Source organism: Desulfatiglans sp. (assembly GCA_012513605.1).
GTDB lineage: Bacteria > Desulfobacterota > DSM-4660 > Desulfatiglandales > HGW-15 > JAAZBV01.
The window spans coordinates 1-48,219 of the sequence record JAAZBV010000060.1 but is presented as its reverse complement, the minus strand read 5'-3'; the positions used below and the strand labels follow the sequence as shown (position 1 = coordinate 48,219).

Here is a 48,219-nt window from a genome sequence, read left to right as displayed (position 1 = left end):
TGTCGCTTAGCTTGACGCCAATGCGCTTGTGCGAGAATGACTACAAAAAGCTATTCGTAAAAATCTTGATTTAATATTCAAGATTCAAAATTCAATATTTTAAATAAGACGATAAGACTCGTAAGACAATAATTCATTATACCCGAAAAGATACAATGGGTTAGGTTTAAGACTTTTTTGTAATAAATGCAAGGAGTTTTCAATTAATTGATTAAAATTAATTGAAAAGTTCAAGATTCAAGATTCAAAATTCAAGATTGGAAAATCAGACTGAAGCATTTTAGGCTGTAGACTGTTAGGGGTGTTGATTCAAGATTCAAGATTCAAAATTTGAAAAGCAGACTGTAGCGGTTTAGACTTTAGACTGTTGGGAAAAGAGGTTGAAGCTGTCAAGGCTGAAGGCTGTTAGAAAAAACTTAATAGTCTTCAGTCTCAACCGCTTCAGACTAATAACCTAATCAGTTACAAATGTCTAAAAAGCAAAATAAAAATACTGCACCCGAATTGGTAACCTTGAAGCTAATCCATATCCCGGCGTTCGATTTCTGTTATTTTATGCGTATCTTTTCCCTGCCCTTGAACATGTAGCTTGAATCCCAGTGCGTTGGTCACTTTCAAAATCGTCGCAAAACTCGGATTTCCCTCCCCGGAAAGTGCTTTATACAGGCTCTCACGGCCCAACCCTGTCTCCTTGGCAAGCCGACTCATACCACTGGCGCGGGCAATATTTCCAAGCGCTTTGGCAATAAAGGCTGCATCATCACCAGCTTCTTCCATGCAGGCTTCAAGATACAGTACCATATCCTCCTCGGTTTTAAGATACTCTGCGCTATCCCATTTGCGTAACTTCATTTTCATATCGTCCTCCTATAATTTGCCAGCAAGTTTTAACGCGGATTTAATATCCTTGTTCTGTGTAGACTTGGTGCCCCCTGCCAGTAGGTATAAAATTTGTAGCATATGGGATACAAAAAGGCAAGGGCTATTTAGGGAAGCCGAAAGTCAGATATCAGAGGACAGTAGTCTATAGCCTGCGTTTTGCTATAATGACGTACCTGTTCGTAACACCCAGTATTCGCTTTTTCTGCATTGCAGCCACAACATTGGCCTGGAACCTCTCAGATGACATGGGTGCCTGTATGAAATGGGTCATCTCCCACCCGCCTTTTTTTAGAGCACTCAGGTAATCATCTATCATAATGGAATTCTTCCTTGTTTCATCCATTGCCGGTGTACCCTGAAAATCTCTCCAGTCAGCATTTACCATCGCAAGCCTTGTTTCTCTTTTACTGTTTTCGCTGACCAGTTTAAAAAACCCTTCAAGAAACCCAAGATACTGTTCTTTTGTGAGGTTCGAAATACTCTCCTCTTCATATTCCTTTACCTTCTTACTGAAGTATGGCGGGTCAAAGATAATAAGATCAGGCTTTGTCTTTCCGCTCACAGGCCATTTTAAGTTTTTGATGTCCCAGAAATATGGCTCTATTTCGGGTCTTGTATCCGGTCTATCCTCCATGTCAAAGCTCCAGCATTTCCGGCTGAGTGCAAGACATGTGTCAGCAACAACCCCACCTCCGGCCATAGGGTCAAAGACAAGGTCATTCTCTTTTGAGAAGAAATAAAGTATGTGAGCTACAAGCTGGGCAGGGATTCTTCCGGGCCATTCATCACCAAATCTTTTATCGCAGTCGTTCCAGTACCAGTTATCCCATGTCCTTATGCCCCACTGTAATTCATGGCATTTACCGAGGTCATCTTTACCTTCCAGTTTAACTGCCCACACCAGAGATTCAGGCCAGCCGTGCTTTTCGGCGACTTGTGAGACTGTAAAACCCTGTTTCAGCTCGCTATTTACCGAAAATGCCATCGTTGGCATTTTCGGTAAATAGTCAGAAATTGACTGTTGAGGGATGCCCAATCTCGCGACCATTCTTTGCTGTGGGATACCCAGCCTGGTTAATCGAAATACCTTCAAGGCAATATCCACCTGGATAACAGCCCTGAGATCAGCAACATATGAATCCACTGTCTGCCTGGAACGTCCAATCGCCTTTCCAATTTCCGCAGAGGTTATTCTTGGATTTTTTTGATAAGCCCTCCTCGCTGTATCCCTTGCCTCTTCATCATTAAGCTGCCTTGGTCCTATTGCCTTTTGGGCAGCATAAAGCAGGGGATCGGCTCCATTGAGTTTAATAATCTCTGCCGGTACTTCTTTTACGCCTATACCCTTATATGCCTGAAACCGGTGCGCCCCATCCAGTATGCGATATTTGCCTGGTTCATCAGGGTGCTCCTGAACTTGAATGGGATCGAATTCAAACCCATCCCGCATGTTTTCCTCAAACATTGCGACCCTTTTGTGGTCAATGCTGCTTCTGGGATAAATGGTGTTATCCAGTATAATGTCTGCAATTTTTACTGTGGCTGATTTTTTCATACTCCTGAACCTTTGTTGATGAACTTAAGATTAGACTGAAACATTTTAGACTGAAGTCTTTTAGGTTTTACCTTCAGCCTTCAGCCTAAACCCCTTCAGCCTGCCTTTTATTACAAACATCATGCCATAGAGGGATTTTTACTTATTTCTTATACATTGAAAAGCTGGAATGCTTGAAGAACAAGGCTTTCAAATACAAAAGCGATTATAATATGGTTTCAAGGCGATGTTTATCGTAAATAAATAACAATATAAATGCACAACATTATGTGCGCGATGCACTTTAAAATGTGCATATTTTTAGTTTACCTATCACCAATCTTTCTCTAAATGAAAATTTAAAGAAAGGGTTCAAGGTTTCGAGGTTTAAGATTCAGAATTGAAGATTCAAGATGTTATTCAATTAACAATAATCAATTATCAGTGATCAATATTCAATGAATAATTTACAGTTCACCCTGTTAAATCACGCTGAACTATGCTAACCGGATTTAACAGAGTAAATGCATAAATCGCTTTAACTTTAGGCCGTTTGTTTAGAAGCAGTTATTGCTGCTTCAGCACGTTCTTTGTTTTCTCTCGCGTATCTTGCAGCATCTGCGTCAGTGATTTTGTAAAAGAACAGCATTAAAATCGCAGCAAGCAAACAAAAGGCCGCAGGAAAAAGTCCAAACATCATCATGAATTTTTCTATGAACTCGGGGGTCTGCTCCATGTTCGGCTGATAACCGATCTTCCCTAAGACAATCATTGGTACTGAGCCTCCGATTAAGAGACCGATCTTGAAAGGTATGTTCATCATGCCATTGGCAACTGATCTATTATCCTTGCCTGTCTTATGCAAGTGATACTCACCGGTATCTATTGTGTAATTGGCATTAAAACCAAAATATATATACATTGCTATAGAGAATAAACTGTATAAAACTATATAAACAATAACAGATGTCCGGGCAAAAAAGTAAACCAGTACCAGCGCAAGACACTGGCCAAGAAGTCCTACAACCATAGCATGTTTTTTGCCAAGCCAAACGCCGATCTTAGGCCCTATAAATGCCCCAGCAACACTGACTATTGTTCCGATTGTCATGGAGTATGTCATCAATATTACATTACCCATCACATAGGTAAAATAATGGACAGCAAGAGTCATTACTGTGTATTGGGCAATGTAAGAGGCAGACATTACCAAAATCAGGATAAGCAACTGATCATTTGTGAATACAGACTTAACCATATCAACAACCCTGATTTTTATACCTGCACTGAACGGTGAGGCCTCTTCATATTTTCTGGCAGACTTTGCAAGAAAATGACAGCCGAACATATAGGGAAGCACACAGACTATACCCATGACAAAATATGCATAATTACTCCCGATAATGGGAGTAAGCACCTTATTAATTATGGGGACAAGGGATATGCTGCCAATTAATGTTGCAATTGTAACACCCTGTGTGCCCCTGAATGCGAGCAGGTTCCTCTTTTCCAGGGATGTGCCTCCCATGATTGCAAGGACATTGAACTGGGATGTCTGGATAAAATTCATAGAGAGATTAATCATGCAGTAGGCAATAAATACAATAACCAGTTTGACTGAAAGAGGCATAGCAGATGTGTTTGAGAACATTAATATTATGCCGCAGCAGATAAACCAGCGGGTAGCTGTTATCCATTTACTGTAATATATCCCCTTTTCCCTTGTTTTCTGGATAATCATGCCGGACACAAGCCCCGCTATGCCATCAAGAATACGGGCGATAGCGAGTACAGAACCAACAATAGCGGCGCTGATCAGCAGGTTATCAGTCAAAAATATGTTCATGAATGTGGTAGGCATTAAAAGAAAAAGCATCTCGGAAGTCATATAAAATGCATAATTAAAAACATCTGAACGGGGAAGTTTACTGGTGTTATCTGCGTTGCTCATGTATTGGTCTCCTTAATTATAAAAAATATCCTACTCTTTTTTAAAAACATTGCTGTAACTCTCTGGAGGCCCCAGGTAGGCTGGCTTCACATCCCCTTTTCCTATTACGATCTTCTGAAGCACGATGCCCGCGTCAATTGCATGGAACTTGAGGGTGTGCCTTCCCGGTTCAATATTGTTCATCTCAGTTTTTGCTATTCGAATATTATTACCTACTGCCTGTTCCCAGTATTTCGGGTATTTCCAGTCAGGGGTATCTCCTTCATGCATGTTGATAACCACAGGTTCTTTATCATCAATAGATACTGCGAATTTAAGCCCCTCTTTGTATCCGAAATTCTGGGTGGGAGATAGATAAAAGCTGATATTAAAGGTACCCCTGTTAAAGAGATAAATATCGTATTCAAGACCTGGCCTATTATCCGGCGGGATATCCATTGCGGTAACAGGCAAAAGGGTGATTGCTGAATTTGTCCGCCCCAGATTAGGGATGACCTGCCATGAGTAAGGGGCAGGTTCACTCTTATATGTATAATTTACAGCCTCAATTGAAACATAATTGTTGGCCTCAACAAAACAGTTTTTTATCTCCTCTCTTTTGACTTCCCTGTTGTTGATAACCGCTGTAATGATAAAATTATTTTCCCGGTCAGAAATATTAACAGAGGCCATGCTTGTGCCTGAAGGCGCCCTGCCCCAGTCAATGCTTACCCATATCCTTTTTTCAGTGGCAATCTCACCCTGTTTATCTGATATTTTTATCCATGGCCTGTCAGGCGTGGCAATAAACCTGAATGGCCTTTTCCCTCTGTTAAAAATATCTATATAATATTTCTGATTATTTAATGAATCAAACTCAGGAAGCCTTACATTTTTATCTTCAGGCAATATGGCCTTTTCAGCCCCTTCAAAAGCGATTCCCATCCTGGCCTCATCAGGGATATCAATCTTCGCCACTTCCGGCATGATGTTATCCGGGGGATCGTTCCACATGGTGTACCCTATATGAACCTGGTCCATCATGTGATCCCATTTACCGCCAGCCATGACCTTATTATAGTAATGGGATATCTCTGCGTCACGTTTAAATAATTCCTCAGCCTTTATGGCAAGGTCATTTGTCAGGTTCCGTTTCTGTGCCGCGTAAAGCCTGTTTTTTGCGACTGTAAAATAGAGTTCATACAGATTGGCGCATGCCTCAACAGGGTGAAGGATTAGCTGATAAAAGGAATCCTGATATACCTTACCAAGGGAGCGCCCTATCATGGTTGCCTTTTCGTATAACGCTTTATAATCATTAACAACTGTTTCAGCCTCACGGTAATTGACAAGGCTGTATGTCTCATGGGAGAGCATCTCAGGCTTTCTTCTTGAATTGTATTTTGTGTATTTATTCAGTATATCGGCAATCTCGTTGCTGTATCTCTTATCGAACTGCTCTTCTACCCATCGTTTATAATATTGAGGCAGATCTTTCGCATTAATCCTTTCAGGGTCCCATGCGTAGTCAAGGAAGAAGCTTATGGGGAATTCCATGGGTTTAAGGTCTCCCACATTTACAACCCAGATCTCACGTGCGCCATATTCCCATGCAAGCCTCATCTGCTCCCACACCCTTTCAATCTGGTTTGTGTTAAGCCACTTGTAATTTCTCGGCCCACCGACAAAATCAAAATGATAATATATGCCATAACCTCCCTTACGGTGCTTGTCCGCAGGGTTAGGCAGTTTCCTGATATTCCCCCAGTTATCATCACAGAGAAGCAGGGTTACATCATCAGGCACCCTCATGCCTTTGTCGTAATACTCCTGCACCTCCTTGTACAAGGCCCATACCTGCGGAATTTCTGTAATGCCCTTCCCTGTAACTTGAGTCAGGATTTCCCTCTGATCAATTACGATTTTCTGTAGAAGTTCAATGTTAGCGTCAGGACTCATTGCCATATCCCCGTCCCCGCGCATGGCAAGGGTAATGATGCTTTCATTCCGGCCCATTCTTTTAATGCCATCTCTCCAGAATTTCTTTAGCTCCTCACTGTTGCTCTCATAATCCCATTTGCCTGTCCCGTAACGACGCCATTCATCATGCGCCCGCATCATGGGTTCATGATGAGAGGTGCCTATTACGATACCATATTCATCTGCAAGCCTGGCGTTTTCAGGGTCATCGTCATAAAATGCGCGTCCCCACATCGCAGGCCACAGGAAATTCCCTTTCAGCCTCAATATCAGTTCAAACATGGGTTCGTAGAGTTCGTGGTTGAACATATCAGTTCCGAATTTTGCCTTTGACCAGCCAGAAAGACATGGTGCCTCATCGTTAATAAATATCCCGCGGTATTTTACCTTTGGCTCTCCCTCTGTATATCTGCCAGGGGATACATAGATGTTCGTTTTCCTTTTTACAGGCACATCACCCCACCAGTGCCAGGGAGAGACCCCGATCTGCCTGGATATATCCAGCATCCCATAGATTGTACCGCGTTTATCACTGCCGGCTATAATCAGGGCCTTTTCAACTGATGGGAAGGGGTTATCTACACCCTGAATAATAAAGCTCTCTCTTTTATCTTTTATATCATCAACCTGAAGCCGATTATTATTTATCAACCTATCTATGAAGCTGTTTTTACCGATTGTCCCGGCAATTACCATGTACCCGGATGAGGGAAGCTGATCAATATGGATATCAGGCCTTGAACCGGTTACCTCAGCTATGTCTCTTTGTAATATATTCGCGACACGTTTAACGCCCGGAAAATCATTATTTGCAATGATGATGGGATTGGAGTGTCCGGATTCACTGAGTGTAAATGAATTTCTCTCTTTTTTTGCAGCAATATATGATTTGCTTTCAAAGGCAAAAAGCGGGTTATTACTGATTAACAAAATAAGTATTAGTGTTATGAGGGAATATAATGTTGCCTTATTTTTATCTTCCATATTATTCATTATCCTATTGATCATTTCCCTGCCTCTTAAGGCTATTTTGCCTTTATTATTGCTCCCCGGGGATTAACGTTCCTTTCAGGAGGATGTGCCAGTAAAGATATAGTGCGTTAGGTTTAGGATTTTTTATTAAAAAATACAAGCACCATTTTTAACAGAAAAAATATACTAATTTTGCTATATCGATTGTCATATAGGTAAATATACGATTGCAGTCGATATAAAGGTACTAAATGCTGGAAGACAAAATACTTATTTGGAAGCTCAACCGGGGCCAGAAAACCGTTCTGTGCGATATCTATGAAAAGTATAAGCATGAGCTTGTTACACTATCTGCGGCTCTTTTTAGATGTCCGATAGCTAATTCCATATGGTTGTGACCTGCGCAGAATCCATAATACCTTGGTCACTTGTCAATATCGGGATATTCAAAAACAAAGAGGTTGAGACTATAAGCCTGTCGTGGAGTTCAAGTCCTTTAATAGTTTTAGCTGTTTCAACTACATCAAAATCCAAATCGACTATTTTATAATTATCCAGGGTAGAATTGTATCTCTTACATCAGATTTTCTGACTCGTTACGGATTTCTCGAATACTTTTGTCTAGATCAGTTATCTTTTCGAAGCCCAATCCTTTCCATATCCCTTCGAGTTTTTCTACCCGTTTTGTTTTACAGGAATCAGATTTCATTAAAATAGATTCAATAAAATCATTTAACTCGGCTAATTTGGTTTTTGGAATTTTAAATAGATTTTATTTTACTATGTTTATACTTATTTTATCATGTTCCATTTTTACCCCTTCAATCTATTCAGGTGAATCATAGCATCATTTTCTAATAAACAAATGGGCTGAAAATCTTGTCACCTTGTTTTTTTTCACACCTGGTCGCATCACCTGAATTCGCATACTTCAGGAAAAAATCAATATAAGTTAAATCTCTATGGGTTGCTATATTTTCATACAAAGTAGTGGGGTGAATTAATATTGACTTAAAACACCTGACTCCATATACTTCGTTCCTCAAAGCAAAAGGGATTCTTTACTTAATCAAGGAGGAGTAATAATGAACGGTAAGACGCAGTTTGAAATGCTGCTTTCACCTTTTTATATAGGCAAGATGCGGTTAAAGAACCGGATCATAAAGACTGCCGCGGAGATGAATACCCATGACCCTGTTGATGCCCACATGAACCAGAGGACTATCGACTATGTAGAGGCAGTGGCTAAGGGCGGGGCCGGTATGGTTATTTTATGGAACGCCTACCTTGATTATCCCCTTGGCGCAAGGATGCCTGACGGGTTGCGTATTGATTCTGACAAATACATTCCTGGCTTTATAAAACTGGCAGAGGCCGTTCATAAATATGACTGCAAACTATCTGTACAGATGATGCATGCAGGGCCATGGTGCCCTGCCTCCCTTGCCGGTCGCCCGCCCATTGCCGCATCGGTGATGCAAGAAGAGGTGTATGGTTTCCTGAGCGATGAAACAGCAGAGGCAACATTAAGCGAGATCGAAGATATTCAGGAAAAGTTTGTAAAGGCCGGGGAGCGTTTGAAACAGGCAGGGGTTGACCACCTTGAGATACACTGCGGCACACAACACCTTGGCAACACCTTTATGTCGCGTCACTGGAATAAACGCACAGACCAGTATGGCCCACAAAGCCTTGAGAACAGGGCCAGGTTCATGGTTGAGATACTTCAGAAGATGAAGGCGCGTCTGGGTAATGACTACCCGATCGGTGTGCTTTATAATGCTGCTGAATATGGGATAGATGATGGCATAACTGCCGCTGAGGGTCAGGAGTTCGGCAGGCTCTTTGAGGCTGCGGGAGCTGATAACCTTCATCCCAAGGCCGATGGTATAGGGCCTTTGTACAGTTTAATTAACTGGCCAGAGGCGGTTTGTTATCCCGAGGTGCCTGATCCACTTCCAAAAGAACTTGATGGAAGTAAAAGCGGGGCCGGTTTCTGGGTGCCTCTCGCCGCACTTGTTAAAAAGGCAGTCAAAATACCTGTTATTGCCACAGCAGGCATCAACGCTGAAATGGGAGAGAGGATACTGCGAGAGGGCAAGGCAGACTTTATCGGCATGACAAGACGCCTTCTGGCAGACCCTGACCTCCCAAACAAGGTTGCAGAAGAAAGGCTGGATGATATTGCACCATGCACACGCTGCCTCTCCTGCATCGAGGCGATACATACAAATTATATACCGGGTGTCCCCGGTAAGTCATTCTGCCGCATAAATGCATCACTCGCAAAGGAGGGGGAATATGAGATTAAGCCCGCTGATAAAAAGAAAAAGGTTATGGTAGTGGGCGGCGGGCCAGCCGGTATGGAGGCCGCAAGGGTGGCTGCCCTAAGGGGACATGATGTAACACTCTATGAGAAGGAACATTACCTGGGCGGCTCAGTGCCTGTGGCAGCCACGATCAAGGGGCTTGATATTGAAGACCTTCCGGCACTGGTTCGTTATCTTTACACCCAGATTACAAAGCTGGGGGTAAAGATCAATCTTGGTAAAGAGGTAAACAGGACGCTCATTGAAAAGATTAAGCCCGATGTGCTAATACTAGCCACAGGCGGGCTGTATTCTGTTCCGGATATACCTGGCATCGATTCACCAAAGGTGGTTAAGGCCGCTGACCTGAATCGAACATTAAAGAATTTCCTGAGGTTCTTCAGCCCCAGGCTTCTCATATGGGCCACGAAAATTTGGATGCCCATCGGAAAAAATGTTGTGATTATCGGCGGCGGCATACATGGGCTCCAGACAGCAGTGTTCCTTGTTAAGCGCGGCAGGAAGGTAACAGTTGTGGAGACCGCTGAGAAGATGGGAAAGATGGTGATTGAGAACCATAAGGTCAGGCTGTTTGGATGGCTAGAACAAAAGGGTGTGACACTGTATCCCGGCGTTAAGTATGAAGAGATAACAGAGAGGGGGCTCACTATCATTACGAAAGAGGGAGAGAAAAAGACCCTTGAGGCAGATACCATATTGCCTGCATTACCAATGTTACCGGATACTGAGTTAATGACAAGAATGAAGGGTACAGCGCCTGAGATATATCAGATTGGCGACTGCGGTGACCCTGCCCTGATTATAGATGCAATAGGGGATGGTTCGCGTATCGGGAGGGAAATTTAAAAGCTTTCAGCTTTCAGCTATCAGCCGTGAGATAAGGCTTTGTCTTAAATGCTTTAGCTGAAAGCTGAACGCTGATGGCTGACAGCCGTCGAACAAAACGACAATTTTTGTACAGGCACTTAATATAATTTTTATAAAAATACTTTTAGATAGGAGACACATATATGACCCGTGAAGAATTTGATGTTTATTTAAAGAAATTTAACAGCAGAGATTATGATGGTTTTCTTAAATATTTTGCTGATGACTTTGAGATGGTACATGTGGGCGGTTCCTTTAAGACCCGCGAATCAGTAAAAAAGTTTTATGCCTTCCTTCATAATTATATTAAAGAGTCTGTGATCGTGGATCGTTTTGTTTCTGATGAATATAATGTTGTGCTTGAAGCCAGGGTACAGATTGAGGGCGTGAAGGAGTTAACACCAGAGGCCGTTGCCGCCTCAGACTGGCCCAAACTCACACCTCTTAAGGTCGGGCAAAAGGCCGTGATCCCGCAGTTTATCCATTATCATCTGGAAAAAGGGAAATTCAAAAAGGTTGTTTGCGCGGAGCTGTAGATATAGAGCTTTCAGCGGTCAGCTATCAGCTATCAGCTTTTATTCAGAAACCAATGCAGGCGCCTGTATAAACGGGCAGGCACGGGGGCCTGCCCCTACATGTAACACAAAATAATTTCTATATTTTTGTAGGGGCGGACCTGCGTGTCCGCTTTTTTTATGTCTTTATGCCTTGATACATGAATAATTTCGCAGATCATATTCATTGCGTTAGGGCAGGCACGGGGGCCTGCCCCTACAAAATAAATAATAAAGCCATGACAATCACATAGAGACTGTAGGGGTGGGCCCCTGTGCCCACCCGATGGTTCCTTCACCCCAGCAACTCAAAAACCTCATCAGATAATCCAACAAGTGCATGCCCTTCATCAAGGACAAGACTTTTCAGATTTGAGACACATTTTGATATCCTTTCATGAGACCTTTTTGTATCAATAAGCACATCCTCTTTTGCACCGATATAGATAACGGGTATCGAGAGGGATGCAAGTTCCTTATCGGAAAACACCGGAACTTTCCCATATCTGGGTTTGCAGTTTCCTGCTGTTACCTCAAAAAAATCACGCAACTCCTTTGTGATCTCCCTGCCCTTAAAAAGCCTTTTAAGTATTTTTTCCCTGCCCCATTTTCCCATCAGGGATAAAAACAGAAAAGAAAGCGCCATCTTCACAGGGGCAAGCCCGGCAGGGGCGAGCAGTAACAGCTTATTCACCCTTTCAGGGTAATCAATAGCAAAGCGTAAAGATGCCCATCCACCAAGGCTGAGGCCTCCGACAACAGCTCTATCAACTTTCAAATAATCCATGCATTCCTTGATCCACTGTGAAAAATATGGCCCGTGCCAGTTAAACCGCCTGTCTTCACTTCCGCCCGGGTCACCCGGGATATCAAGACAATATGTACAGTATTTTTCACTCAGCCTCTTTATATCAGCCATCCATGACGCAGAGTTTGACATGGAGCCGTGGATAAGGATCATCGGCAGATTTTTTTCATCACCGCATTTTATGCAAAGTGTTTTACCAAGAGAAGTTGGAATATAGATCTTTTCCATAGGTACAGGCCAATACTCAAGTATTGCATTATAATATTTCTTCAATGCATCCGGGTTCTTAATACACACTGTTATTGCTGTGTCCCGATCTCTTTTCATTTTAACAATTCCTCCAGTATCTTAAGAATCTTATCAGTGAAGTCCAGTGTCCCCCATATGAGGACCTGTATCTTAAGCTCCTCCTCAAAATAGACTGCATCGATCCTGCATCTTCTATCCTGAGCATCTGCCCCGCTTTTTATTGCAATCAGGGTATTACTTATCCTGATAAATTCCTCCCTCTCTTTATTTTCAACATGTACGACTGTCGAAACCCAGGGCTCAGGCGTAACATCGGCCTTTGGTTTCTGATTGTGTGTAAGACTTTCATCAGGGGCATCTTTTGCACCTACAAAACTGGTCAGGTCATTACCATGTATGCGCCAGCGGCCACCCACCTTGTTCGCCTTTAGCTTACCTTCCTTGATGTATCTGAGGATCGTTTTCTTGTGTACATCCAGCAGTTCGGCAACCTTTTCGATTGTATATAGATATCTTTCCATTCCTTATTATTCCTTTTAACTATAATTTATAGGGCATATTATTCCCTTTTATTACATTTTGTCAACTTTTATTTTTTACCTCCAAAATGGTTTGACATGAAGATGCAAGTTATTTATTAATGTTTTTCACACTTAACAAATAACCAAAGGAGGGAATATTATGAAAAAACTCATGATATTGTTTGTTGCAGGTCTGTTCATACTGGCAAATGTCGGTCTGGTCTCAGCAGAAGAGGTAATTAAACTGCCTGATCCTCAAAAGGAGGGCGGGATACCTTTGATGAAGGCATTGAGTTTAAGACAAAGCCAGAGAGGTGAATTCGGTCCGGCAGTTAAACTTACAATGCAGCAGATGTCTAACATGCTCTGGGCAGCGGATGGCATTAACAGGCCCGGCACAAACCATCGTACTGCGCCTTCAGCTGCAGACTGGCAGAATATTGATATCTATGTGACAACAGCGGACGGTCTCTTTCTATATGACGCAAAGGAACACGCTCTAAAGGTCCTTGGCAAAGAAGACATACGCTCTGTTGCAGGGACTCAGCCATTTGTTCCCGGCGCCCCTGTAAACCTTATTTATGTTGCAGACTATGAAAGAGCCAGCTTTGGGGGACAAAGGATGAAAGACACTGAGGTAACATGGTCATATGCAAACACAGGATTTATTGCTCAAAACGTTTATCTGTGGTGCGCCTCAGAAGGGCTTGCCTGTATAGTCAGGGCATTCGCTGATGCAGACGCAATAAAAAAGGCCCTCAACCTGAGACCTGAACAGCATTTTGTACTTGCCCAGACAATAGCACAGTTTAAGAAATGATAAGCTCCCCTGTAGAGACAAGGCATGCCTTGTCTCTACAAATAATACATCTCATAATCTGATTGTGAAAAAATCAAATACCTTTGCATAATTCCATATGGACTTTCAATTCATTAATGTATAACTTATCGAAACATTAACCTTTCTAAAGAGAATGAAAATGTTACGATATCTTTATACATATCTTTTACTGTTTTTTACTCTTTTAACTTCCATCACTGCCATTGCAGAGGATCGCCAGTTTGATATCAAAACAGAAGCAAAAATTGTGGTCTTTGGTGATGTGCACGGGGCCTATGACGAACTGGTTTCACTTTTAAAGGAAACAGGGATGATTGATAACAGCCTTAACTGGGCTGGCGGAAAGAGCCATCTTGTGAGCATGGGAGACCTTGTTGACAGGGGGTCGCGTTCACGCGATGTTATAGAATTGATGATGAAGTTACAGGCCCAGGCGGAGAAATCACGAGGCGCAGTGCATGTATTGCTTGGTAACCACGAGCTGATGGCCCTGACAGGCAACAGGGATTATGTGACACCAGATGATTACATGGCATTTGCGGGTGATGAAACAGCCAGGGAGCGTGAAGAGCTGAGGCTTGAATATTTAAAGGAGCATGAAGGGCAAAATGATAAAAATTATAATGAGGAGTTTGACAAACTCTATCCTGCCGGCTTTATAGCACTGGACAGGGCATTCGGCCCTGATGGGGCAATAGGCACATGGATCCTTAATCAGCTATTGATCCTTAAAATTAATGACACGATCTTTGTTCATGGCGGCATACCATCACAACTAATGGACAAATCACTCCTTGAAATTAATGTAGAAGGAAAGAGCCAGATAACAAGATATATTGATACTGTCAACCGCTTAAGAATGGCATCGGTCCTTCCGGTTTTTGTTAATTATTATGACCGCGTTACATACCTGAACGCAAAGGCAAAAATACTCATTGATGCAGACCCTGAAATCAACCGAAACTTGGAGAAAAGACCCTCATGGTTTAATGATGTGCTTGAGCTTTTTGAGGCACAAAACGGATGGTTTTTAGGAAGTGAAGGGCCGCTGTGGTATCGTGGGACATCCCTGTGTAATATCAATACCGAATCGTATATAATAGAAAGTCTTCTGAAAAAGGTAAAGGCCAGCCGTGTTGTAGTCGGCCACACACCAACTGCAAACAGCAAGGTCACAGAACGAATGGATGGCCTGGTAATTCGTCTTGATACAGGGATGCTCAAGAGTTATTACAGAGGTCAGCCATCTGCACTTATAATTGAAAATAGCGGCATGTATGTTCATTATGCGGGGATTAATGATAAAGAGCCTCCTGTTAAAGAAAGTCACAGCCTTTCGATGAAATTGTCGGGTATGACTGACAGGGAGATCGAGGAGTTACTTTCTACAGGGGATATAACCGCTAAGGAGAAGATAGGCACAGGCATAACAAGACCTCGTAAGCTTACCATCACAAAGGGAGACAGGAGCATAAATGCGATATTTAAAACAGTGGACTCCCGCCCTGTAACCAGAAAGGAATATGAGGAGTCAGACAGGTATCACTCTGATGTGGCCGCATACCGGCTTGACCGGATGCTTGACCTTGAGATGGTTCCTGCAGCCGTAACCAGAAAGATTGATGGAATAGAGGGAGTACTTCAGTACTGGGTGGAAAACAGTATAAATGAAAGAGACAGAGAAGAGACAAAGGCACCCTTTGAAAGCTACTGCAAAAAGGATCAGCAATTCTGGATACGCTATATCTTTGATATATTGATCTTTAATGAAGACCGCAACCTTACCAATATACTCTGGACAAAAAGTGATTATATGATGGTGTTTATTGACCACACCAGGGCCTTCAGGTTGAATGGCAAAAGGCCTAAAATGTACCGAAAGGTGCCGCTTTATCTATCAGATATGCTCTATAAAAAACTGGGGTCATTAAACCTTGAGAACCTGACTCAAAACCTCTCTCCATACCTGAACAAAATGCAGATAAATGCGCTCATCAAACGCAGAGACCTTATTCTAAAAGAGGCAAAGAGAACCGATTAAACATTAAGCAGGGCTTCAAGATGAAAGAAAAATTAAAAAATATTCTGATAAACACTCTATTTCTCGGGGTAAATACAAAGCCTGAGGAGAGAAAAGGTATCACGGGTCTGTTCATCTCCCTTTTTCTTATCCTGATGACCACCTATTTTCTAAAGCCCGCAAGAGAGATCCTAATACTCACCGAGAAGACAGCCGAGATAAAGAGTTATGCTGTGGCAATACAGGCCTTGCTGCTTATTGTAATTCTTCCGATATATGGCAGTTTTTCACGTAAATACACCTGCAACAGCTTTATGCGGTCAATGCTGATACTGTTTTCTTTAATACTTGCAGGGTTCTATGTTGCAGCCTATCTGGGGCTCCATATCTCTGTGGTTTTTTATGTATGGCTTGGTGTATACACAGTACTTATCATCGCACAGTTCTGGGCCTTTGCAACCGATCTTTTCACAAGGGAGGCAGGTGAAAGGCTCTTTGTTATTATAGCCTTTGGTGGCTCAATAGGTGCATGGGCAGGATCAGCCATAAGCCGCCTGCTGGTAAATTACATGACCGCGCAGGGGCTGATTTTACTCTCAGCCGTTACCCTTGCCCTTTCCATATTACCTGTGATGTATGCAATAAAGACACTGCCGCCTGAATGTATCCTGGATGACTGCACCCCTGTCCAGTACATGAAAACATCTTTTCTTGCATGTTTCCAGATTGTCCTGACACGCAGGATACTGCTCATGATAGCCCTGTTTATTATACTGTTTAACCTGATAAACAGTACTGGCGAATACCTGCTCTCTTCTACCCTTGAAAGGGATTTTAGAGAAGGGGTAGCAGCGGGGTTAATATCTATTGACAAATCTGTATATGTCGGCAAATTCTACAGCAGTTTTTATTCCATTGTAAACCTGGCCGGCGCAGTTATTCAGTTTTTCATTGTATCAAGGGTGCTGAAGCTAACCGGTTTCAACTGGGCATTCGCCCTTACCCCCCTTGTGGTTGTGCTTGGGTATGGAAGCCTGATGTTTATTCCGGCACTTGCCTTTTTACGCATAGTGAAGATCAGTGAAAACAGTCTTAATTATTCGCTCCTTAACACCACAAAACAGATGCTCTATCTGCCCATGAGCAGGCAGGAAAAATATGAGGCACGGGCGACCATCGATTCTTTCGGGCAGAGGGTGGGCGACCTCATGCAGGCAGGTGTGGTTTTCATCGGCCTTAATTTTTTTCATTTTGTTTACAAAGGGTTTATCTCTGTGGTAGTTGTCTTTGCCATTATTAATGTGATACTGGCCTATTTCATTCTGCGTGAAAGAGACAGGTTGATAAAGTGATTTATTTACCGGAGAAATTATTTTGAGATCTAAAATTCCACGATTCCTATCACTCACTTTGTTATTTTTAATTTATATATCAGCAACGACATGGGGCGCTGACTTTATCCGCGCTGATAAATTGCGCTTTATGAGGGGTGATAAACCCTATTACTTCTGCGGGGCAAATTTCTGGTATGGCTGTTATCTTGGCGCAAGCGCAGAAGGAAGAAAAAGGCTTGTAAAGGAACTGGATCAGATGAAATCCCTTGGCATAGTTAACCTTCGTGTACTGGGGGCATCTGAAGAGTCTGAAATAGAACGATCTGTTACACCTGCCATTCAATCAGCATCAGGAGAATTAAATGAAGCTCTGTCAAAGGGGCTTGATGTATTGCTTTCTGAGATGGCAAAACGAAACATGACAGCAGTAATATTTCTCAACAACTACTGGGAATGGTCAGGCGGTATGTCTACCTATATGTCATGGCTTAGCGATGAGCCATTGATAGACCCTGGCGTAACAGGCAGATGGGTGGACTTTATGGCCTATTCTGCAAGGTTTTATATGAACCCAAAGGCTCAAAACCGCTTCCGCGAGTATATTGCAACTATCCTTAATCGTAAAAATACTATCACAGGCATGCAATATAAAGATGACCCAACCATAATGGCATGGGAGCTAGCCAATGAGCCTCGCCCCGGTGCAGACGGTGAGAACGGTCAACTGCACAAGGGTATATTTTTAAACTGGGTTCACGGCATAGCCGCATATATAAAATCCATAGATAAAAACCATATGGTCAGCACAGGCAGCGAGGGCATACATGGATGCCTGTATGATGAAGAGCTTTTCCTGAACACCCACGCTGGGCCTGTAATAGATTATGCAAGCATGCATCTATGGCCTAAAAACTGGGGCTGGTTCAGGGCGGATAAGATAGATGAGACACTCCCCCCTACCCTTAAAAAGGCAACCGCATATATAAATAAACATATAGAGCTGGCCACTAAACTTGGGAAACCTGTTGTGCTTGGCGAATATGGCATGGAGCGTGATGGGGGCACCTTCAGGGCTGATACCCCTGTATCTGCAAGGGACAGGTTTTTAAACCACGTATATAATATTGTTTATGAAAACGCATCTAAAGGCGGCCCGCTTGCAGGAACCAATGTCTGGGCATGGGGCGGTGAAGCAAGGGCAAAACATGATGACGGCTTCTGGCAGAAGGGCGACCCCTTTACAGGAGACCCGCCTCAGGAGCATCAGGGGCTAAATTCGATATTTGATACTGATACTACTACACATGAGGTAATCAAAAACCACAGTATTAAAATGAATAAACTAAACTCCGAAAATTAATAAAAATGGAGCAGGTCAGACGTGAAATGACTGAAACATATATATATCAAACAAATAAACAGACTGGTTTTAAAAAAATCACTTCAATAACATCATGTATCATACTTGTTGGCATAATAGCGGGGCTCGGTTCTGTCGCATTCCAGTATCTCTGCCAGATCGGTGTGCATTTTTTCCTGGATTATCTTGCCGGATACAGACCTCCTTCAGCAGCAGGAGAAACTGATCTTTTCAGTCCTACAGGTACGATATTCAACAGATGGTTGCTCCTGTTTCTGCCTGCAATAGGGGGTCTTATAAGCGGATGGATAGCATACACCTTTGCGCCTGAGGCAGGGGGGCATGGCACAGACGCTGCAATCGAGGCATACCATAACAAAGAAGGTTTTATCAGGGGCAGGATACCAATTATCAAATCAATTACATCTGCAATAACAATAACAACAGGCGGTTCAGGCGGAAGAGAAGGACCTATTGCACAGATAGGCGCAGGGTTTGGTTCATTCCTGGCAACAAAGCTTGGCCTTGGCGTCAGAGAAAGAAGAATACTTATGGCAGCAGGCATGGGCGCAGGCATAGGCAGCATATTCCGCGCCCCTCTGGCAGGGGCGCTGTTTGTATCTGAAGTGCTGTACCGTGATCCTGAATTTGAATCGGATGTGATAATCCCTACTGGTATTGCCTCTATCATAGCATACTGCATCTTCTGTATGTTCTTTGGGTGGGGTTCACTCTTTGATACAGAGGATTTCATATTCAATAACCCCCTTGAGCTTGGCCCATATGCACTGCTTTCACTGGTGCTGGTTGCAGCAGGCATTCTTTATATCAAATGCTTTTACGGGGTACACCATGTTTTTACCAAAATAAAGATTCCCAATTATATTAAGCCTGCCATTGGCGGCCTTTTAACAGGTATAATAGGTTTTTTTCTACCTCAGACCCTTTCATTCGGGTATGGTTATTCCCAGCAGGCCCTTTCTAATCAACTCCCTGCCCTTCTTCTTTTAGGGATAGCCTTTGGCAAGATACTCACTACCTCCTTTTCAATAGGTTCAGGTGGAAGCGGCGGTGTTTTCGGGCCATCAATAGTAATAGGCGGTGCGCTTGGAGGAGCGGTCGGGCGAATCTTCCATATACTCATGCCTGGTATAGTAACCCATCCGGGTGCATTTGTTGTTGTGGGCATGGCAGGCTTTTTTACAATTGTGTCAAAGACACCCATATCCACAATAATATTCGTGAGCGAGATGACCAACTCATACCACCTACTTCTTCCGAGCTTTCTTGTATGTCTGCTTGGATATGTGCTTTCAAAAAAATATACTATTTTCATCAAACAGGTGAAAAGCCGTATAGATTCAAATGCCCACAGGGGTGAATTCTTTGTGGATGTGCTTGAAAAGATAAAGGTGAGTGACCTTGCACCAGGCTTAAGGTCATATGATGTTGTCCCTGAAAATATGGCATTCAGTGATTTCAAGCGTCTCTTCAGCCATTCAAGCCAGCACTATTTCCCGGTTGTTGATAGCCTCGGAAAACTGAAAGGGATATTTTCTGTTAATGACGTCAGGGGGGTCTTGTTCAATCAGGAGATAGATAATGTGGTAATGATGAAGGATATAGGCACCACAGATATCATCTTTTTAACCCCGTCAGATGATCTTAATGAGGCGCTCAAGAAATTTACCATTCGAAATATACAGTCCATACCTGTTGTTAAGGATGATGATCACTCTATACTTATCGGGATGCTTGACCGAAGGGAGGTTATCAGGGTTTATAATAAAAAGATTGAGGAGATGAAAAGCAGTAAGGGTTGATCACTCTATGGTTTTATTATTCAATGATATCTGTTTTTCCAGCTTCTTGAATAATTCCTGCGGCTGGATTGGTTTTGATGCATAGTCATTCATCCCGGCGGCGATGCACATCTCCCTGTCACCCTTCATGGCATGGGCTGTCATGGCTATTATTGGTATAGCATGATTTTTTACATTTGATGCAGGGTTTCTTATTATCCTTGTTGCCTCTATGCCATCCATCTCAGGCATCTGAATATCCATAAGCACAATATCATAATCATCATTTTCAAGCGCCTTTAATGCCTCCTTGCCATTAGAAGCAATGCTGCACCCAAAGCCCGCCTTTGTAATAATTTTCTGTATGATCTTCTGATTGATTAAATTATCCTCAACAATCAGTATCTTTAATTTGTTCTGCCATATTTCCTGGTTGTTGAAGAGTCGCTCTGTTTGAATGATTCAAAAATAATATCTTTCTTATCATCCGGTATACCAACCCCTGTATCCTTTACCTCAAACATGAGTTTCACACGGCTGCCCTGCTCTTCTGTTACAAAAACCCTCAGATTAACCTCGCCCTTGTCTGTAAACTTAATGGCGTTATTGGTCAGGTTTAAGATTATCTGCCTTAATCGGCCAGGATCGCCTCTGAGAAGATTTGGTGTTTCATGATGTATCTCATAGCTGAATTCAATACCCTTTTTCTGTGCCATCATGGCTGGCAGTTCAACCACCTCGGCAACCGCATTCCTGAGGTTAAAATTTATCGTCTCAAGATCAAGCTCCCCTGCCTCGATCTTTGAAAAATCAAGTATATCATTGATAACAGTGAGCAGGCTCTGAGAACTTCGCATCCCGGTCTCAATCAGGTCAAGCTGCTCACTATCCAGTCTTGTGGATAAAAGGAGATTGAGTATACCCATAACCCCGTTCAACGGGGTTCTTATTTCATGGCTCATATTTGCCAGAAATTCACTCTTTGATTTGTTGGCCAGTTCCGCATCCCTCATGGCCTTTTCAAGTTTCTTTTCTGTCTCCTTTCTATCTGTAATATCCCTGGCATAGATAAGGGTGGCAGGCCTCCCATTATGCATTATTTTTGCAACCGATACCTCAACATATATAAATTCACCATTCTTTTTAATGCCCTTATGCTCATAGCGCTCAGACTCTGCTATTTCACCTCTCAATCTGCTTTGCCCGCGTTTCTTTATGTATTCGATATCATCAGGATGAATCAGATCAACATCTGCCTTGCCCACAATCTCTTCAGGAGAGCAGTAGCCATATATTCGTGCATAACTGCTGTTTACATATATGTGTGTGGCATCCTGAATTATGGCAACGCCATCATAGGAGCTTTCTATTGTTGTGCGATATTTTTCTTCACTTTCTCTTAGTTTATTTTCAGCAAGTTTTCGTTCTGTTATGTCACGAATTACGGCCTGAGTATAGGATGTTTCAAGATCAATGATATTGGGCCTGATCTCAACATCAATAAGCTCACCGCTGGCCTTGACCAACTGTGTTTCAGCATGAAGAACACTCTGGATGTTTTTCTCTATTATTTCTTTTACTTCTTCTCTGTGAAGATCAGGTATTGTCATTTCAAGGAGTTGTTCTTTGGTGTAACCCAGCATTTCACAGGCGCGATTATTTACGTCCTTAATCTTTCCTTTTTCATGAATGATAATAGCATCAATAGACTGATCAAAAAGGGCATGGTATTTCTTTTCACTTTTTAAAAGCGCTTGAGCCCTTTGTTCAATTCTTTTTTCAAGTTCCTGATTAGCCTTTTGCAGTGACTCCTGGGCCTCCTTTCTTTTCGATATATCAGAATAAAAGGTAAACCCGCCAACAATCAGATTATTATGTATGATCGGAGAAACCCTGCAAAGCACATCTATTTTTCTACCATCCTTGTGCCAGCGAACAGTCTCATATTCTACAGATTCACCATGTACCATTTCAGGTGTAACTATTTTATTATCAGAATCATTTTTAATTAATAGATCAGCAACCGATTTCCCAAGCGCCTCTTCCTTTGTATAACCAAATATTTTGGTAAATTCAGGATTGACATACTGGATATCCGGGTTGGTGTCAGTAATCACTATACCGATTTGAGCCACCTCAAACATGGTTTCAAACAGGATGTTTTTTACAGGCAGCTTTGTTTTAATATGATCTGAACCCTCATTTTCAATAGAATTTCCGATTTATATGAATGTAGCATTGTCTTAGTTTTGCAACAGCCATGCCAGATTTTATTATGCATTTTATTGTTATTAACTTACCTCTATTATGTATCTTTTAACTTCACCAGCAGGTTTCCTACATAAAGACAAAAACATTTGTCATTTTTTTGACTTTGATTTTTTTATCAAAAATTTATTGACATCCTGTTTTTTAGTGTATTATTGTATTAATACACCTAGCAGCATAAACCTATGAGATTTAATGATGATTATTGAGATAGACAACCATAGCGGTGTTCCGATCTACACCCAGGTAATAGAGCAGATAAAGCAGTACGTGCTCTCAGGGAATCTATCTGAAGGGACCCAGCTTGAAAATGTGCGCGGCCTTGCAGCACGACTCATGGTTAACCCCATGACCATAAGCAAGGCATACAACCAGCTTGAGCGTGACGGCATTATTGAGCGCCGCCGCGGGATCGGCATGTTTGTTAAGCCCATGTCAAAGGGGATCAAAAAGGATTTTAAATCCCAGACCGCAAAGGATAGTTTTAAAAAGGCCGCTGCAACAGCAGTACTTATGAAATACACAGAGGAAGAGGCGGTTGATTTATTAAGAGAGATGTACAGGAAACTGAAAAATGAACAAGGAGAAAATAAAGATGAATGAAAAACCTATTATCTCGGTAAAGAATCTCAACAAGCGTTTTGGTTCTATTTGTGCAATCGATAACCTGTCCCTTGATATTTACCCTGGCAGGATATACGGTCTCATGGGCGCAAACGGCGGCGGTAAAAGCTCCCTGATCCGCCACTGGATAGGGCTTTACCTGCCTGATTCAGGCACATGCACCACATTTGATGTAGAGGCAAAAAAGCTTGGGCCCCATGAGCTTGCGCGCATCGGTTATGTACACCAGGAGGGAAAACTGATCGACTGGATGAGTATTGCAAAGCTTGTAAGATATGTGGCTGCCTATTACCCTACATGGAACAAGGATATTGAGGAGCGCTACATAAAAGAGTTTGATCTTGACCCAAAGGCCCGCGTGGGCAAACTCTCACCAGGGCAGAGGCAGATGGTTGCTGTGCTTCTTGCCATATGTTTTGAGCCGGAGCTTTTAATACTTGATGAACCGGCAGCAGCAATGGACCCCCTTGCCCGCCGCAAGTTCCTTGAACTCTTGATGGAGATTATACAGGTGGAAGGCCGCACCATAATAATCTCATCACATATATTAACAGATATAGAAAAGGTAATAGACCATGCCCTTATCATGAACAGAGGGAAGATGATCTGTGATCAACCCATAGATGACCTGAGAGAGCAATATATCAAGTTACGCCTTACATCCCTTAATGGCCCAATACCTGAAACACTGCCGTTCAGCAATATCATCAAAAGGGAACAGAATGGCTCAAAGGCGATTATTACCCTCGCCGGAAACATGCAAAACCATGATGAGCTGGAAGAGATAGCAGACAAGATACACTGTCAGATGGAGCAGATTCCGCTGCCGCTGGAAGATATTTATCAATTGGTGGTAGAGAACAGGTAAGGGGTTTTAGGTTTTAGGTGTGAGGTTTTAGGAAAGAGGAAAAAGGAAAAAGATTTAAGGGCGCAGGGCTCAAGGCTCAGGGCGCAGGGAAAGGATTAATAATTGTAGGGGCAGACCCCTGTGTCTGCCCGCATGTGTTGATCGCATGATTGAAATGAGTTCCTTTACATGAAGGAGAATATAAGGGCTTGAAATTCAGATGCAAAATAAGAAAATTGAAAAGAATAAACAGGGATAGGCAAATATTAAAACAGGAACAATAAAAGGTAAAAACAGGTATGTCCATACTAAGCGCAAAACTGGGGCTCTATAATATAAGTTATGATGATAACTCTAATGGTCGTCTTTTCGGTATGGTAATGGTGTATTTAACGATCATCGGATTATTTAGTAACGCCTTATATAGATTGAGAATAGTTGAAATAATTCAAAACCAGCAATGCGTGCTTAGGCCCCTGATTAATTTATTCGCCGGTATGTTCTTATTAGGAATGATAACAACTATTACTCAATCAGAACTTATTTCAAAACCATTTTCATTTTGTCTGCCTGATGGTCAAAAATCTATTCGTAAAGTAATCTTTTTAATAGGCGCATTAATAACTCTTGGTTTTTCGCTTATATTCTTCATTTTTTCTGAACACACATTATTACTCTTTTTCCTGCATATAATAGTGTTTCCGATCATTTGCTTGCCATTCTATTTATTTATGGCTTTTATTTTCTTAATTACCCTCGATGATTCATTTAAAAAATATATTAGATATGGTTTTCCTGCCGTGTCAATTATCTTATCAGTGTCATTCATCATAAATTTTAAAAATGATTTAATAGTCCCGCTAAATCAAATTATTATTTTTTGCCTTGCCCCACTTTTTATATCTTCCTTATTTGGAACATCGGTTTTATGGAAAGTCCTTGGAGATGACCAGGTGGGCAGAATATTTCACCGGAAATATTTCGATTTGCCAGACAATCTAATACAAATAGGGAAAAAGCCACATAAGCTATCTCAACAGGAATTGAAAAATCAAAATGAAATTATTGGAGATATATTTTTTAAAAAGATAGTTAACCAAAGTGACTACAGATTAATCCGTTCAATTTGGGGGACATTCTACCTCTTATTAGAACGAGTTTGGGGATATTCCGGAAAATCTATAACTTATCAAATTGTACTTCCTTCATTTTTGATTTTCCTTTTCGGGTACATTCAGAATAACCAGGAAATCGATTCCTTTTTTATCACATATCCTGTTTTATATTTCATGTTTATCTACTGTAAGAAAATTATCTTAATTTATAAACCAATATCCAGTGAATTGCTTTTCCCTATAGGACGATCAAAACAGTTTCGCATTAATCTCATGCTGTGGATTGTTAAACCTTTTACAATGATGCTCTGGTTCTCCATTATCATCCTTGCTTCCCATAACCTCAATAACTATATGCCGGACTTTACTCTGTTTGGTTATAGCTTCAACTACACCCCGCTTGTAGTATCTTTAATAGTCTGGCCTGCAGTTACTATCCCGGTTATTGATATCTTCATGTCATTTCCAAAACCGCCGTGCAGTTTGCCAACAATGGTTTGTTTCATAATAACGCTTATCGTCTTAGCAGGATTCTTTTTTGTACATAGCGATCTAAAAACTCAGGTCATCTCAATGACTTCTATGATCTTTATCTCAAATATTTTTTACTTGATTCTATTATCACGCTACTGGTTCAAGAGTGATCTTATACAACAGGGAAAATAGCAATGTCCATACTAGGTGCAAATTTAAAACTTTATTCACCATTTCAAAAACAGTCTCTGCTTTTTAAGACTTTCTTTTTTATGGAGCTTGTTTTTTTATTGAGGTTCAGTGTAATTATCACCGAGTTTACCAATGGAAAACAGATTCCATATGCAATGATCTTCTGGATATTTATTTGCATATTTTTATTTGGAGAGATCATTGCAATGATACAGTTTGATGTACTTTCAAAACCATTTTCATTTTGTCTACCAAATCATAAAAATATCCCAAGGAGAATAATTTTTATTTTTGGTGTTTTACTGACTCTCCTTCTTACAGTTTTGGCGTTACTATTCTCTCAACTCAATGAGTCAGGTTATCTGATACTTATGATACCAGTTATTTCATTAACCTTCTATTCCCTTGCAATTTGTATAATTTTTTCATTTTTGATTCATAAACCGATAAAATATTTAAAACTGGGGGTACTGCTTTTTTCTATTCCATTTTTAATATTTGTTTTTTTTCAAAAGGCTTTCATTGTCACTTACAGTGATGTTCCTCTCAACAGTATTTTCATCTTTCTTTTCTCTTCCATATTCTTAACAGTTGCTGCATGGAAGATGCTGGGAGACACTTCATTAAAGAGAAAATGTATTGAAAAGCCATCATCCCTGACACTATATTCCTTTGAGGGTTTATATGATAAATCACAAAGAGAGAGCACATATCATTATCATCACCCGATAAAATATTATGATGGTAACAGCCACATCGCAGAATCAATTTTTAATTGGATGGGTAAAAACGATTTTATCAGATTAAAACACTCATTATTAGGGAACTTGCATTTAATATTTACACGCCATTTCGCTCAGAAAGGAAATGAGCCAATCTTAATATTGATACTTGCAGCATCTTTTTTGTTCTTTTCAGGTTATTTTGAAAGCAGCAGTACTCAAAAAATCTATGACATAAATATAAGCCCTGCACCTGCGCTTGCACTTTTACCCTTGTGCTTGGTCCTTAGCAGTATCTTTGCACCTTTACGTCATGATCTACTTTTACCATTAGGAAGATTGAGGCATTTCGGGATTAATATTCTGTTATGGCTGCTAAAATATATTACTCTGGTTTTACTTGTTTTAGTATTCATTATGTTAACGTGGGGCATCCAGGACTACATGCCAAAAATAGAGTTTATTGGTTATGAGCTTACTTATATTCATCCTGGGTTCCATACACTTTTATGGGCACTGATCATTTCACCAGTTATTGATTTAATATTCGATTATGTAATAGTTCCATATCATTTACTCACGATGATATTTTTAACCTCTGTACTTTTCATACTTTCCTTTGTGGCATTTGCAACAAACAATATTGTTGCTCATATAGTACTGGCATCCATAATGATTTTATTAACAAATGGTTTATTTGGTTTTTTACTTAAACGTCACTGGCTGAAGAATGATCATACATAATGAAGAAAAAAAAGGAAATCAGCAATGTCAATACTAGGTGAAAACTTAAAAATATATAACCCATTTATGAAGCAACCTATTGGTTACAAATTATTCTTTTTCTGTAATCTAATTTTACTTATTGCTCTTTATGCTGCATCAATATCTACTAGGGCAAAAGAAATAGGGTTTCCTTTTGTTCTACTTATTTTACTTGCGATATTTCTGTTTTTTCTTGGGCAAATGATAACAGTCGTGCAAATCGATATACTTGCAAAACCTTTTGCCTTTTGCCTTCCAAACCATAATAACATACCGCGTCAAATTATCTTCTTAATCGGGATGGTGGTTGCGGTAATATATTCAATAGCCCTGCTGCAGCTTCCTTTTGATACAGAAACAAAACGCTCGATGATAATCACCGGGCCGGTGATTGTCCTGGCCTTTTATTTTTTACCGGTCTGTTTAACATTGTATTTACATGATGAAAAACCAAACCAATATGTAATGTTAAGTTTTGTACTTCTGGTAGTGCTTGTCTGGATAACTTGTATAAAACATGATAATTTTGAATATGCGCCTCAGGAACTCATCCCCTTTTGTTTTGTCCCGCTTCTTATATCATTGCTTGCCCTTGTTACAGCAGCGTGGAAAATGCTTGGAGAACAGGATTTAATGAGAAAATCACATGGTAATGATTCTAAAATGATGGTGGCCTTTTATACCAGACCTTTTAATCGGGATACATGGGAAGAGGTTTTAAGTACACTTAGATTATCTAAAAAGCCAAAACAAGAGGATGATAGGTTGGACACATTTCTTGATAAAATGAAAAGAAAGCCATATTTCAGCATACAGCACTCATTTTGGGGTTCACTATACCCTTCAATGTCCGCACTGTCCTATGGCTTTAGCTGTTATAATAAAATTTCACAGTCAATGTTTTTTGCCATAATTATCGCTCTGGGCTCTATTGTACTTTTTCTTTCAGGATATCAAGTCTATGGAGAAATGAGATTTTTTCCTGACAATACATCTTTAAACTTGTTACAAATGACAGTATTGCTTTGCATTTGCGGTATGTTTGAAGGCCTATCCAGAACACCCCACCACAATCAGCTTTTACCAGTGGGCCGCAAACAACAATTCTGGATATTCTTTTTATTATATTTAAGTAAACCTATTCTTATCGTCTTGTGGTTCTCAATAGTTATAGCTATATCATGCAGCCTGCAACATATCATGCCTGATATTATATTGATGGGTAACTATTTCACTTATCATCATGTTGGCACACAGTTGATCACCCTGGCATTGGTGATGATCCCAATATTTTCGATATATTTCGGTTTTGCAAAATCCATTGGAGTTATACTAGCGCCCATTTGTTTCGGTATTATTGGAGGCGTTATAGCATCCCTGATAAATCTTCATGTAATCAATCTCCAGATAACATTGACACTACTGGCTTTCATAACAAATATAATTTTTATACGCTTGCTGATCTGGCACTGGTTCAGGAGAGACCATGTCTAGTTTTGTAGGGTCAGGATTTACTCCTGACCGATTTTTCGGTGAGGTATAAAACCTCACCCTACGTTAAAAATAAAAAAGGAATGCAACAATGTCTATATTAACCGAAAACATAAAACTCTATAACCCGCTTAATAACAGATTCATGCAGTTCAACTCTTGTATTTTGGTCATTTTATTTTTATTTATTTTTTTAAGTGCTGGTGATTATCAAAATAAAATGCCGGAGGCATTATCAGGAAATAATCAGCCTTTTTTCCCGATTATGTTTTATTTATTTTTGTCCATGTTTTATTTTGGGGCAATGATTGCTATTATACAGGCAGAGGTCATGACAAAACCATTTGCTTCATGTTTACCATCCCTGCATAGGATTTCTGCCATGGTAGTTCTATTATCTGGCTTAATAGCCAATCTGATTTACCTGGCAGTATTTATTTACCTACCGGCCCCTACAAGCATTAATGGGCTTTTATATTATACGTCCATTTTTGCATGTGGTCTGTTGTTCTACTTCATGGCAGCCTACTTTACTTTATATGTCCAGTTCAAAAGAGAAAGAGCATTCTTAGCAATTTTCACAACATTTTTCCTTGTATGTCTGATTTCAGTCATGACAGTACTTGAAATTACATATTCACTTGATTCTTTGCTATTATACATATCCATTCCTATTCTTCTATTGTGTATATGGTCACTTTATGCACTATTGAAAATGATCGTAAACCCTGATTTTAAAAGGTCGCTTATTTTAAATCCCAATCTTTTCAATCTCAGCTTCTCAGCACATACTACAGCACAAATAAGAGAAATATACACACTGAGGAAATTGTCATCCAGTGAAGAAAAGGAGAGCCCGATCAGTAGGCTTTTATTAAGCAGGCTGGAAAATCAAATTTTCCTGAGTATTAATAAAAGTATTATTGCCAGGATATATAGTGTACTTGATCGTTATTATACTATTAACAAAAAATACCTGAGCATTAAACTCACCATTTATATAATCATTATATCAATATTTTTATGCCTGACCGGATATCAAATCTCCCCCATGGGATATGAAAAATCACATGAATTCATGATATTTTATTTTACCAAAATTATTCCATTATTTTGCATCTTAATCGTCCTGCTTTTCCCCTGTTCATTCATAGTACTGGCGTTAAATCCAGAGAAAAACAATCACCTCTTTCCAGAAGGACGATCTGAACATTTCTGTAGTTCACTAATTATATGTCTGTTAAAACCGGTGATCGTTGTTGCATGGATGTCGCTGGCAATTTTAACAGCAAACGCCATTAAAGATTACATACCGGGTTTTACGCTGGCAGAGATAAGCTTTAATTATGTCGGCCCGGATTTCTCTTTAATTCTATGGGCGCTGATTATTATACCGGCTATGAATATATTCATTTACTATGATGAAAAGCCATGCAGCTTAATAACATTATTGGTCTTTCTGGCTGTTTTACTGGCCTTGTCTTTATATAGCATTTTTGGGCTTAACCCGTTTTATGCATCAATCGCAATGGCCCTGGCCATTGTTATCTCAAACGGGTTCTTTATAGATCGGCTTTGGCGTTACTGGTTTAAAAAGGATATTGAGTTACTGGATTAGATATAAAGGAAATTTTGTTTTACGTAGGGTCAGGATTAATTCCTGACCGGTTTTGCGGTGGGGTATAAAACCCCACCCTACAAACAATAAAAGGGAAATATTATGTCGATACTAACCGAAAACATGAAGTTATATAATCCATTTGTAAACCGCCATATATTTGGTCAGGCTTTTATATTATTTACTATACTTCTCACAGCCTGTATATTTGGAATTTGGTCGCGATATTATGTTAGAAGCCCTCATATAATGGTAACCCTAGTGATATTTTACTTTCTATGTTCAATGATGGTTTTGGGCACATCAATCGCCAGGGTGCAACTGGAAATACTTACAAAACCTTTTTCATACTGCATTCCTGATCAACATAAAGGAATAAACAAGGTAATTTTTCTGATCGGGATTCCTCTTGATCTTCTTTATTGTGCACTATTGTTCTTTATAGTTAAGCCCACAGGATTAATCGGGATTAATTTTTTTTTAATGGCATTTTCCCTTGGTCTTATAGTTTTTCTTATCGCACTATGGTATCCCTTCAATATAAAAAATGAGCATAAAAAATACATCATGTGCCTGTGCATAATAATCATGTTCTTCATAGTATCTCGTACTAGATATATCATGACGATTTTTATATTTTCATTTCAGGATTTTATATCCTACAGTACCTTGCCGATTATTGTTGCAACAATCTTTCTATCGTTTGCCTTGTATCGTTTTTTTGCAAATAATAATTTCAAAAAGAAATATCTTTCAGGAAAAAATACAATATCCTTTGAACCTATTGATCCGCGATTCAGGGAACAGGCGAATGAAGCGCTGTCTCTAAGCAGGCTTTCAGAAAAGGTTGAGAAGGATAATTTGTTTAAATGTTTATTTTTCAAGAAGATTCAATACTTAAATCATTTGAGTAAAATGCGATCAATCATTAGTAATCTATTCTGCCAGATTGACCGTTATATAACCCTTCACGAAAAATATTTAAGCATATGGTTATTATCCGGATTCACTTTCCCATCATTGGCATTATTACTGTTGGGTTATGATATGAGAGATTTTTTTGATGGATCATATGAATACTTGGTTGGGTTCTTTATTATATGCCTTCCCTGCTATTTGATAACCTCAATATTAGCTCCTGTATTTAATAACCATCTGCTGACCCAGGGTCGCACTGAACAATTCATAAATAATGTAACCATCTTGATCATACAACTTCTTGTTTCCATATTGTGGTTTCTATTTATAATTCTATTATCAAATATAATTGGTGGTAACATGCCGGTAATAACACTGTCAGGCATAAGAATGCCTTATAAAACCATTGAGATATCATTTATCTTCTGGCCTATGGTAATTATACCACTCTTTGATATCTTTAAATATAACAGCAAAAACCCTGATATTGGATGGATAATGCTTGGGCTGTTTTTTATACTGGGAATACTTGGTATTGTTATTATTGTTGCTTCATTAATAGATAAGTTAGTAGCTTTTATATTTATATTTATTTGTATCATGTTCGCTAACGGTGTCTTTATTAACATGCTTAGAAACCGTTGTATAAAAAAAGATATAGATTTGTTCATTTAGAATATTTGCACAGGTATCTGTACATGTAGCACATAATAATGTGCAATTTTATGATTTTCTTTAATTAGTTTTAAAAATATCTATCGCAGAGAACTTGAAGTAATAGTGGATATATAATTTTCCAATATTATCTTCTCCGTGTCCTCAGTGTTCTCCGTGGTGAAATAGATATAATTTTTCATTGAGGGATGATTATCTGCCCTCAACAGTCTTACTGGCATCAACATTGCCTGCTTGAATTACTTGCTTAAAAAGCAAACGTCTTAAGTCTTTCAACTGTTTTTTTGATTTATGTATTTTTTACTATGAGGTGGATCATGTTTTATTCTATGCGGATTTACAAACTGTGTTTATTGTTTTTTACCATTGTGATTCTTTTTCTGAGTTCTAATGTTTTTGCCTCTGATCAGAAAGATACACCAACGCTGAGCGAGTCTGAACTCACATCCATGATTAACAAGGCAGAGCCTCTTATAGAAGAGGTTACAGGCAGGAAATTTAAAAAGAGGATGAAACATGAGATTGTTGACAGGGCAAAGCTTTATGACACCCTTAGAAAAAGCGGCTCTTCATTATATAAGAAAAACCTGAAGAATTTTGATGGTGAGACTATTACCCGCCAGGTTGAAGCAGAAGCAAGTATTAGCAGTCAAAACATATCAGGGCTATATTTATTAAGAGAAAAAGCCCTTTATGTAACGCCAAGCAATATTGCATCTGCCATGGAATCTCTTCAGGTAAAATCAGAAAATTATCATGACTTTGTTTTCCTGGTTGTTGTCCATGAAATGGTGCATGCACTTGATGATCAATATTTTAATCTCTCAAAACTATACATTGCCACAAAAAATACAGAAGAGTATCAGGCATTAAACAGCCTTATTGAGGGGAATGCTGTTTATGTATCAGAAATTATTGCAGACAGGTTAAATATACCTGAATCCACAAGGTCATTTTCAAAAAAGGTCACATCAGAGTTGTCTGAGGCACAAAAAACTTTCTCACAGCAATATATCAACGGTTATGAATTTGTTGAGGCAATTATCAATAAAAATGGCAAGAGCGCAGTAGAAGCTGCCTTTAAAAACCCGCCAGTTACTACAGTACAGATTCTTAACCCTGAGGAGTATTTAAACCCTGTAAAAAGGGCAAAGGTAGATTATGTAAAGCTGTTAGAAAAAGTGACAATGGATACCACACCAGAATCCATGAAGACACAAACAATGGCCCTGGGCGCTATGGACCTTAATAAATCTCTTATATTAAACGGTATTACAAGAGATGAGGCAGGATTGATTACAAAGGATTGCCTTACCGGATCAGGCTACCATGCGGTAAAACCGGTTGCAAAACCAAGGTCCATATCCATTGAGATCTACAATTTCAGAAAGAACGATTCAGCATTGAAACTTAAAGAGGCTAATCTTAAAATTCAGGAATCAAAGGTTAATCAGGCAAAGGCAAGCCTTAACACAAAGCTAAATATCATAAAGGAAGAGGCAATAAAACTGGATGGGTATGACCATATATTATTCAGAGAGTCAGAGATGAAAAAGGCAAAGGCCATTACAAAATCCATTGAAGTAACAGGTTTAATGGGCTGTAATTATATCTCCCTCAGGTATGAAAACATGGAAGAGATAACCAGGGGAGATGCAATGAAGGTGTTGAATCTGATTTACAGTGAATACATTAAGTTGAACTAGAAAAGGAGAAAAAATGACAGATAAGAATAAACCCCACTTATTAAAGGCTTTTATCAAATGTCTGCTGATTTTAACCCTGGGCATCGCTATTTCAGGATGTAAAATTGTAGATTCAAAAAATTCAATAGATGAAAAGACTGTAGATGAAATAATCAGCAAGGCAAAACCTGTTATTGAAGAGATAACAGGCCGCAAATTCAAGTCAGAGGTTGAATATAAAATTGTGAACCGGAATGATTTCCAGAAAATCCAGACAGAAAATATGCTAAATGAAATAAGAGAATGGCAGAAAGAGATGGGTGAGGATATCATTAAAAGGATGATAGAAAGGAGTTCCCAGCTCAGGAGCCAATTCTACATTGCCAGACACCTGCATCGTAAAAAGACTATTTATATAATTCAGAATAACATAATCCCGATAAAGGAGTTATATGAAATAAGTAATGAAGATCTTCCTGATTTTCTTTTTATTGTTATAGCCCATGAGATGTTACATGCACTTGATAACCAGCACTATGACCTGGCAAAATTTCTTTTTGAAGGGCAAAACAGGGAGGAGGTTGAGGCGCGTGGCTCGGTTATAGGCGGAAGCGCTGCATTTGTAACCAGGAAACTGGCTGCGAGATTAAATATTTCGGAAGCATTATATAAAAAGTCACTCATGCTCGATATCTGCATGAAGAATGAAGACGACCCCATAGCTAATGAAACATTTAACCGCTATTATGTTAAGGGCGAACAATTCATGCAGGCAATAATTGATAAAAAGGGTATGGAGGCATATGGATCTGCATTCCTGTCACCGCCCCGTTCAACAAGAGAGATATATAACCCTGCAGAGTACCTTGATCATATTAATTTACCTATTTTTGATTGTGAGGAACTTATAAAAAAGGTTTCAGTTACACTGCCCAAGAAAGAGGGTATGCGTTCGCAGACATCAGTCTTTGGGACTACCACAATAAAAGGATCACTTATAAATGAAGGAATAAATGAAGAAGATGCCACCTTTATAGCAGATAACTGCTTGATCGCTGCATCTCACAGCTCAATTTTACAAAGTATTGACCCTTCAGTAACCTCATTAACAGTGATCAATTTAAAAAAAATGGATGTTGCCAAAAAATATTCTGAAATAATGGGACTTATTGATCAGTCAAAAGATGAACAACAAAAGGCAAGGCTTAATACCACCTTAACCATTATTAAGGATGAAGAGGTTAATATTAAAGGTTATCAAAGCGCCAGGCTGAAAATCGCAGACTTAAAGGTAGATACAAAAACTATGCGTAAGATAGTGGTCAACGCTATTTTAGATAATCTCTATATCTCCAGTGAGAATTTAAACATGGAAGAATTAACCGAGGATAAACTAATTGAAGTTCTGAAGCTGATAAATTCAGAATATCTAAAAATGAAACAAGGGGAGAAAACCTCAGCGCTTTGATATTATGTAAAGCTATGAGGTTAAGATGGATTAAATGCGTTTTTCGTAGGGTGGCATTTTATATGCCACCTTGTAGAGACAAGGTATGCCTTGTCTACAAAATTTCAGGTAGGGAATATTTCATTATTATTGATATAGAATTCAGAACAATTTTTTCTAACGTTGAGACAGGTTTTAAACCTGTCTCAACAAAATAGGAGGATAACATGATCAAAATATTTAAGCTTTACAGTTGGAGGATAATTACCTTTGCTTTTCTAATGTTACTTTTCAGTATTTCAAGTTTTGCTAATGATGCCAAATCAACCCTGACAATAAGTGATGATGAAATAAAGGCTATGATCCAAAAGGCTGAACCGCTTATTGAGGAGGTAACAGGAAGAAAATTTAAAAAGAGAATGAAACACAAAATTGTCGAAAGGGCTGTACTTTATGAGACACTAAAGAAAAGTAATTCTCCTCTTATTAAAAAGGTTTTTAAAAACATAGACGACGAGACAATAGCCCGTGAGCTTGAAACAGCGGCCAGTGTTACGAGCCAGGGTATTATGGGGTTATATCTGCCGCTTAAAAAAGCTTTTTATGTAACTCCGAGTAATATGGAATTGACTATGGAACAATTCCAGGTAAAAAAGGAAAATTTATATGACTTTGTTTTTCTGGTTGTTACACATGAAATGGTACATGCCCTTGATGATCAGTATTTCAATTTGAACAAGCTTCAAAACAGCAGGAATAACACTGAAGAATTACAGGCCTTAAGCAGCTTCATAGAGGGACATGCTGTTTATGTGACAGAAATAATCGCTGATAAATTAGAGATACCTGAAACAATTCGAACCTTTTCCAAGAAAATTACAGCAGATATGTCCGACACACAAAGACTTTCATCAGAAAGATATACAAAAGGCTATGAATTTGTTGAAGCAATAATAAAGGCAAAAGGAACAGCGGGAATAGTATCGGCCTTTAAATCGCCGCCTGTCTCTACAATACAGATACTTTATCCCGAAGAATTTCTAAAACCATCAGATATCGTCAAAATAGACTATGCGAAACTCCTTGAAACTGTAACTAAGGGCATTGCGCCTGAAAATATGCAAATCCAGACAACGGCCCTGGGGGCTATGGATTTGAGAAAATCACTTATTTCAAACGGCATTACCCAGGATGAGGCATCTGAAATTGCAGTGGCCTGTGTTACCGGCTCTGGTTACCAGGCAGTTAAACCTGTTGTAAAACCCAGAGTCATTTCCATACAGATCTATAAATTTAAGGACAGTGAGACTGTTAAAAGACTGAACGATGCAAAGCTCAAAATTCATGAATCAGTAATGAATCAGGCAAAGGCAAGTTTGAACACATCTATAAAGATCATTAAGGAAGAAGAGTTAAATATTGAGGGATATGATCTGATAAGGTTCAGGCAAATGGAATTGGATAAGGTCGGCTCGATAACAAAATCAATTGATGTTACCGGATTAATGAACAGCAACTATATTTCTATTGAATATGTAAACATGGAGGACAAAACACAGGATGATGCAATCAAATTACTTAATATGATTAATATTGAATACAAGAAGATGACGAATGAATTAACAGCAGGGCTGTAAATAAAATACAATTCAGACTAAACTTATAAACACACAGAGGAGAAAAAAATGACAATCATCAGCAAACAGTTACCAGTAATTTTTAAATTTTGCCTTATAATGGTTACCATTTGTATTATTATGGCAGGATGTAAAACCACTCAACCTGGTATGCAGACCCAGGAAGTATCAAAAACGACAAATCAGGCAATCTCAAATAAGGCTTTGAAAGAATATGCAGAGAAAGCAGAGCCATTGATTGAAGAAATAACCGGTCGGAAATATGACAAATCAAAAACAGAATATAAAATAGTAACTCGCGAAGAACTGCGAAAAGTAATGATGGAGGAGGAGCTTCCAGGGGCATTAAAGATGGGCCAGGGGATGGGAGAAGATATTATAAAGCGACAGCTTGAGACATCTACGCAAAGCAGAAGCCAGAACTATATTGCACGATATTCCAACATGAAGGATATCTTATATATTATCCCTGAAAACATAAAACCGGTCAGCAGCTTTATTGAGGTAAAGGATGAGGATTTGAATGATTTTATATTCATGGTAATTGCCCACGATATGGTTCATTGTCTTGATGACCAGTATTATGACTTTATGAAACTTATAGGGAAATGTGATGGAAGAGAGCAGGTAACCGCTTTAGGCGCTGTAATTGATGGAAGCGCAGCCTATGTGACTAAAGAGATTGCAAAAAGATTAAACATACCTGAAAGGACATATGTAAATGCAACGAAATCAAGCCTTACGATTAAGGATGAAACATCAGGCGCCGGGAAGGAATATTATGACCTGTACTTTACCAAGGGTGCTTCATTTATCAAGGCTATTATCGATAAAAAAGGGCTTGAAGGTTTCAACATGGTATTTATGTCACCGCCTGTATCCTCTCGACAGATTTATTATCCTGAAGAATATCTGAATCCTCCAGCTATTACCGGGATTGACTGTAAAAAACTGCTTGAAACAATAAAAGATAAGTTACCAACAGAGGGTGCACGTTCAAACATAAACACACTTGGGACATCAACACTGCAATCTGCGCTTGTGACCCAGGGAGTCGATAAAGCAGAGGCTGGCGAACTGGCAGAGAGGCTGTTAAATGGAATCACCTTTACAGCAATTAAACCTGCTATTAAACCAAGCATATTGTCACTGGAGATCCTCAACTTTAAAAATGGAGAGGATGCACAAAAATATTATTCTTTTTTAAAGAAAATGCAAGATGCAAGTCAAAATCAGATCAAGGCACAGTTGAACACATCCTTTGATATTATAAAAGATGAGGAATTAAAACAGGATGGTTTCAATCTCTTAAAATACAACGAGATTAAGATAAAGGCCCAGAATGATGAGGCCATTACCAAGAAGATGACTGCAATAATAGATTCAACCTCTGTAGTAATCGGTTATGTGAACATGAATGATCAAACAATGCAGGATTTACTGAATATCATGAACCTTATTTATTCAGAACAACATAAATTGAAACAGATATGATTAATAGTTACTCATAAAATAAAGGATAACAAAAATGAAAAAGATTTTATTAGCAGTATTTCTGGTATTTGCTTTTTGTGCACAGTCACAGGCTGAGTCTTCTGTCTGGAAGGTTCAAAAAGGCGATTCAATAATGTATGTTGGTGGTACGATCCATTTATTGCGACAATCTGATTACCCGCTCCCCCAGGAATTTGACAAAGCCTACTCAGCATCTGACATGCTTGTTTTTGAAGTCGATCTGGGAATGGCAAACGATCCATCAGTACAGCAAAAGTTACTCTCAAAGGCCATGTACACTGATGGCACCACTGTTGATATGCATCTGTCTGCTGATGTATATCAACTGCTCAATGAACACTGTTTATCAAATGGCATCCCTATTGAACAGCTAAAACAGTTTAAACCTCAGATAATAGCTGTATTGATGGATACTATGGAGCTTGCCAAGCTGGGTGTAGCGCAGGATGGTGTTGACATGTTTTTCTATAAGTCCGCCACAAAGGACAATAAGGCTATTGAAGGGCTTGAGACCATAGATGAACAGATAGATTACCTTTTGGAAATGGGAAATGGTCATGAAGATGATTTAGTCTCTTACACAATCTCAGATTTAGATTCCACAAAAAAGAACTTTGAAATTATTGTGGATTCATGGAAACGAGGTGATGTTGATAAACTTGACAGGCTCATAATTGGTGATATCAGGACAGAGATGCCTGATATTTATAAAAACATTATTACTGACAGAAACAATAACTGGATGCGGGTGATCGAGAAGTATTTCGAAAACAATAAAACCGAGTTTGTGATGGTCGGAATGGCCCATCTGGTTGGTACTGATGGGATAATCGAACAGATGAGGAAGAAAGGGTACAAAGTCGAAAAGCTGTAAAATTGAATGAACAAGGGCAGGCACAGAGGCCTGCCCCTACATTACGCTATGCACTCTGCCCTATGCGCTTTGCGCATTACCTCCAATCATCTATTGATGCGCTTGAGTTATAGCTAAAATCCCCTGCCTGCCAGAAGAGGTTTGTTCCGCCACCAACTGACAGTATAGTAATTTTGGAGTTGCTTGAAAACTGCGGGATATATTCATCCCTTGGGAGCTTCATCCATGAGGCTATAGGCTCCTGCCCCATCCTTCCCATTGGCAGCACAAAATTCTGAACCGCATAGTATTCATCAAGCCAGTCTCCCACCTTTACCTTGCAATTCTTCTGTATCCATTCAATAAGCTGTTCCTTTGAGTTGAACCTCTCATTATTTTTTAGCTGGTGTATGATATTGGGGTCAAGGAGCAGTGTAGCTGATGAAAAGGGGCTAACAAATTTAAGCCAGAATGGTATCTGGGGGGCAAATGCCTTTTCCATGCTCTGATCCGGGTGCGTAAAACCCCAGCCTATAAATGTGCTTACAGTGCTTTCAGAAGGCTTGAAACCCTGCTGCACATGAAATGGTTTCCACCCTTCCGGGAGTTCCTCTTCGTTTTCCGCAAAGCATACATTGTTATAGTTCAGGTTATTTCCCTGGCTCCCCATATATGTTTCGCCAACCTTACCGGATGCGCTCAGGTTTATTGATAAAAGTGTCCATGCCCTGCCTATAGCTGCATTTGCCTGATTGAACGGGCCAAGGGCGCCTATACCTGAATTCATCTTGATCTCGTTACGTATGGGGCCATTAACAACCACCATTGCTGCAAAGGATGTTGTAGATGTTGAAAGAGAGGTCATGCCTGTTGATGCAAGCGCAAGTATAACAGGAAAATGTTCCGGCCTTGCCCCTGCCATAACAGCATTTACTGCCACCTTTTCTACTGTATAGCTCCACAATTCATGGGGTGATGATGGCTGCATCTTTCCTACAATCTCATCTGGGTCACGGCTTGTGCCCTGAAGCATCTCCTTTACCCTTGCCTCTGTGGGCAGCACAATGGGGAGACCGTCTGTCCAGCCATTATCAAGAAAGAGATGGTGAAGGTTTTCTTCAGTATCGGGCGCTACTAACCTCTCAGAAGGTCTTTCAATAGAGCCTGTCTCAGAATCTTCTTTGCTTAATGGCACAGTAATGGCATCTATAATTTCCTTTAACACTGGCTTCCCTGTAACAGGATCATTGCCTTCAAGGTAGTTCCTGCATGTTTCAGCAGAGGTGCCTGCGATAGGGTGAGGCACAAAGGTATACCGCATATTGGCCATCCCCTTTTTAAATATATAGGTCTTAACAAGGTTTTCAAACTTTACTGTAACGATTGGGGCAGTTGGGACTCCAAGTTTTTCTACTGTCCATGAGTGGCCGGCGACCGACGGCGCACAGGTGCTTCAATGGCCCACAGCCATGATCATGGCGTGCCCCTTTTCCTTTATCTCTTTCCATAAGTCAGGGTCATCATTAAAATATGTCCCTATCTTGGTCCTCAGTTCCCATTTTGTTTTAGGATACTTTGCCTTTAATATACCCTGGAGTTCTGTTAAAAGCTGGTGCGTGGCAGAAAAACCAATATCAACAATATATATAGTCTTACCATCCAGATTCGTGATCCTTGGCGCCATTGGCACCTTTTGTATGGCAGGCGGCTGACCCAGGGGGTTATATACAGTTATTTTGGCTGGTTCTGCTGCCTGAGATATACCAGTTAGGGCCAGTACCATAAACATACTATAGAGTATTCTTTTTATCCTGCTGTTTATATGCCAGTTCAAGAGACTCCCTCCTTATTTTATAGGTCTAAAAAAAGATTTCCTGAAAAATGAATCATTGCAAGTATATGCAATCAACCCTATCATGTCGAGTAAAATAACCTTTTGGCACATTTAAGTTTATATCAGGTACCTTATTCAGAAACCTTTTATTCCCTGGCGGCCTCTCAGTCCAGGATAGGCAAGATATGTGAAAACCCTTCGGGAAAGTGATCCTGAACTGGCAGGGAGATGACCCATATCCAGTTCTGGATCGGTTAACGCCTACTTATGATTTATCTCCCCTGCTGTATTTTCATATGCCTTTAAACCTAACCTCAGTACAATAACACCAATTGCGGAAGCAGCAAAACCCACTATCACTGCCGAGGATCGAACCATCAAAGGATCTTTAAACACATAATCGGTCAGGAACCCTACTGTTGACATGCCGACAGGCCCTGATACCAACCCTAATATTAGAAAACATAATGCGGTAATCTGGCCCCTCATCTCATTCGGTGAGATGGATTGTAAGGATGCCGGCCCAAGCCCAGCGGAAACGCCACCAAAGAAGATAGTGCCCCCCATGCAAAAGAGCACCCATAATGGTTTGTCAACTGCATGGGCAAGGGCCACAGGAATAAGGACAAGGGATTCGGCAGCCATCATGAGCTTTATATAAACCGCCTTTTTCCCTTTACTAATAAAATAGTTTGCAAGGGTTCCTGAAATAAGGAGGCCTAAAGACCCGAAAACAAAAAATGTAATACCTGAATAGGTGCCAATCATGGCATTGTCCCAGCCATAACCTCTCCTTGTAAACCAGGCGACAGTCCAACCCAGCATGGCCCCGTTTGTCATTGCGCCAAATGTAGTGCCACCAATTATTGATCCATAGGTCTTCCAGTTTTTGACTACATACCTGATTGTTGAGTTGAAATTAGCAGGTCCGCTTTTCTCTTTGCGTTCGGGCTCCTTGACGCTCAGCATTGCCAGTACTAAAAATATGCCAGGAACCCCTACCATGATAAAGGATAACTGCCACGGTTTCACATGCCCAAGAATGGGAACGTCTATCGGGCCCATATTGAAAGCATACTGGGAAACTACTCCGCCAGCGATATTGGAAACAAGGGTCCCGAACATAATGGCATTTGATAAGACATTCAAGGGCAGACCACGCTTTTCACGTGCGAAATAGTCTGCTACAAGAGAATAGGCACATGGCACCAGGCATGCCTCTCCTACGCCAACACCAACCATTGAGAAAAACAACTGCCAGTAGGTGGTTGATCTGCCGCACAGAACTGTCATACCGCTCCAGAGGGCAATACCAATAATGAGCTGAACACGGCGTGAATGCGAATCAGCAAGCCTGCCAAAGGGTATACCCATAATGGTATATACTATTGAAAATGAGAGGGTCGAAAGAAGGCTGAATTGCAGATCATTAATCTGCAGATCTGCCTTTATTGGTTCAATCAGAAATGTGATAATCGCCCTGTCCACAAAGGCCAGGGTATAGGAAAAGAAAAGTACAATCACAACATACCATGCATACCCAAAGGAAGGATAACCGGAATTTTTTGTCATAAGCGATGTATTACTGGACGATGATGTATTCATTCTTTATGATACCTCTCTAAAAATTATTTATGAACCTGATAATGCTCTATATTCTATTTCTCTTTCGGTTTAAGCTGCGTGTCAATGATCTCCTGTATCCCTTTTAAAGAACGATCTCTTATAATTCTGCCATTAATGAATACTGTAGGGGTTCCCCTTACACCTGCCTTTTCTGCATCCAGCATATCCCTGCTGATCTTAGCCTGAACCTCTTTCGAGTTCATCTTTCTTTCAACTTCTGCAGGATCAAGTCCTAAATCAGTGGCAATTTCACGTACCAGGGTATTATTCATCTGCATTGTATCTTTATAAAGCCTTTCCTGAACCTCCCAGAATTTTCCCATTGCATCAGCGGCAAGCGCCAGGCTTGCCGCCTTTCTTGCAAAATTATGAGAGGATAAGGGAAAATTTTTAATAACAATCTTTAATGTCTCTTTATTTTTTTCGATCAACTGATCGTATAAAGGCTTAAGCCTTCCACAGTATGCTCACTGGTAGTCTGTAAAGACAACCATTACAACCGGGGCATCAGCCCTGCCAATGAAGGGCGACCCCTCTATGTTGATCTCCTGTACAAATTCCACAAGAATAGTACGTATTTCTTTATCTTTTTTATTTTTAAGAATCAGGGTATTTTCGTCCGGGCCGCATATGATGCCCTCTGTGTTTTTACCAGCATCTATCTTACCCTTAAGGTTATAGGCAGAATCATAAACATGGATGACCCCATCTTCTGTGAGGATGAAGATATATGACCCCCTTGATGACATAACTACATCCACAGGTTTTTTATCAAGGTTCATTGTCTGTTTTGTCTGCCACTCAACCTCTGCCCATGCTGGAAAGGTTAAGACAAGGCAGATAAAAAAACCAATTATTGAATATTTTTTCACTTCATCCCCCGGACCTATTATTTTACAATCTGGATCTTGTCAGAGAGGCCATCTTCATAACTGCTCCAGCCTGAATTCATACCATATGGGCTCCTGAGTGTTATTGCCTCTATGCGTCGGATCTTGCCCTTCTCAATCTTGAAGAGTTCTGCTACCTGCCATGTCCAGGGCTCTGCCGGCCCTGCAACCACATTCCTGCCATCAGGCGTGGTGAAGCGGCGTGATTTACCTGCCATATGGTCGAAGAAACAGAATGCAAACACAATTCCATATTCACGGTCAACAGCAACAAAACGGCGGTCACGGATGCGTGATACAAAATGAATAAGCCCGGATTCAAACTGCTCTTTGCATCCCCAGTGGGAAGAATAGACTGTCTCCTTTTTGGGGTCAGGCATCGATTGACCCGGGGCAAGGGGCACATTTGTTGCCCTTATACCTACCTCATAGCGCTCGCAGTCATCTGTAAAAGGGTATGTGCCTGTGCCATCCACACCCTTGCCATCATTTTTCTGCATACCGGTAAAATAGTAATTGGCAACCTTTATCATCTCTTCACGGGAAGGCCTTTCATTCTCAGGTATCACATCAAGAAAAATGGGATGGGGATTACCCAACTCGTTTCCCATTTTTTCTATATTTTCTGCGGTAGATGGGGGGGAATCCTCCTTTACAGGATTAAGGATATTGGTATCAGGCCTTACAACCAGTTGCTCTGCCTCGGTAATAAGGTTATTTTCTATCTTGAGCCTCAGGGCAATGGCCACAGGACGGGGCGCATCACCCTCTTTCTGGGGTTCCTCCCTGGCTGTACCTAAAAATGCTATCTGCTGTGTCTCCACATCAGGAACATAGAACTTATATGTGCCCTGCCCCACCATGCTTGCCCAGAGGCCTTCACTCCCAAGAGGCAGGCGTATACCATTTTCAGTAAATTTACAATCCTTTGAAAACAGGGTATCCCACGGGTCATTAACAAGCATTGCATACATATACTGATCAACAAATTTCTTGAGGCATTCTCTGTCGCAGGGTTTAGCAGCAGAAGAATCGCCTGTATCCTGCGCCAGGCACAAACCTGACATAAAAAACAAAAATAAACTGAGTGATAATATCAGCAGTCTTTTTCCCATTTTATTCTCCTTATTTTACTATCTGTATCTTATCAGACATCCCATCTTCATATGTGCTCCAGCCGGAATTCATGCCATATGGAGAGCGCTGTAAGATAGCCTCTATGCGGCGAATCTTCCCCTTTTCCACCTTGAACAGCTCTGCCACCTGCCATGTCCATGGCTCAGAAGGTCCTTCAACCGCGCTTCGTCCATCAGGTGTTGTAAATTTACGTGTATCCCCGGCAGCATGATCAAAGAAGCAGAAGCTGAAAACTATCCCGTGTTCACGGTCAACAGCAACAAAGCGGCGGTCACGTATGCGGGTCACAAAATAGATCAGGCCTGATTCAAACTGCTCTTTGCATCCCCAGTGGGATGAATAGACTGTCTCCTTCAGGGGATCAGGCATCTCCTGCCCCTCTGCAAGTGGAACATTTGTAGATCTTCCACCATTTTCATACCGCTCACAGTCATCTGTAAATGGGTAGCTTCCCGTGCCGTCTACCCCCTTTCCATCGTTCTTCTGCATACCGCTGAAATAATAATTGGCTGTCTTTATCATCTCTTCCCGTGTTGGCCGCTCATTCTCAGGGATGACCTCAAGAAAAATGGGATGTGGGTTGCCCAGCTCTTCACCCATCTTTTCAATAAGTTCAGCGGCCGAAGGACCTCTTTCAGCTCCAGGATTCAGTAGATTACTCTCAGGCCGTATTATAAGCTGCTCTGCCTCGGATATCAGGCCGTCTGTTATCTTAAGCCTTAAGGCAATTGCAACAGGGCTGGGTGCAGCCCATTCGGTTTGGGCCTCCTCCCTTGCTGTACCGAAAAAGCCGATCTGCATAGTCTCTATATCAGGCACATAGAATTTGTATGTGCCCTTGCCAACCATGCTGGCCCAGAGCCCCTCCTCTCCAAGGGGGAGTCGCACGCCATTTTCTGTAAATATGCACTCCTTGCTGAAAAGGGTATCAGACGCGGTTTTAGCCAGCATCGCATCCATGTACTTATCCACAAACCCCTTTAGACAATCCTTGTCACAGGTTTTTACTACCTGAGTCTCAGTGGGTTTTTGTGTCTGGGCTGGCTCCTGATTCTGGCATGAAGTAAAACATAGTAAAAGAATAAAGATTAAGGCTGGTGATAAAAATATCTTCCGCATAGGCTTCTCCTCTTTAACTTGTTGATTGGAATTGTTTATTGGGGGTTGAGTATAGGAATATTGCCTTTGCGTGTCAAAACAATAATTTCAGGGGTGAAAATATACTTTTTCATAAGAAAATATGGGAAAAGACAATACGTTAGAATATATAGATATCCCTCAGCGCTATCTGTGTGTTGCATAAATAGTTTATCATGTCGCCCCGATGGTGCTTTTAATTAATGTTCATAAAAGCGACATATAACCAACTATTCCTCTTTCAAGACATAGATCTCATTGCAGAAGAGGCAATAGATACTCATTTTCTTACCTGGTCAAATCGTGCCTTTATTGACTTAAGCAGATTTCTGGCCCAGATGAATTCTGTAGCAAGCACTGCCAGTCCCAGGGGGATTACTATAAATGCCGGCCCTGGCAGCACAATCATGGCAATGCCAGCGAGTAAAATCGTAAAACCTATCACAATTACTATAAGTCTCCTGGCCTGCTTTAATGTATGGATTATTATTTGATTCATTATTTTCCTAAATAACTTCAGCAAGCTTAAACTATTTTTACCTGTTGCGCAATTACCTTATATCAGTAGGGGCGGACCTGTGTGTCCGCCCTGAAAAATTTATGTTCCCACCCTGAAATAGCCGTTATTACCGCCTCAGACGGGCAGACACGCGGGTCTGCCCCTACAGGAATCTGAAAATCAACGAAGTTACATTCCATTCAATCCGGGCACTTTTTCACACAGCGGTGTCGCTCTTTAATCTTTTACTCCGTGTTCTCCGTGCTCTCTGTAGTGCAATATTCTATGCCTGCTTCTCTTTGAACAACTCCCCTATTCCGCCGATGCTGCCCAGTATCCCTGCTGTTTCCATTGGTAAAAATACCTTAGTTGCTTTGCCGTCAGCGATCCTTGGAAGCGCCTCAAGGTATTTGATAGCAATAAGGTCATTAGTCGGGTTACCCTTATGTATGGCGCTGAACACTGTTTCTATGGCCTGTGCCTCACCCATTGCAACCGTGAGTTTCTGGTATTTATCTGCATCAGCAACCCTCTTTATGGCCTCTGCCTCACCCTCTGCATTGAGGATCTGAGATAGCTTTAAGCCTTCAGCCTCAAGTATTGCTGCCTGTTTTTTACCTTCAGCCTCAAGTATGGCTGCCCTTCTCTCCCTTTCTGCCTTCATCTGCCTGTGCATGGCGGTTGTAACGTCCGCAGGAGGCTCTATCCTCTGGAGCTCCACCCTTGTAACCCTGGCTCCCCATTTATCAGTTGCTTCATCCAGCACCTGCCTGAGCTTATTATTAATTATTTCCCTTGATGTCAGAGATTCATCAAGGGCCATATCACCAATCAGGTTTCTAAGGTTTGTCTGTGCAAGCTTTGTAGCAGCAAGGTAAAAATCGGATATATTGTATTTAACCTTAACAGGATCAGTTATTTCATAATAGACAACTGCATCCACTTCCACCGCAACATTATCCTTGGTGATAACAGCCTGGGGCGGCACATCCACAACCTGTTCCCTCATATCAACCTTGGTAATAGAATCAATAAAGGGTACTATTATGGTAAGCCCGCTATCAACAGTTCGCTGATATTTCCCAAACCTCTCTATCAGACCCTTCTGGTATGGAAGCACTATCCTTGTACCCATTGCCACAACAAAAATTACAACAATCATAATAATGATAAGTCCTGGAGTTAACATATCTTATCCCTCCTTTTTAAAAGGTTTAACTATTGCCTTTGTCCCGTCTATCCTGATAATCTCAATTAATGTGTTAACAACTATTATTTCACCATTTTCACTCATTGCCCTCCATTCATCTGTACCTGTCTTCACCCTGCCTTTCCCGGCTATATTATCTATCTCTTCAATTACATAGCCGCTCTGTCCTATAAACCGGTCAGCGCCAATGCCTGGCGGCTGATTAACAGTTACCATTTTGGCAAACCTGCGGCCAAAGACAAACAGGATACCTGATAAAAGGATAAATACAATCAACTGCGCAGTAGTCCCCACACCAAGCATGGCGAGTATTCCTGCCGCTGCTGCCCCGATACTGAACCATAACAGAAAAAACCCTGCTGTAAAAATCTCAGCAATAAGCAGGACAGCGGCCATTGCTATCCATATCCACCACATCTCCATATGCATTTTTCACCTCCTCTATTTATGTTAATTCGTGCATGTAATCGCCATAAGTGGTGTAGCGATCGCTACAAAAGATAAAAAATATGATTTTTGTGCGATACAGAAATGTTTTTTTTATAAATCTGTAATCCAATTAATTGGCCGGTCAGGGAGGTACCGGAAAGAATTCCCCTTTGCCTGTATGAATGACTTGAAATGGGTATAAAGCTGCTTTTGTTCTTTAAGACTGTTTCGTGCCCTGTTTATTGCAGCCGAAACAGCCTTGCGGTCTGTCTCACCCCTGTCAGATATCTTTCGTGATCTTCCATGTATATCAATATTTTTCTGCAGGTAATCATCTATAAAATCAAGTGAGCTAATTAACTGCATCCGCTCTTCAGGGTCATCAAAACCATCTGTTTCCTTTTTTTCCTGGAGCAGATCTCTCATCTTTTTAATATTTTCAAGAGAGAGCCTGTCAATTACATCCTCAGGGGCCATATTACCAGCGCGAGTCAGATTTTCAATGGAGAGTTGTTCGTCAGACATACTGCTATACAGAGCCTTTCCTGAACCATTGATCCCTGAAGAGATATTTTTAAGATCAGTGCAGGATATCCATTGATTCTGCTTGATCAAAAGGTTTCTTAT

The 48,219-nt window shown here is 40.6% G+C and carries 39 protein-coding genes; 19 read left to right on the top strand and 20 right to left on the bottom strand.

Going from position 1 to position 48,219, the window contains the following annotated elements:
* Positions 1-519: 519 nt before the first annotated feature.
* The 4 genes from GX654_07820 to GX654_07805 all read right to left on the bottom strand — a co-directional run bounded on the left by GX654_07820 (position 520) and on the right by GX654_07805 (position 7,310).
* A complete protein-coding gene (locus GX654_07820) occupies positions 520-858 on the bottom strand; it encodes a putative addiction module antidote protein (protein NLD36759.1) in 339 nt (112 codons plus the stop codon).
* A 166-nt stretch (positions 859-1,024) separates the two neighbouring features.
* Positions 1,025-2,437, bottom strand: coding sequence for a ParB N-terminal domain-containing protein (locus tag GX654_07815; protein ID NLD36758.1), 1,413 nt, complete (start codon positions 2,435-2,437; stop codon positions 1,025-1,027).
* A 523-nt stretch (positions 2,438-2,960) separates the two neighbouring features.
* Entirely contained in the window at positions 2,961-4,367 is a 1,407-nt protein-coding gene (locus tag GX654_07810; GenBank protein NLD36757.1) for a hypothetical protein, read from the bottom strand.
* Between the two features lie 30 nt (positions 4,368-4,397).
* Positions 4,398-7,310 (bottom strand): glycosyl hydrolase, encoded by a 2,913-nt coding sequence (locus GX654_07805; protein NLD36756.1) that lies wholly within the window; start codon positions 7,308-7,310, stop codon positions 4,398-4,400.
* A gap of 1,073 nt (positions 7,311-8,383) precedes the next feature.
* Here GX654_07805 and GX654_07800 point away from each other — a divergent pair.
* Positions 8,384-10,474: an FAD-dependent oxidoreductase gene (locus GX654_07800; GenBank protein ID NLD36755.1), complete on the top strand. Its 2,091-nt coding sequence runs from the start codon at positions 8,384-8,386 to the stop codon at positions 10,472-10,474.
* Between the two features lie 164 nt (positions 10,475-10,638).
* Complete coding sequence (locus GX654_07795; GenBank protein NLD36754.1) at positions 10,639-11,031, top strand: nuclear transport factor 2 family protein; 393 nt, start codon at positions 10,639-10,641, stop codon at positions 11,029-11,031.
* Between the two features lie 313 nt (positions 11,032-11,344).
* Here GX654_07795 and GX654_07790 read toward each other — a convergent pair whose 3' ends face one another.
* Both GX654_07790 and GX654_07785 read right to left on the bottom strand, forming a co-directional pair.
* The gene (locus GX654_07790) at positions 11,345-12,184 is read right to left on the bottom strand and encodes an alpha/beta hydrolase (protein NLD36753.1); all 840 of its coding nucleotides are present in this window, start codon (positions 12,182-12,184) and stop codon (positions 11,345-11,347) included.
* On the bottom strand, positions 12,181-12,627 hold the full coding sequence (locus tag GX654_07785; protein ID NLD36752.1) for a helix-turn-helix domain-containing protein: 447 nt from the start codon (positions 12,625-12,627) through the stop codon (positions 12,181-12,183). The genes GX654_07790 and GX654_07785 overlap by 4 nt, the downstream gene beginning before the upstream one ends.
* Positions 12,628-12,787: 160 nt before the next feature.
* On the opposite strand from GX654_07785, the gene GX654_07780 reads away from it, so the two are divergent.
* The 5 genes from GX654_07780 (at position 12,788) to GX654_07760 (ending at position 20,005) form a co-directional block, all read left to right on the top strand.
* Positions 12,788-13,447 (top strand): SagB/ThcOx family dehydrogenase, encoded by a 660-nt coding sequence (locus GX654_07780; protein ID NLD36751.1) that lies wholly within the window; start codon positions 12,788-12,790, stop codon positions 13,445-13,447.
* Positions 13,448-13,607: 160 nt separating this feature from the next.
* Entirely contained in the window at positions 13,608-15,509 is a 1,902-nt protein-coding gene (locus GX654_07775; GenBank protein NLD36750.1) for a hypothetical protein, read from the top strand.
* A 20-nt stretch (positions 15,510-15,529) separates the two neighbouring features.
* Positions 15,530-16,840, top strand: coding sequence for a hypothetical protein (locus tag GX654_07770; protein ID NLD36749.1), 1,311 nt, complete (start codon positions 15,530-15,532; stop codon positions 16,838-16,840).
* A 22-nt stretch (positions 16,841-16,862) separates the two neighbouring features.
* Positions 16,863-18,182 carry a cellulase family glycosylhydrolase gene (locus tag GX654_07765; GenBank protein NLD36748.1) on the top strand — a complete coding sequence of 440 codons (1,320 nt, stop codon included), beginning with the start codon at positions 16,863-16,865 and terminating at the stop codon, positions 18,180-18,182.
* Positions 18,183-18,208: 26 nt separating this feature from the next.
* On the top strand, positions 18,209-20,005 hold the full coding sequence (locus tag GX654_07760) for a chloride channel protein (GenBank protein ID NLD36747.1): 1,797 nt from the start codon (positions 18,209-18,211) through the stop codon (positions 20,003-20,005).
* Here GX654_07760 and GX654_07755 read toward each other — a convergent pair whose 3' ends face one another.
* Both GX654_07755 and GX654_07750 read right to left on the bottom strand, forming a co-directional pair.
* The gene (locus GX654_07755; GenBank protein NLD36746.1) at positions 20,006-20,446 is read right to left on the bottom strand and encodes a response regulator; all 441 of its coding nucleotides are present in this window, start codon (positions 20,444-20,446) and stop codon (positions 20,006-20,008) included.
* Entirely contained in the window at positions 20,392-22,101 is a 1,710-nt protein-coding gene (locus GX654_07750; protein NLD36745.1) for a PAS domain S-box protein, read from the bottom strand. The genes GX654_07755 and GX654_07750 overlap by 55 nt, the downstream gene beginning before the upstream one ends.
* 346 nt (positions 22,102-22,447) lie before the next feature.
* Between GX654_07750 and GX654_07745 the strand changes: the two genes are divergently transcribed.
* The 12 genes from GX654_07745 (at position 22,448) to GX654_07690 (ending at position 38,851) form a co-directional block, all read left to right on the top strand.
* On the top strand, positions 22,448-22,855 hold the full coding sequence (locus GX654_07745) for a GntR family transcriptional regulator (protein NLD36744.1): 408 nt from the start codon (positions 22,448-22,450) through the stop codon (positions 22,853-22,855).
* A complete protein-coding gene (locus GX654_07740) occupies positions 22,848-23,744 on the top strand; it encodes an ABC transporter ATP-binding protein (protein NLD36743.1) in 897 nt (298 codons plus the stop codon). Before GX654_07745 ends, GX654_07740 begins: the two co-directional genes overlap by 8 nt.
* A gap of 278 nt (positions 23,745-24,022) precedes the next feature.
* Entirely contained in the window at positions 24,023-25,504 is a 1,482-nt protein-coding gene (locus tag GX654_07735) for a hypothetical protein (protein NLD36742.1), read from the top strand.
* Between the two features lie 2 nt (positions 25,505-25,506).
* A complete protein-coding gene (locus GX654_07730) occupies positions 25,507-26,970 on the top strand; it encodes a hypothetical protein (GenBank protein NLD36741.1) in 1,464 nt (487 codons plus the stop codon).
* Positions 26,971-26,994: 24 nt separating this feature from the next.
* Positions 26,995-28,485 carry a hypothetical protein gene (locus GX654_07725; GenBank protein NLD36740.1) on the top strand — a complete coding sequence of 497 codons (1,491 nt, stop codon included), beginning with the start codon at positions 26,995-26,997 and terminating at the stop codon, positions 28,483-28,485.
* Between the two features lie 1,264 nt (positions 28,486-29,749).
* The gene (locus GX654_07720) at positions 29,750-30,100 is read left to right on the top strand and encodes a hypothetical protein (GenBank protein ID NLD36739.1); all 351 of its coding nucleotides are present in this window, start codon (positions 29,750-29,752) and stop codon (positions 30,098-30,100) included.
* Between the two features lie 102 nt (positions 30,101-30,202).
* Positions 30,203-31,693 (top strand): hypothetical protein, encoded by a 1,491-nt coding sequence (locus GX654_07715; protein NLD36738.1) that lies wholly within the window; start codon positions 30,203-30,205, stop codon positions 31,691-31,693.
* A gap of 317 nt (positions 31,694-32,010) precedes the next feature.
* Positions 32,011-33,399, top strand: a complete 1,389-nt coding sequence (locus GX654_07710; GenBank protein NLD36737.1) for a hypothetical protein — start codon at positions 32,011-32,013, stop codon at positions 33,397-33,399.
* A gap of 13 nt (positions 33,400-33,412) precedes the next feature.
* Positions 33,413-34,846, top strand: a complete 1,434-nt coding sequence (locus tag GX654_07705) for a hypothetical protein (protein NLD36736.1) — start codon at positions 33,413-33,415, stop codon at positions 34,844-34,846.
* Positions 34,847-35,052: 206 nt separating this feature from the next.
* Positions 35,053-36,462, top strand: a complete 1,410-nt coding sequence (locus GX654_07700; GenBank protein NLD36735.1) for a hypothetical protein — start codon at positions 35,053-35,055, stop codon at positions 36,460-36,462.
* A gap of 48 nt (positions 36,463-36,510) precedes the next feature.
* The gene (locus GX654_07695; GenBank protein NLD36734.1) at positions 36,511-37,956 is read left to right on the top strand and encodes a hypothetical protein; all 1,446 of its coding nucleotides are present in this window, start codon (positions 36,511-36,513) and stop codon (positions 37,954-37,956) included.
* Between the two features lie 34 nt (positions 37,957-37,990).
* A complete protein-coding gene (locus GX654_07690; GenBank protein NLD36733.1) occupies positions 37,991-38,851 on the top strand; it encodes a TraB/GumN family protein in 861 nt (286 codons plus the stop codon).
* Between the two features lie 76 nt (positions 38,852-38,927).
* Here GX654_07690 and GX654_07685 read toward each other — a convergent pair whose 3' ends face one another.
* From GX654_07685 to GX654_07630, 12 genes are all read right to left on the bottom strand, one after another.
* On the bottom strand, positions 38,928-40,151 hold the full coding sequence (locus GX654_07685) for a hypothetical protein (protein NLD36732.1): 1,224 nt from the start codon (positions 40,149-40,151) through the stop codon (positions 38,928-38,930).
* Between the two features lie 132 nt (positions 40,152-40,283).
* Positions 40,284-40,664, bottom strand: coding sequence for a hypothetical protein (locus tag GX654_07680; GenBank protein NLD36731.1), 381 nt, complete (start codon positions 40,662-40,664; stop codon positions 40,284-40,286).
* A 261-nt stretch (positions 40,665-40,925) separates the two neighbouring features.
* Positions 40,926-42,269, bottom strand: a complete 1,344-nt coding sequence (locus GX654_07675; GenBank protein NLD36730.1) for an MFS transporter — start codon at positions 42,267-42,269, stop codon at positions 40,926-40,928.
* A 53-nt stretch (positions 42,270-42,322) separates the two neighbouring features.
* Positions 42,323-42,721, bottom strand: a complete 399-nt coding sequence (locus GX654_07670; GenBank protein ID NLD36729.1) for a thioredoxin domain-containing protein — start codon at positions 42,719-42,721, stop codon at positions 42,323-42,325.
* A 36-nt stretch (positions 42,722-42,757) separates the two neighbouring features.
* Positions 42,758-43,162, bottom strand: a complete 405-nt coding sequence (locus GX654_07665; GenBank protein ID NLD36728.1) for a hypothetical protein — start codon at positions 43,160-43,162, stop codon at positions 42,758-42,760.
* 17 nt (positions 43,163-43,179) lie between these two features.
* A complete protein-coding gene (locus tag GX654_07660; GenBank protein NLD36727.1) occupies positions 43,180-44,295 on the bottom strand; it encodes a hypothetical protein in 1,116 nt (371 codons plus the stop codon).
* A gap of 10 nt (positions 44,296-44,305) precedes the next feature.
* Positions 44,306-45,436: a hypothetical protein gene (locus GX654_07655; protein ID NLD36726.1), complete on the bottom strand. Its 1,131-nt coding sequence runs from the start codon at positions 45,434-45,436 to the stop codon at positions 44,306-44,308.
* A 298-nt stretch (positions 45,437-45,734) separates the two neighbouring features.
* Positions 45,735-45,953 carry a hypothetical protein gene (locus GX654_07650; GenBank protein ID NLD36725.1) on the bottom strand — a complete coding sequence of 73 codons (219 nt, stop codon included), beginning with the start codon at positions 45,951-45,953 and terminating at the stop codon, positions 45,735-45,737.
* A 62-nt stretch (positions 45,954-46,015) separates the two neighbouring features.
* Complete coding sequence (locus GX654_07645; GenBank protein NLD36724.1) at positions 46,016-46,153, bottom strand: hypothetical protein; 138 nt, start codon at positions 46,151-46,153, stop codon at positions 46,016-46,018.
* Positions 46,154-46,236: 83 nt separating this feature from the next.
* Positions 46,237-47,142: an SPFH/Band 7/PHB domain protein gene (locus GX654_07640; GenBank protein ID NLD36723.1), complete on the bottom strand. Its 906-nt coding sequence runs from the start codon at positions 47,140-47,142 to the stop codon at positions 46,237-46,239.
* Positions 47,143-47,145: 3 nt separating this feature from the next.
* Positions 47,146-47,592: an NfeD family protein gene (locus tag GX654_07635; GenBank protein ID NLD36722.1), complete on the bottom strand. Its 447-nt coding sequence runs from the start codon at positions 47,590-47,592 to the stop codon at positions 47,146-47,148.
* Positions 47,593-47,703: 111 nt separating this feature from the next.
* Positions 47,704-48,207 (bottom strand): hypothetical protein, encoded by a 504-nt coding sequence (locus GX654_07630; protein ID NLD36721.1) that lies wholly within the window; start codon positions 48,205-48,207, stop codon positions 47,704-47,706.
* Positions 48,208-48,219 lie beyond the last annotated feature (12 nt).

Excerpts from the sequence above, each read along its gene's own strand:
- GX654_07790 (NLD36753.1), bottom strand. The coding sequence starts at position 12,184 with ATGAAAAGAGATCGGGACACAGCAATAACAGTGTGTATTAAGAACCCG.
- GX654_07820 (NLD36759.1), bottom strand. The coding sequence starts at position 858 with ATGAAAATGAAGTTACGCAAATGGGATAGCGCAGAGTATCTTAAAACC.
- GX654_07785 (NLD36752.1), bottom strand. The coding sequence starts at position 12,627 with ATGGAAAGATATCTATATACAATCGAAAAGGTTGCCGAACTGCTGGAT.
- GX654_07730 (NLD36741.1), top strand. The coding sequence starts at position 25,507 with ATGTCCATACTAGGTGCAAATTTAAAACTTTATTCACCATTTCAAAAA.
- GX654_07660 (NLD36727.1), bottom strand. The coding sequence starts at position 44,295 with ATGGGAAAAAGACTGCTGATATTATCACTCAGTTTATTTTTGTTTTTT.
- GX654_07705 (NLD36736.1), top strand. The coding sequence starts at position 33,413 with ATGACAGATAAGAATAAACCCCACTTATTAAAGGCTTTTATCAAATGT.
- GX654_07805 (NLD36756.1), bottom strand. The coding sequence starts at position 7,310 with ATGGAAGATAAAAATAAGGCAACATTATATTCCCTCATAACACTAATA.
- GX654_07815 (NLD36758.1), bottom strand. The coding sequence starts at position 2,437 with ATGAAAAAATCAGCCACAGTAAAAATTGCAGACATTATACTGGATAAC.
- GX654_07770 (NLD36749.1), top strand. The coding sequence starts at position 15,530 with ATGAAAGAAAAATTAAAAAATATTCTGATAAACACTCTATTTCTCGGG.
- GX654_07640 (NLD36723.1), bottom strand. The coding sequence starts at position 47,142 with ATGTTAACTCCAGGACTTATCATTATTATGATTGTTGTAATTTTTGTT.
- GX654_07685 (NLD36732.1), bottom strand. The coding sequence starts at position 40,151 with ATGCGGTATACCTTTGTGCCTCACCCTATCGCAGGCACCTCTGCTGAA.
- GX654_07780 (NLD36751.1), top strand. The coding sequence starts at position 12,788 with ATGAAAAAACTCATGATATTGTTTGTTGCAGGTCTGTTCATACTGGCA.
- GX654_07700 (NLD36735.1), top strand. The coding sequence starts at position 35,053 with ATGATCAAAATATTTAAGCTTTACAGTTGGAGGATAATTACCTTTGCT.
- GX654_07810 (NLD36757.1), bottom strand. The coding sequence starts at position 4,367 with ATGAGCAACGCAGATAACACCAGTAAACTTCCCCGTTCAGATGTTTTT.
- GX654_07715 (NLD36738.1), top strand. The coding sequence starts at position 30,203 with ATGTCGATACTAACCGAAAACATGAAGTTATATAATCCATTTGTAAAC.
- GX654_07690 (NLD36733.1), top strand. The coding sequence starts at position 37,991 with ATGAAAAAGATTTTATTAGCAGTATTTCTGGTATTTGCTTTTTGTGCA.
- GX654_07655 (NLD36726.1), bottom strand. The coding sequence starts at position 45,436 with ATGCGGAAGATATTTTTATCACCAGCCTTAATCTTTATTCTTTTACTA.
- GX654_07795 (NLD36754.1), top strand. The coding sequence starts at position 10,639 with ATGACCCGTGAAGAATTTGATGTTTATTTAAAGAAATTTAACAGCAGA.
- GX654_07695 (NLD36734.1), top strand. The coding sequence starts at position 36,511 with ATGACAATCATCAGCAAACAGTTACCAGTAATTTTTAAATTTTGCCTT.
- GX654_07800 (NLD36755.1), top strand. The coding sequence starts at position 8,384 with ATGAACGGTAAGACGCAGTTTGAAATGCTGCTTTCACCTTTTTATATA.
- GX654_07720 (NLD36739.1), top strand. The coding sequence starts at position 29,750 with ATGTCGCTGGCAATTTTAACAGCAAACGCCATTAAAGATTACATACCG.
- GX654_07735 (NLD36742.1), top strand. The coding sequence starts at position 24,023 with ATGTCCATACTAAGCGCAAAACTGGGGCTCTATAATATAAGTTATGAT.
- GX654_07645 (NLD36724.1), bottom strand. The coding sequence starts at position 46,153 with ATGGAATGTAACTTCGTTGATTTTCAGATTCCTGTAGGGGCAGACCCG.
- GX654_07710 (NLD36737.1), top strand. The coding sequence starts at position 32,011 with ATGTTTTATTCTATGCGGATTTACAAACTGTGTTTATTGTTTTTTACC.
- GX654_07675 (NLD36730.1), bottom strand. The coding sequence starts at position 42,269 with ATGAATACATCATCGTCCAGTAATACATCGCTTATGACAAAAAATTCC.
- GX654_07725 (NLD36740.1), top strand. The coding sequence starts at position 26,995 with ATGTCAATACTAGGTGAAAACTTAAAAATATATAACCCATTTATGAAG.
- GX654_07740 (NLD36743.1), top strand. The coding sequence starts at position 22,848 with ATGAATGAAAAACCTATTATCTCGGTAAAGAATCTCAACAAGCGTTTT.
- GX654_07760 (NLD36747.1), top strand. The coding sequence starts at position 18,209 with ATGACTGAAACATATATATATCAAACAAATAAACAGACTGGTTTTAAA.
- GX654_07650 (NLD36725.1), bottom strand. The coding sequence starts at position 45,953 with ATGAATCAAATAATAATCCATACATTAAAGCAGGCCAGGAGACTTATA.
- GX654_07775 (NLD36750.1), top strand. The coding sequence starts at position 13,608 with ATGTTACGATATCTTTATACATATCTTTTACTGTTTTTTACTCTTTTA.
- GX654_07635 (NLD36722.1), bottom strand. The coding sequence starts at position 47,592 with ATGCATATGGAGATGTGGTGGATATGGATAGCAATGGCCGCTGTCCTG.
- GX654_07745 (NLD36744.1), top strand. The coding sequence starts at position 22,448 with ATGATGATTATTGAGATAGACAACCATAGCGGTGTTCCGATCTACACC.